This window comes from Paenibacillus anseongensis (assembly GCF_009757995.1).
Taxonomy (GTDB): domain Bacteria; phylum Bacillota; class Bacilli; order Paenibacillales; family NBRC-103111; genus Paenibacillus_E; species Paenibacillus_E chondroitinus.
Map to the genome: position 1 here is coordinate 519042 of NZ_WSEM01000004.1, position 56210 is coordinate 575251.

General features: G+C 47.9%; 66 protein-coding genes and 1 other annotated feature (2 of these 67 cut by a window edge). Of the genes, 44 read left to right on the forward strand and 22 right to left on the reverse strand.

Annotation, left to right across the window (positions count from 1 at the left end; genetic code table 11):
• The 17 genes in view from GON05_RS04335 to GON05_RS04410 are tightly spaced (at most 56 nt apart) and all read left to right on the forward strand, a layout consistent with a single transcriptional unit that may run on beyond the window.
• Positions 1-36, forward strand: partial view of a minor capsid protein gene (locus GON05_RS04335; protein ID WP_157317962.1) — the final stretch only. The gene continues 783 nt to the left of window position 1, outside the view; the window shows 36 of its 819 coding nt (coding positions 784-819); its start codon lies beyond the left edge, outside the window; it ends in the stop codon at positions 34-36.
• 16 nt (positions 37-52) lie between these two features.
• Positions 53-262, forward strand: coding sequence for a YqzN/YkzM domain-containing protein (locus tag GON05_RS04340; RefSeq protein ID WP_157317963.1), 210 nt, complete (start codon positions 53-55; stop codon positions 260-262).
• Positions 262-1725: a phage tail sheath subtilisin-like domain-containing protein gene (locus tag GON05_RS04345; protein WP_157317964.1), complete on the forward strand. Its 1464-nt coding sequence runs from the start codon at positions 262-264 to the stop codon at positions 1723-1725. Before GON05_RS04340 ends, GON05_RS04345 begins: the two co-directional genes overlap by 1 nt.
• A 12-nt stretch (positions 1726-1737) precedes the next feature.
• On the forward strand, positions 1738-2148 hold the full coding sequence (locus GON05_RS04350) for a phage tail tube protein (RefSeq protein ID WP_157317965.1): 411 nt from the start codon (positions 1738-1740) through the stop codon (positions 2146-2148).
• Positions 2149-2175: 27 nt separating this feature from the next.
• Positions 2176-2568, forward strand: a complete 393-nt coding sequence (locus GON05_RS04355) for a phage tail assembly chaperone (RefSeq protein ID WP_246238795.1) — start codon at positions 2176-2178, stop codon at positions 2566-2568.
• A gap of 23 nt (positions 2569-2591) precedes the next feature.
• On the forward strand, positions 2592-2744 hold the full coding sequence (locus tag GON05_RS38775) for a hypothetical protein (RefSeq protein WP_164819622.1): 153 nt from the start codon (positions 2592-2594) through the stop codon (positions 2742-2744).
• A gap of 4 nt (positions 2745-2748) precedes the next feature.
• Entirely contained in the window at positions 2749-4158 is a 1410-nt protein-coding gene (locus tag GON05_RS04360; RefSeq protein WP_157317967.1) for a hypothetical protein, read from the forward strand.
• Positions 4148-4798 carry a LysM peptidoglycan-binding domain-containing protein gene (locus GON05_RS04365; RefSeq protein ID WP_246238796.1) on the forward strand — a complete coding sequence of 217 codons (651 nt, stop codon included), beginning with the start codon at positions 4148-4150 and terminating at the stop codon, positions 4796-4798. The genes GON05_RS04360 and GON05_RS04365 overlap by 11 nt, the downstream gene beginning before the upstream one ends.
• On the forward strand, positions 4795-5811 hold the full coding sequence (locus GON05_RS04370; protein WP_157317968.1) for an XkdQ/YqbQ family protein: 1017 nt from the start codon (positions 4795-4797) through the stop codon (positions 5809-5811). Before GON05_RS04365 ends, GON05_RS04370 begins: the two co-directional genes overlap by 4 nt.
• A complete protein-coding gene (locus GON05_RS04375) occupies positions 5798-6187 on the forward strand; it encodes a hypothetical protein (RefSeq protein WP_157317969.1) in 390 nt (129 codons plus the stop codon). Before GON05_RS04370 ends, GON05_RS04375 begins: the two co-directional genes overlap by 14 nt.
• Positions 6188-6652, forward strand: coding sequence for a DUF2634 domain-containing protein (locus GON05_RS04380; RefSeq protein WP_157317970.1), 465 nt, complete (start codon positions 6188-6190; stop codon positions 6650-6652).
• A gap of 1 nt (position 6653) precedes the next feature.
• Entirely contained in the window at positions 6654-7763 is a 1110-nt protein-coding gene (locus tag GON05_RS04385) for a baseplate J/gp47 family protein (RefSeq protein ID WP_157317971.1), read from the forward strand.
• Positions 7760-8329, forward strand: a complete 570-nt coding sequence (locus GON05_RS04390; RefSeq protein WP_157317972.1) for a putative phage tail protein — start codon at positions 7760-7762, stop codon at positions 8327-8329. The genes GON05_RS04385 and GON05_RS04390 overlap by 4 nt, the downstream gene beginning before the upstream one ends.
• A gap of 15 nt (positions 8330-8344) precedes the next feature.
• Positions 8345-11023 carry a hypothetical protein gene (locus GON05_RS04395; RefSeq protein WP_157317973.1) on the forward strand — a complete coding sequence of 893 codons (2679 nt, stop codon included), beginning with the start codon at positions 8345-8347 and terminating at the stop codon, positions 11021-11023.
• Between the two features lie 14 nt (positions 11024-11037).
• A complete protein-coding gene (locus GON05_RS04400) occupies positions 11038-11574 on the forward strand; it encodes an XkdW family protein (protein ID WP_157317974.1) in 537 nt (178 codons plus the stop codon).
• 56 nt (positions 11575-11630) lie between these two features.
• Positions 11631-12029, forward strand: coding sequence for a phage holin family protein (locus tag GON05_RS04405; RefSeq protein WP_157317975.1), 399 nt, complete (start codon positions 11631-11633; stop codon positions 12027-12029).
• The gene (locus GON05_RS04410; protein WP_157317976.1) at positions 12026-12607 is read left to right on the forward strand and encodes a glycoside hydrolase family 73 protein; all 582 of its coding nucleotides are present in this window, start codon (positions 12026-12028) and stop codon (positions 12605-12607) included. Before GON05_RS04405 ends, GON05_RS04410 begins: the two co-directional genes overlap by 4 nt.
• Positions 12608-12776: 169 nt before the next feature.
• Here the strand turns inward: GON05_RS04410 and GON05_RS04415 are convergent, their stop codons facing one another.
• Positions 12777-14063 carry an NAD(P)-binding domain-containing protein gene (locus GON05_RS04415; protein ID WP_157317977.1) on the reverse strand — a complete coding sequence of 429 codons (1287 nt, stop codon included), beginning with the start codon at positions 14061-14063 and terminating at the stop codon, positions 12777-12779.
• Positions 14064-14189: 126 nt separating this feature from the next.
• Between GON05_RS04415 and GON05_RS04420 the strand changes: the two genes are divergently transcribed.
• The 7 genes from GON05_RS04420 (at position 14190) to GON05_RS04450 (ending at position 18627) form a co-directional block, all read left to right on the forward strand.
• Positions 14190-15545, forward strand: coding sequence for a glucose-6-phosphate isomerase (locus GON05_RS04420; RefSeq protein WP_157317978.1), 1356 nt, complete (start codon positions 14190-14192; stop codon positions 15543-15545).
• 169 nt (positions 15546-15714) lie between these two features.
• Positions 15715-16356 (forward strand): YigZ family protein, encoded by a 642-nt coding sequence (locus GON05_RS04425; protein WP_157317979.1) that lies wholly within the window; start codon positions 15715-15717, stop codon positions 16354-16356.
• A gap of 53 nt (positions 16357-16409) precedes the next feature.
• Complete coding sequence (locus GON05_RS04430) at positions 16410-17066, forward strand: TetR/AcrR family transcriptional regulator (protein WP_127455483.1); 657 nt, start codon at positions 16410-16412, stop codon at positions 17064-17066.
• 125 nt (positions 17067-17191) lie between these two features.
• Positions 17192-17416 carry a DUF1128 domain-containing protein gene (locus tag GON05_RS04435; protein ID WP_157317980.1) on the forward strand — a complete coding sequence of 75 codons (225 nt, stop codon included), beginning with the start codon at positions 17192-17194 and terminating at the stop codon, positions 17414-17416.
• Between the two features lie 175 nt (positions 17417-17591).
• Positions 17592-17915 (forward strand): 50S ribosomal protein L33, encoded by a 324-nt coding sequence (locus GON05_RS04440; protein ID WP_181646636.1) that lies wholly within the window; start codon positions 17592-17594, stop codon positions 17913-17915.
• Between the two features lie 181 nt (positions 17916-18096).
• Positions 18097-18339 (forward strand): spore germination protein, encoded by a 243-nt coding sequence (locus tag GON05_RS04445; RefSeq protein ID WP_157317981.1) that lies wholly within the window; start codon positions 18097-18099, stop codon positions 18337-18339.
• 18 nt (positions 18340-18357) lie between these two features.
• Positions 18358-18627 carry a hypothetical protein gene (locus GON05_RS04450; protein ID WP_157317982.1) on the forward strand — a complete coding sequence of 90 codons (270 nt, stop codon included), beginning with the start codon at positions 18358-18360 and terminating at the stop codon, positions 18625-18627.
• A gap of 20 nt (positions 18628-18647) precedes the next feature.
• Here GON05_RS04450 and GON05_RS04455 read toward each other — a convergent pair whose 3' ends face one another.
• From GON05_RS04455 to GON05_RS04495, 9 genes are all read right to left on the reverse strand, one after another.
• Complete coding sequence (locus GON05_RS04455) at positions 18648-18983, reverse strand: hypothetical protein (protein WP_157317983.1); 336 nt, start codon at positions 18981-18983, stop codon at positions 18648-18650.
• Positions 18984-19007: 24 nt separating this feature from the next.
• Complete coding sequence (locus GON05_RS38780) at positions 19008-19280, reverse strand: hypothetical protein (protein WP_185157186.1); 273 nt, start codon at positions 19278-19280, stop codon at positions 19008-19010.
• Between the two features lie 273 nt (positions 19281-19553).
• Positions 19554-19772: a hypothetical protein gene (locus tag GON05_RS04465; RefSeq protein ID WP_157317985.1), complete on the reverse strand. Its 219-nt coding sequence runs from the start codon at positions 19770-19772 to the stop codon at positions 19554-19556.
• A gap of 164 nt (positions 19773-19936) precedes the next feature.
• The gene (locus GON05_RS04470; RefSeq protein WP_157317986.1) at positions 19937-20380 is read right to left on the reverse strand and encodes an Hsp20/alpha crystallin family protein; all 444 of its coding nucleotides are present in this window, start codon (positions 20378-20380) and stop codon (positions 19937-19939) included.
• Positions 20381-20483: 103 nt separating this feature from the next.
• Positions 20484-20774 (reverse strand): alpha/beta-type small acid-soluble spore protein, encoded by a 291-nt coding sequence (locus GON05_RS04475; RefSeq protein ID WP_127455491.1) that lies wholly within the window; start codon positions 20772-20774, stop codon positions 20484-20486.
• Positions 20775-20794: 20 nt separating this feature from the next.
• Positions 20795-21247, reverse strand: a complete 453-nt coding sequence (locus tag GON05_RS04480; protein WP_157317987.1) for a GtrA family protein — start codon at positions 21245-21247, stop codon at positions 20795-20797.
• A gap of 1 nt (position 21248) precedes the next feature.
• On the reverse strand, positions 21249-22307 hold the full coding sequence (locus tag GON05_RS04485; protein ID WP_157317988.1) for a glycosyltransferase family 2 protein: 1059 nt from the start codon (positions 22305-22307) through the stop codon (positions 21249-21251).
• Positions 22308-22406: 99 nt separating this feature from the next.
• A complete protein-coding gene (locus GON05_RS04490) occupies positions 22407-22508 on the reverse strand; it encodes a YjcZ family sporulation protein (protein ID WP_157317989.1) in 102 nt (33 codons plus the stop codon).
• A gap of 120 nt (positions 22509-22628) precedes the next feature.
• Positions 22629-23234, reverse strand: coding sequence for a DUF2087 domain-containing protein (locus GON05_RS04495; protein WP_157317990.1), 606 nt, complete (start codon positions 23232-23234; stop codon positions 22629-22631).
• Between the two features lie 185 nt (positions 23235-23419).
• Here GON05_RS04495 and GON05_RS04500 point away from each other — a divergent pair, with 185 nt between their 5' ends.
• Both GON05_RS04500 and GON05_RS04505 read left to right on the forward strand, forming a co-directional pair.
• Positions 23420-24058 (forward strand): futalosine hydrolase, encoded by a 639-nt coding sequence (locus GON05_RS04500; protein ID WP_157317991.1) that lies wholly within the window; start codon positions 23420-23422, stop codon positions 24056-24058.
• A 1-nt stretch (position 24059) separates the two neighbouring features.
• Positions 24060-24899 carry a 1,4-dihydroxy-6-naphtoate synthase gene (locus GON05_RS04505; RefSeq protein WP_157317992.1) on the forward strand — a complete coding sequence of 280 codons (840 nt, stop codon included), beginning with the start codon at positions 24060-24062 and terminating at the stop codon, positions 24897-24899.
• Positions 24900-25237: 338 nt separating this feature from the next.
• Here GON05_RS04505 and GON05_RS04510 read toward each other — a convergent pair whose 3' ends face one another.
• Positions 25238-26194 carry a D-2-hydroxyacid dehydrogenase gene (locus GON05_RS04510; RefSeq protein ID WP_157317993.1) on the reverse strand — a complete coding sequence of 319 codons (957 nt, stop codon included), beginning with the start codon at positions 26192-26194 and terminating at the stop codon, positions 25238-25240.
• A 20-nt stretch (positions 26195-26214) separates the two neighbouring features.
• Positions 26215-27225: an RluA family pseudouridine synthase gene (locus GON05_RS04515; RefSeq protein ID WP_157317994.1), complete on the reverse strand. Its 1011-nt coding sequence runs from the start codon at positions 27223-27225 to the stop codon at positions 26215-26217.
• Between the two features lie 223 nt (positions 27226-27448).
• On the opposite strand from GON05_RS04515, the gene GON05_RS04520 reads away from it, so the two are divergent.
• Positions 27449-28420: a hypothetical protein gene (locus tag GON05_RS04520; RefSeq protein ID WP_157317995.1), complete on the forward strand. Its 972-nt coding sequence runs from the start codon at positions 27449-27451 to the stop codon at positions 28418-28420.
• 154 nt (positions 28421-28574) lie between these two features.
• On the forward strand, positions 28575-30062 hold the full coding sequence (locus tag GON05_RS04525) for an alpha/beta fold hydrolase (protein WP_181646638.1): 1488 nt from the start codon (positions 28575-28577) through the stop codon (positions 30060-30062).
• A 31-nt stretch (positions 30063-30093) separates the two neighbouring features.
• Here the strand turns inward: GON05_RS04525 and GON05_RS04530 are convergent, their stop codons facing one another.
• On the reverse strand, positions 30094-31122 hold the full coding sequence (locus tag GON05_RS04530; protein WP_157317997.1) for a LacI family DNA-binding transcriptional regulator: 1029 nt from the start codon (positions 31120-31122) through the stop codon (positions 30094-30096).
• 146 nt (positions 31123-31268) lie between these two features.
• On the opposite strand from GON05_RS04530, the gene GON05_RS04535 reads away from it, so the two are divergent.
• The 5 genes from GON05_RS04535 to GON05_RS04560 all read left to right on the forward strand — a co-directional run bounded on the left by GON05_RS04535 (position 31269) and on the right by GON05_RS04560 (position 37159).
• Complete coding sequence (locus GON05_RS04535) at positions 31269-32612, forward strand: FAD-dependent oxidoreductase (protein WP_157317998.1); 1344 nt, start codon at positions 31269-31271, stop codon at positions 32610-32612.
• A gap of 302 nt (positions 32613-32914) precedes the next feature.
• Positions 32915-33139 carry a hypothetical protein gene (locus GON05_RS04545; RefSeq protein WP_127455504.1) on the forward strand — a complete coding sequence of 75 codons (225 nt, stop codon included), beginning with the start codon at positions 32915-32917 and terminating at the stop codon, positions 33137-33139.
• A gap of 98 nt (positions 33140-33237) precedes the next feature.
• On the forward strand, positions 33238-35001 hold the full coding sequence (locus GON05_RS04550) for a B12-binding domain-containing radical SAM protein (RefSeq protein WP_157318000.1): 1764 nt from the start codon (positions 33238-33240) through the stop codon (positions 34999-35001).
• A 139-nt stretch (positions 35002-35140) separates the two neighbouring features.
• The gene (locus tag GON05_RS04555) at positions 35141-35563 is read left to right on the forward strand and encodes a pyridoxamine 5'-phosphate oxidase family protein (RefSeq protein WP_157318001.1); all 423 of its coding nucleotides are present in this window, start codon (positions 35141-35143) and stop codon (positions 35561-35563) included.
• Positions 35564-35659: 96 nt separating this feature from the next.
• Positions 35660-37159 carry an IMP dehydrogenase gene (locus tag GON05_RS04560; RefSeq protein ID WP_181646639.1) on the forward strand — a complete coding sequence of 500 codons (1500 nt, stop codon included), beginning with the start codon at positions 35660-35662 and terminating at the stop codon, positions 37157-37159.
• Between the two features lie 87 nt (positions 37160-37246).
• On the opposite strand, the gene GON05_RS04565 is transcribed toward GON05_RS04560, so the two are convergent.
• The 4 genes from GON05_RS04565 to mnmL form a co-directional block, all read right to left on the reverse strand.
• Positions 37247-38212 carry a type I phosphomannose isomerase catalytic subunit gene (locus tag GON05_RS04565; protein ID WP_309492638.1) on the reverse strand — a complete coding sequence of 322 codons (966 nt, stop codon included), beginning with the start codon at positions 38210-38212 and terminating at the stop codon, positions 37247-37249.
• 80 nt (positions 38213-38292) lie between these two features.
• Entirely contained in the window at positions 38293-38871 is a 579-nt protein-coding gene (gene mnmM / locus GON05_RS04570) for a tRNA 5-(aminomethyl)-2-thiouridylate-methyltransferase MnmM (protein WP_157318003.1), read from the reverse strand.
• A 40-nt stretch (positions 38872-38911) separates the two neighbouring features.
• The gene (locus tag GON05_RS04575) at positions 38912-39535 is read right to left on the reverse strand and encodes a c-type cytochrome (protein WP_157318004.1); all 624 of its coding nucleotides are present in this window, start codon (positions 39533-39535) and stop codon (positions 38912-38914) included.
• A gap of 82 nt (positions 39536-39617) precedes the next feature.
• Positions 39618-40580, reverse strand: a complete 963-nt coding sequence (mnmL, locus tag GON05_RS04580) for a tRNA modification radical SAM protein MnmL/YtqA (protein WP_157318005.1) — start codon at positions 40578-40580, stop codon at positions 39618-39620.
• A gap of 152 nt (positions 40581-40732) precedes the next feature.
• Between mnmL and GON05_RS04585 the strand changes: the two genes are divergently transcribed.
• From GON05_RS04585 to trmB, 3 genes are all read left to right on the forward strand, one after another.
• On the forward strand, positions 40733-41344 hold the full coding sequence (locus GON05_RS04585) for a WGxxGxxG-CTERM domain-containing protein (RefSeq protein WP_309492640.1): 612 nt from the start codon (positions 40733-40735) through the stop codon (positions 41342-41344).
• Between the two features lie 399 nt (positions 41345-41743).
• Complete coding sequence (locus GON05_RS04590) at positions 41744-41944, forward strand: hypothetical protein (protein WP_157318006.1); 201 nt, start codon at positions 41744-41746, stop codon at positions 41942-41944.
• Between the two features lie 75 nt (positions 41945-42019).
• On the forward strand, positions 42020-42751 hold the full coding sequence (gene trmB / locus GON05_RS04595; RefSeq protein WP_157318007.1) for a tRNA (guanosine(46)-N7)-methyltransferase TrmB: 732 nt from the start codon (positions 42020-42022) through the stop codon (positions 42749-42751).
• A gap of 80 nt (positions 42752-42831) precedes the next feature.
• Here the strand turns inward: trmB and GON05_RS04600 are convergent, their stop codons facing one another.
• Positions 42832-43959: an MGDG synthase family glycosyltransferase gene (locus GON05_RS04600; RefSeq protein WP_157318008.1), complete on the reverse strand. Its 1128-nt coding sequence runs from the start codon at positions 43957-43959 to the stop codon at positions 42832-42834.
• A gap of 5 nt (positions 43960-43964) precedes the next feature.
• Complete coding sequence (locus tag GON05_RS04605; RefSeq protein ID WP_157318009.1) at positions 43965-44492, reverse strand: phosphatase PAP2 family protein; 528 nt, start codon at positions 44490-44492, stop codon at positions 43965-43967.
• Positions 44493-45303: 811 nt separating this feature from the next.
• Between GON05_RS04605 and GON05_RS04610 the strand changes: the two genes are divergently transcribed.
• The 4 genes from GON05_RS04610 (at position 45304) to rplT (ending at position 47908) form a co-directional block, all read left to right on the forward strand.
• The gene (locus GON05_RS04610; RefSeq protein ID WP_157318010.1) at positions 45304-46539 is read left to right on the forward strand and encodes a glycosyltransferase family 2 protein; all 1236 of its coding nucleotides are present in this window, start codon (positions 45304-45306) and stop codon (positions 46537-46539) included.
• 30 nt (positions 46540-46569) lie between these two features.
• Positions 46570-46715, forward strand: a sequence feature (ribosomal protein L20 leader region).
• Positions 46716-46765: 50 nt separating this feature from the next.
• Positions 46766-47266: a translation initiation factor IF-3 gene (gene infC, locus GON05_RS04615; protein WP_127455517.1), complete on the forward strand. Its 501-nt coding sequence runs from the start codon at positions 46766-46768 to the stop codon at positions 47264-47266.
• Positions 47267-47296: 30 nt separating this feature from the next.
• Positions 47297-47500: a 50S ribosomal protein L35 gene (gene rpmI / locus GON05_RS04620; RefSeq protein ID WP_145658092.1), complete on the forward strand. Its 204-nt coding sequence runs from the start codon at positions 47297-47299 to the stop codon at positions 47498-47500.
• Between the two features lie 48 nt (positions 47501-47548).
• Entirely contained in the window at positions 47549-47908 is a 360-nt protein-coding gene (gene rplT / locus GON05_RS04625) for a 50S ribosomal protein L20 (RefSeq protein WP_127455519.1), read from the forward strand.
• Between the two features lie 56 nt (positions 47909-47964).
• Here rplT and GON05_RS04630 read toward each other — a convergent pair whose 3' ends face one another.
• Genes GON05_RS04630 through GON05_RS04640 form a run of 3 tightly spaced genes read right to left on the reverse strand, consistent with a single transcriptional unit; the run spans position 47965 to position 51886 of the window.
• Positions 47965-49137 carry a GerAB/ArcD/ProY family transporter gene (locus tag GON05_RS04630; protein ID WP_246238798.1) on the reverse strand — a complete coding sequence of 391 codons (1173 nt, stop codon included), beginning with the start codon at positions 49135-49137 and terminating at the stop codon, positions 47965-47967.
• A complete protein-coding gene (locus GON05_RS04635; RefSeq protein WP_157318012.1) occupies positions 49118-50341 on the reverse strand; it encodes a Ger(x)C family spore germination protein in 1224 nt (407 codons plus the stop codon). Before GON05_RS04635 ends, GON05_RS04630 begins: the two co-directional genes overlap by 20 nt.
• A gap of 24 nt (positions 50342-50365) precedes the next feature.
• Positions 50366-51886, reverse strand: a complete 1521-nt coding sequence (locus tag GON05_RS04640; protein ID WP_246238799.1) for a spore germination protein — start codon at positions 51884-51886, stop codon at positions 50366-50368.
• 517 nt (positions 51887-52403) lie between these two features.
• Here GON05_RS04640 and ilvB point away from each other — a divergent pair.
• The 4 genes from ilvB to GON05_RS04660 all read left to right on the forward strand — a co-directional run.
• On the forward strand, positions 52404-54149 hold the full coding sequence (gene ilvB, locus GON05_RS04645) for a biosynthetic-type acetolactate synthase large subunit (protein WP_127455523.1): 1746 nt from the start codon (positions 52404-52406) through the stop codon (positions 54147-54149).
• Positions 54149-54640: an acetolactate synthase small subunit gene (ilvN, locus tag GON05_RS04650; protein WP_127455556.1), complete on the forward strand. Its 492-nt coding sequence runs from the start codon at positions 54149-54151 to the stop codon at positions 54638-54640. The genes ilvB and ilvN overlap by 1 nt, the downstream gene beginning before the upstream one ends.
• Positions 54641-54807: 167 nt before the next feature.
• Positions 54808-55800 (forward strand): ketol-acid reductoisomerase, encoded by a 993-nt coding sequence (ilvC, locus tag GON05_RS04655; protein WP_127455524.1) that lies wholly within the window; start codon positions 54808-54810, stop codon positions 55798-55800.
• Positions 55801-56127: 327 nt separating this feature from the next.
• Positions 56128-56210 carry the start of a 2-isopropylmalate synthase gene (locus GON05_RS04660; RefSeq protein ID WP_181646652.1) on the forward strand. The gene runs 1465 nt beyond the window's last position, so only the first 83 of its 1548 coding nucleotides appear in the window; its start codon is at positions 56128-56130; its stop codon lies beyond the right edge, outside the window.

Sequence of the window (56210 nt, forward strand, 5' to 3'; positions counted from 1 at the left end):
TTAATTGCTGGTGTGCATACTGAACCAAAAATTTAAAAAGAGGTGACTGGTTTTGAAACAAAGTAAAACGCAAACAAGCAATACGAGTGATGAAATCGTGATGTATGACAAAGAAGAGCTAATGGTAAATTCTAGAGAGCTCTTTGATTGTGCACCAGAAGTGATCGTTGGTGCCTTACAAGGAGATTCCGAAACGATGTATGCAATCGCACATGTCAATCAAGCGGTTCAAAACTTTTTACAAAGGAAGGTGCATGAATAATGGCGGGTGGAACTTGGAGTGGAACGGATCGACCGGTATTACCGGGATTTTATATGAATTTTGAGGCGGCGGCGCTAAGTGCGATCTTGCCGGGAAGTCAAGGTGTCGTTGCCGTGCCGGTTAAAGCAAATTGGGGAGCAGTGAGACAATTTGTTGAGATAACGAGTGAGCAAGGTATCTATGATGCTTTCGGTCGCGATCAAAGCGGCTCGGCTTCCGCGCAAGCAATTTTGAAGTTGGCCTTGCTGGGTAAGCCGAAGAAGGTGTTGGCTTACCGAATTGCGGATGCCACAGCAGCCAAAGCAGCTTTAACGCTGAAAGATTCGGCTTCGGCCAATGTATTGAAGTTAGAAGCTAAATACGAAGGGACACGAGGTAACGGCTTCTCGGTCATTATTCAGACGAATGCCGTAGATGCGTCGAAAAAGGATTTGAAGCTGCTTGAAGGCTCCTCTGTTCTGAAGACATTTACATTCTCGGGCAGTACCGTTCAGGCTGCGGCAGATGTTTTAAATCAAGACAGCGGTAATCCTTGGCTGACAGCAATCGTTCTTGCTCCTGGCAATGGTACGCTAGCTGCCGTCTCGGGCAGTGCGCTAACTGGCGGCAGCTCGGGTATCAGCGGGATTGCCTCAGTGGATTACCTGAATGCTCTAAGCGCACTAGAGACACAGGAATTCCATGTGCTTGCGCTGGATGGAGTCACAGATACGGGCATTCAAGCATCGGTTGCTGCTTGGACGAGTCGTTTGCGCTCTGAAGGGAAAGGCATTACAACGGTACTTGGCGGTTCTACCGCTGATGATACTGCTTCTGATGCAGCCAGTCGGGCAGCGGCACGCAGCGCGTTGTTCAATCATGAAGCGATTGTCAATGTCGGGACAGGAGCGGTTCTCGCGGGTACAAGTTATAGCTCGGCATGGGTAGCAGCTTATGTAGCGGGGCTAATTGCGGGTCAAAAGCTGAGTGAATCTACGACTTACGCGGCTGCTCCGTTCAGTGATGTGACACGGAGATGGACGCGCAGCGAGCAGGAGAGTTCAGTGAAAAACGGCGTTTTCCTGCTGTATCATGACGGTCAGAAGGTGAAAACGCTGCGTGGAATGAATTCACTCGTTTCTCTGCGCCAAGGACAAAATGCAGCTTGGAAGAAAATCCGTACGATTCGTGTTATGGATGCCATTAATCAGGATCTTCTGCGAACGGCGGAAGAGGGATATATCGGAAAAGTAAATAACACGGAGGAAGGGCGTCTGGCTCTGGTGGAGTCAGCCAAGCAGTATATGCAGACATTGGCACAAGCCGGCGTCATTGAAGCAACGAGCTTCGATGTGTATCTGGACCCGGCCTATTACGGAGAAACCGCTGAACTGACGCCAGAACCTGATCAAGTATATATCAAGTGGGATGCGCAGTTGACAGATGTGATGGAACAAATTTTTGGCACTTTTATCGTACATTAAGGGGGATTACGAATGAGTTTAGATGCGAGCAGAGTAATTTTAGGAACATATGGTTCGGTATTTATCGGTGGCGTATGGCAAACCAACTTTAATCATTTGGAAGCGAATGTGGAGATGCAGAAGAAAGAGCTCCAGCTTGCGGGAGACCCGTGGGTTCGGCATAAAAAAGGTGCTATGAAAGGCACTGGGACACTGAGCGGGTTCAAAGTTACAAGCGATATGATCGCCAGAGGATTTGATAAATTCAGTCTTGTATCCAAATTGAATGATCCTGATGCATATGGTTTCGAACGGATTACCCTAAACAATGTCATGCTGGACAAGCTTCAGTTGGCCAATTGGACGGCAGGGGAGGAAGTGAAGGAAGAAGTAGCATTTACATTTGAAGGCTACACGCTTAATGATCCTATCCGGACTATTTAATCAGTTGAACATAAGGAGGAATAGATGATGTTAACAGATGAACAAATTTTGCAAAAGCTGCTTGAGGCCGATCAACTCCCGGAGAAAACCGTGACAATCGCTAGATTCGGCATTCCCATTTTACTGCGCGGTCTGACCGGAAAGCAGGTGTTTACGCTCCGCGAACGATGCACAGAGCGCGCCGACCGTCGAGGTGTACAAACCGATCGGCTTGATGAAGAGCAGTTTAACGTCGCTCTGATCTTCGCTGCGACCGTCTCCCCCAATTGGGGGGACCCTCGGCTGCTTGCGAAGTACCAGGCCAGCTCCGGTGAGGAAGTGATTAAGCGCATCTTGCTCGCTGGCGAGCTGTCTGCGCTTGGCGATGAAGTGCTGGATTTGAGCGGATTTAATACAACGCTGGATGAAGTAAAAAACTAATTACCTCCGGGGGGCTGCCGGCGATGCTCCACGCGATATGGATGCGTCATCATCTGCGCCCCGGAGTATTCTGGACATTGCCTCGCGGGGAGCAGCAGTTCCTGCTTGCCAGTATGGAATTAGAACTGGAGCATGAACATGCGCTGGAGCGGGAGCGTGAACGCGCAAGGAGGTGAAGTGATGAGTGAAATCGTGACGGTTAATAATTTGGCACGAGTCATGGCTGCGCAAGAGCGATTGCGCAGCTTGGTAGAACGGACAGGGGCTTCAGCGCAGCGGCTGACGGGGTTATTTAACAAAGTGGCTGAGGCCGGAACCAAGCTGAGCCAGATTACGGCAAGGCCTGCGATTGCTGGTCGGGATTACTTTTCTTTTGTCATAGACCGGATGTTGTTGCAACTGGCGGACTTGGGACATACGAAGGTCGATGTGAAACTGATGATCAACGATCAAATCATTCGGACGGCGAAGCAGCTGCGGGAATTGCTGCAAGGGCTTGGCGGCGAGTTTTCTGGAAGTTTGGAAGGAAAGGCCAAAGCTTCGGCAGCCGCTTCAGCAACTGCAGCTGTAATCATTGCCGCCCCACCCGAGAAAGGTCAGCTGGACAAGTGGCTTGACCGACTTTTGATCATGGCCGAGATTGTGAAGTTACTTGGTGAGGCCTTCGAGGCTTTTGGCAATGGATTCAAAAGCTTTGCACAGGGGCTCAAAATTCTAAAAGGCTTGTTTTCCGGAAACGGAGGTAAGAAAGAGAAATGCAAGGACCCTTGCAAGGATAATGGCGGTAAACGTACGAAATCTGACGCCGATTCGAAGACCAAATCCAAATCGGGTACCAAGACCAAGAACAAGACAGGCGCTAGATCAAAGAATAAGGCAGGAGCCAGGACCAGAACACGGGCAGGTGACCGTACAAATACGAGCCCAGGCGGTGGTAGGAACAAATCGAGAGTTAGAACGAGAAACGGCGGACAGGACCGAGGTCGTCAAATCGATCAAAGCGATAGAGGAGGACATCCGGCTGAGCCAAGAACGTCTAACCGGTTAGGTAAGTTTAGCCGAGTCTCCAAGCTGCTCACAACGACAGGTAAAGTGCTCAAACCGCTAGGAATCGGGTTGTCTGCACTGGATATTTTGACCTCAGACAATAAAGTAGGCGCTGCGATCCAAGCAGGCGCAGGTGCGGCTGGAGCTGCTCTGGGTGCATTCGCCGGTTCTATTGTTCCTGGAGCCGGTACGGCTGTTGGGGGCATTATCGGTGGCTGGCTGGGGGATAAAGCAGGAGAGTTGATCGTCAATAAGTGGTTTTCGGGGAAAGAAAAAGAACCTCCGAAAGAGGCGCGGACTGAGCTGTTGCCCGCAGGGCGCGAGACTATTTTGATGTCCGCTTCAGCAGCGAGTACTGGTGTGAGCGAAGGCGTTACTTCGAACAATTACAACATTTCTGTGGATGGTATTACGGTTAATATACCGAAGGAGAAAGTGGATATGGAGGAACTGGCGATTACCATCGGTCACCAGATTGTTATGCAAATTGGAGCAGCTATCCAAAATCGTACGGAGAACGGAGGACAAGCCTATGGATACTAAAGAAATGAATTTTACATTGGAGGATCCAAATGGCATTTCCCTATGGTTTCCTGTGAATCCGTCCGAAGTTACTATTCGACGTGACAAGAGCTTTGAAACCATCACCATAATCCGTGGCGGTGAGTTGGATGTTCCGCAAGGTGTAAAAGTGAAGGAGATTGCTTTCTCTTCCTTTTTCCCAGCGGTGTATGATGTGAGTTATTGCAAATATAAGCAGCTGCCTGATCCCCAAACGGCGATGAATCAGCTTAATACGTGGATGGAGGGGCGAGATCCGCTTCGGCTTATCATTACTGGCACAGATGTCAACGTACTTGTAATGCTGTCTGCCCATAATAGCAGCTTCAAGGGCGGGGAGCCCGGCGATGTGTATTTTGATCTCATTTTTCGTACATGGAAAGATTACAAAATTAGAACACTGGATGAGCGCAGCGGTAGTTCGGGTGGACAGACAAGGCCTGATATTAAGCCGATTTCTGCTACTTATCAGGTACAGCCAGGTGATTCACTCTGGTCTATTGCGAAAATGAAGCTCGGTTCAGGCAGCCGCTGGCGCGAACTTTACGAAGGGAATCGTACGATGATCGGCGATGATCCTGATCTGATTTTACCTGGGCAGGAGTTGGTGATGCCGGTATGACAAATAACCGTTCGGATGGATCTTATGATATTTGGGTGGACGGGTCCTATGCGCTTCGAAACTTAATTTATGAGCTGACACTTGAAGAGGCACTTGATGAAATTTCATACAGGGCACAGGCTACAATCGTCGTCACCCCGGATTTTCCAGGTATGGAACCAGGTCAGGATGTACGAGTCGTAGGCATACCCTATGGTAGTTCGAAGCAAGAAGATTTACTCCATCCCGCCGTTGTCTGGCAGTGCGAAAATAGCTATGAACGGGCTGATCGTCTGACAGTGACGATGTATGATCGTACGATTTATTTGGCTAAGTCGGAGGATGAATTTGTGTTTCCCGCAGGAATGACGGCAAGTGAACGCATACGCCGTTATGCGACGGGATGGAATATTAATGTGGGGGATTTGCCGGATACGAAAGTTAAGCTGGCGAAGTCTATCTATCGCGCAGAGACGATTTACAACATGATCATGAAAGATTTGAAAGAAACCGCTCGGAAGGGCGGGCCGATGTACCGACCACGAATGACAATAAACGGTCTTGAGATAGTGGAAATTGGCTCTAACTCTGTCGTATGGTCGCTGGAGCCGAGTGAAAATGTGATGAACATCATGCAAAAACGAACGCTGGAAGGTGCAGTAACCAAAGTGAAAGTACTCGGGACCAAAGATGCAGGAGATGAGGGTGCAGCCCAAGTTTTAGTTATCGAAGAAGGCGAGTATGTCGAACTGGGGACACTGCAGAAAATCGTGCAGGACAGCAGCTATCGATCCATTAGCGAAGCCAAAGAAGCGGCGAAAGCCATGCTTTCCGGCATACAGGAAACAATTAGCGTAACATCGCTCGATATTAACACTATTCGTGCTGGTGATAAGGTCGATTTGGCTGGAAGCGGGATGGAGTTGATTGCTATGACGGTCAGACACGAGCTTGGTGATCCCGGTAAAATGGTGCTGGAACTGGGCAGCCCTGAGCTGGTTCGAAGGAGGTTTTATATGAATGAATCCGTATAAAAAACTGGCAGCTGCTTTGGACAATCGCATGTCTGTTCACGCGAGCTCAGCTGTAGCAGGAATGCCCGCTGAGCTGGGGACGATTACGGCAGGCGGGTTGAAACTTGATAGTTTTAAACATGAGATTTCTGACTACTATGTGGCGGATTGGATGACCAAGCTGTTTCTGCCGTCTTTTACGATCAGCGGTACAGTTACAGGCTTAACCAGTGGTAATGTGCCGGTAACCGGGCAAGGAAGATTTGCTTTTTCCGAATCAGAGGTTGAAGAAGTACGGATTGCGTTTCAATCCGGCTTGAAGGTGGGGGACCGTGTGCTGGCCATACCTGTGAATGATGGGAATGATGCCGTAATTTTGTGCAAGGTGGTGAAATAGATGCCGAATTTATTTCCGCTTGCGGTTACAGAAAAGAGTGAGCTGCCATTGCTAGCAACAGGTACGGGAAGGGGGACAGTTGGATTCGGGCGTAGTCCGAAGTTTGATTATGCTCTTGGGGAGTTCGTATTGACGCAGACAGGAAGAATAGCCGAGTGCAGCGACACGGAGGCTTGGTTGCAATGGTGTCAAAAAGCTCTGCTCACCCAGCGTTATACTTATCTGGCCTATTCACGGGCTTATGGTCAGGAGTTTGATGATTTGATAGCCAGACAATTGTCCAAGCCAGCCAATGAAATGGAAATTGCCCGTATTACGAAAGAGACTCTGATGGTTGATCCGCGTACGGCAAGTGTAGGGCCTTTTACATGGACGTGGAATCAAAGCGAGTGTTCGTTTCAATGCCAAATTACGAATGTGCGAGGCGATAAGAAAAATATTCAAGGAAGTGTGGTGATTAATTAATATGACCGTTATACCGAATTATTTGGCTGAACAAACAGAAGAAGCGATTCGGGGCCGTATGTTGGGCAATTTGCCTTCCGATTTGGATAAATCTGAAGGTTCCTACATGTGGGATGCATTGGCTCCGGCCTCTATTGAGCTAGCGCTGGCGGCGATTCAATCGCAGGAAGTCTTGCGGCGGGGATTTGCCGGAACGACTTACGGTCCTTATTTGGACCTGCGTTGTGCGGAGCACGGAGTAATGCGCAAGGCTGCGGTGAAAGCCGCTGGGACCTTACGGTTTACGGGTTCGCCGGGTACGGTGGTTCCATCAGGAACTCGTATCGGCACATTGGCGGATGCCGTGCAGGGGACGGCTTCCTTGCTTTTTGAAACGATGGTCTCCGCTGTTATCGACAGCTCTGGCAGCGTGACATTGGAAGCTGAGGCAGTTTTAGGAGGTTTGAACAGCAATGTTCCGAGTGAATCAATCGTCTTCGTTGTAGCGCCGCTCGCCGGAATTACCGGCGTGACGAATGTCACCCCGATGGTCGGCGGTGAAGATGCTGAAAGCGATAGCTCGCTGCTGAACCGTTATTATGCCAAAGTACGTTCCCCGGGTACAAGCGGTAATCGAGCTGACTATCTTAATTGGGCGCTAGATATTACCGGCGTTGGAGCTGCTCAGGTGCAGCCGCTATGGAATGGTCCCGGGACGGTAAAGGTCGTCATCATCGGTACGGATAAAAGAAGCGCGTCCCCTTCCACCGTGGCTGCCGTGCAGCAGTATATTTACCCGACTCCGCCACTGACGGGGAAAGCACCGATCGGCGCGATCGTTACCGTTGAGTCGGCCTCTGAAATTGCCATCACTCTGCAAGCCAATCTTTCCTTGAATGGCACAAGAACACTCAATCAGGTGAAACAAGATTTCGCCGTGACTGTTCGCAATTATTTATCCGAACTGGCGTTCTCTTCTGATCCCAACGTACGTTACGTTCGTATTGGTTCGCTGCTGCTTGATACACAGGGGGTGCAAGATTACAGCAATCTGCTGGTGAATGGGATGAGCGCCAACGTTGTGGTAGGTGCCGGTCGCGTTGCCGTCTTGGGGGAGGTGACGCTCACATGAGTTTCGTCACTTCCCCAAGCGGAAGGCGCATGAAGGGCTACTTGCCCGACTATTACGAGACGTCGCGGGTCATGGACTCTATCCTGCAAGCGCAGGGCGCGGAGCTGGATCAATTGCGTGTCTCCCTGGAGGAGACACTACAGCAGTTCTTTGTCAGCTCCGCTACGTGGGGTCTGGATGCTTGGGAGGCCGAGCTCGGCATCGCGATGGTGCCGGACAAGCCTGACGATCAGCGCCGGGCGGTGATCCATGCGAAGCTGCGCGGTGTCGGCACTGTCACCGTTGAGCTGCTGCATAGCGTGGCCAGCGCGTATGAACGTGGTGCCGTCGAGGTCACGCAGCAGCCGGCGTTGTACCAGTTCACCGTGCGCTTCGTCGACACGCTGGGTACGCCGCCGAACTTGGGTGACCTGCAGGCGGCCATTGAGGAAATTAAGCCGGCCCATTTGCAGGTCGTGTACCAGTATAAATATTTTCTGCTTAACCAACTTCATCAGACGATGACTATAAAAGATTTGCAAACGAGGAGAATGACCGACTTCGCGCCATTTATTCCCGTTTCATAAGGAGGGAGCAAGCTTATGCCTAGCACGACCACGAACTTGGGATTTTATAAGAAAAACCCGTCTACGGACGGGAATGATACCTTTGATATTAATACAATGCTCAACGATAACTGGGATAAAGTTGATGCACAGCTCGGCGCACAGTTCGCCGACGCGGCTCCGACCCCCGTGAATTTAGTGAACGGGCTGCAGGTGGTTGATGTACCGCAGACGGCACCGTTGGAAAATTTACGGATAACGGGGCGGACGTTGGTTAATTTGTTGGGGCGGGATGGGAATATTGGAGAACTTGGAACATGGATTGGTGCAAGTGGCTCGTCTGTTACATTGGACACTACAGAATATAAGTATGGTTCAGCTTCAGCCAAGGCAACAGTAGTAGGAGCTAATGCACAAATCCGCAATAATAAAGGGGGAGGAGGCTATCCAATTGATAATACCAAATATTACATCCTTGTTGCTGAAGTAATAGGAAATGTTCCTGCTTTAGCAATGTCTTTCGAAAATGCAGTGGGTGGGATTGGGGCATCGACGGGGACTTCAGTTGTACCAAATTCAATTTTCCAAACCATCTATGTTACTGCGAATCCTGCACAACTTAGTGGAGTCACTGCATTTTATCCCGCTGTTGTAACGCCAATAACTCCAACAAATGGCCAGACATTTAGTGCTGATGGATTCCGAATGTATCAAATTACACAAGCAGAATATACAGCCATCGGCAGTATGACAGCAGCACAAATTGCTATGAAATACCCGTATGTAGACGATGCAAAGCATGTGAGTTCGCCATATGTAATTAAGTATGGGGAGAACTTACTACCGCCTTTTAATGAGTGGACAGTTAATTCCACGACAATAGTTGTTTCACCTTATGTCTATAGTCAACCAGCAACAATACCTTCAGGTGCTTGGCTAAATGTGAATATACCTGTAATACCGAATAAAGATTATTTTTTATCATTTACAACTACAGGATTAACGGTTGCTGTTTTTGATTCCACAGCTTCTACAGCTATATCAGCTTATTCCACAAATGAAAGAACATTTAATACAGGTAACAACTCAAGTATATGTGTTTTTGTTAATGGATATGGAAGTGGCACTGTATCAAATCTTATGCTAAACCTTGGCTCAACTGCGAAGCCATTTAAGCCGCGAAATGACGATATGCTTGCGTTTCCTAACGTGCAACTTGCTTCAAGTGTGGATGGTAAAGTATATGACACGCTGTTTAAACGTGAAGGGAAATACTTTGTTGAGAAGCGTTTTAAGGATGTTGTGCTGGATGGCAGTCTTCCCTGGATTTACGGCGGAGGCGGGACAGGATGGAAATATGTATCATTTGGTGCACTTTCTAACTCCATTCCTTCTTCTCAAAGGTTGGTGAAATACGACGGTAAAATTATAGGAGAAACCGCTCCATTGACAGCGGGGGATCAGTCTGACTTACAGTCTAACGGTTTTTTTTATATTTCCATTTCTTCTACTGATTCTGGTTGGGGAGATTCTTATACCCCTACACCTCAAGAGATCCAAGCATATTTTTATGGTTGGAAGATGAGTGGTAATATAACGGATGGCACTACTCCGTATACGAGCGGCACAAAATATTGGTATGTTCGTAATCCTAATGGTACTTTAGGCGGTTGGACTCCGAACCTCCCTACAGTCAGGAACTCGATTCTCCCTTTTTACAAACTAACCTACCAACTTGTAACTCCAACATTTGAAGAAATTCAAATTGATGGTAGCATATCACTTCATGAGGGACTGAATCAAATTGAAGTGGGGCAAGGTATCGAGTTGCGCGAGAAGATGCCATTAAATAGTATTGATGGCATATACTTCACTGTAAATGATACAAGGGATACAGCTACTTATTTAAAAAGCCCAATATCTAAAATAATCAACATTTTTAAAAATGGTAAGATTGAATCCCAGTCAAATAGAAACTTAATAGCAGTTGACTCTACATGGACATTAAATTATTCCGATGTCGTTACTAGGGGCATTGTTAAACCTGTCTTACATAAAAGTGCGTTTGACCCAACAGCAACATATGAAGTCTCTTATATTGTACTAGACCAATATCTATTATCTACGCCAGTGCAAGCCGTAACGGGTCAAGTGGCCAGTAACCTCAAAACAGTTGTCGATGTGCTGTGTACGAATCAAGCGGATATTGAAGCGCGTGTAAGTGCCAATGAAATCGTGGCAAGGCGAACTTATGATATTCAATGGCAGTTTGGGGGAGTTATTAACCCTTGGGGAGATAATACCTATGCCAGCAGAAGTAGATTAGCTGCTATAAACACAGTAACTCAAAATATAAGTGCGGGAGTTGCCACAAAAGTTCTGTATCAAAATGAAAACTTAGATAACTTGTCTGAATATGATACTGGTTTAAGTAGATTTACAGTGAAGAACTCAGGGACTTATCTTATCTCTGGCACATTGAATTTCAGCCCGGGTATGGGGGCAGGTGTGGGTTGTACGATATTTGTCTATGCAAACGGTGCAGCTTACAAGACATTAAGGGCTGATAATGGGTCGAGCAATTCGGCACCTATGCTTAACTTTGTAACGCAGGTTAATTTTGCAACAGGCTCGTACGTTGAGGTTTATGTTGTAACTTCAAGTGCCACAGTTGTCGCCACGAATACAACCTTGGATATTACCCAAATCGCATAAAGGAGGAGACTATATTGAACGTCGCTGAAGTAATCATTCATTTGTACCCACAAGCTAACCCATTGCTAGACTTCATCGTCCAAGACGATTCAGACGGCAACGGTCCATATATCGCACAATGGAACCTTGAAGCCGCTCAACCAACTGAAAAAGAACTACTAGCAGCATGGAAAGCCATGCAGCCGACCCCCGAGTCCCAAATCGCCAACGCTAAACGCTCAAAAACAGCCGAACTCAACGCAGCCTGCAACGCAGCAATACTAGCAGGTTTCACCTCCAACGTCTTAGGCGTAAACCACACCTACGACTTCGTCTACGAAGCACAAACGAATCTCAATACGATGCTCAACGCAATCATAGCTGATCTAGTCTCTGAACCTATCATTTGGAAAGCTAGCAAGAAGCTTCAGCCACATACGATTGATCAATTTAAGACATTGTTCACAGACAGTCTTACCCACAAAACGACCAACATCAACAAGTATTGGGAGTTAAAAATGACCGTCGAATCAGCGAACAGCATGGAGGGTGTGGCATCTATCTCATGGTAAATATTTTGAAAATACAACCATTCTTCCTCCCATCTCAAAAGAAAGGAGCGAAACCGATGAACCAAGTTATGTTCAGCTCGATTTTGGCTGCGCTTAGCGCATGTGTGACCTATGCTTTCGGCGGGGTGAGTGAGCTGCTGGGACTCTTCCTGATGACAATCGCCGTAGACTATGTCACAGGTATTGCGGCCTCCATGAAGGAACAGCGCGGTCTGAACAGCCAAGTTGGCTTCTGGGGGCTTACCCGTAAAGGAATGATGCTGCTTGTCATCATGCTGGCTCACCGCATGGACCTATTACTCGACACGAATATCATGATGACGGGGGCAATCTATTTTTACTTGGCCAATGAGTTTATCTCAATCACTGAAAATTATGGACGGCTAGGGCTGCCGCTACCCAGCTTTTTGAAACAAATGATTCAAGTGCTTCGCAACAAGAGTGAAGGTCTATGAACAAAGATCGTTTTATCGAGCAAGTGGCACTTGCTGCACAAGCGAATATGCGGGAGTTCGGTATTTTGGCTAGCGTGACGATAGCTCAGGCCATTTTGGAAAGCGGTTGGGGTAACCATGCGCCAGGCAACAATTTGTTTGGCATCAAGGGGAGCGGGCAACAGTTAGTTACTCAGGAGTTTATTAACGGCAGATGGTTGCAAATTGTAGATGGCTTCTGTGTTTATGACAGTTGGTATGAAAGCATTCGTGATCATTCCTATTTTCTCACCCAAAATCCCAGGTATGCCAATGTCTTGCATGAACTGGACTTCCGATTGGCCTGTCTGAAGATGCAGCAAGCAGGTTACGCAACCGATCCGCTCTATGCGGACAAACTGATTCGTATTATTGAAGGGAGCGATCTCACGAGATTTGATCAGATTGAAGGGAAAGGGGAGTATATGATGAGTAGTGAAGATGCGGATAAAATCATTATGTTTCTGTCCGCCGCTTGGACAAGCACTGAAGATGCAGAAGCTAGAGCGGAGTTTCATCGCTTGGCGGACGAGCTCCGGAAAGCATCCGGGCAACTGTGATGAGCCTGTAAGAATAAGAGTCTTTACCGACTCTTATTCTTGCATTTAAGCTAATAGGTATTTTGTTCCAAAACACCCGTGTCTCCAAAACAAATAAACCGTCTCTCCCATAAGGAAAGACGGTTTTCTTCACGCATGTTTTCATATTTTCATGTACTTCCACTAACCTCTACAATGCATAAGCAATATGCTCTTCAATATACTTCTCCAGCTTAATCCGCACATAAGGCGGCAGGCCGGAAAGCATACAGCCATAGCGGAATTTATCGCCATCCGTCTCAATCCGAATCACGCGAGCGGTGATTGGCGGGAGCTCCGCTTCCTGTGGGAAGTGGATGACGATGAACATATCCGGTGCAAGTGGCGCAGCGGTAGTGATTTGTAGTCCGCTTTCCGATAAGTCGAACAGCGTGCCGTCAATGTTTTGACCGGAGAAGGAACCTTCCTGCTCCCATTGATAGATGGACAACTTCAAGTTGATGTCCAGCTTCACACGCGTGTTCCGACGGCGTTCACGCCCAGAAAGCGGAGATGCCGACTTTTCTTCATCGACAGCAGCAGGTTCGCTAGGTTTCGCGATTTGCTGCCCCATCCAGTCTTCGTAGCATTGGATGACAGAGCTCAAATCTTCATCGCCAAGGCCCTTGCTTAATCCCATTTGGAATAAGCCCGCCGTTGTTTGCAGTAGTGGAACCGGTAATTGGAAGTTACTAGCGAGTCCTTGAGCAAGCAAGAGATCCTTGAGCATCAGCTTCAAGGAAAATTGATTGCTGAAATCGCGATTTAATATTTTATCGCCTTTGAGGTCGACTATTCGGCTGTTTGCGCCGCCAGAGCGGACAATTTCTAGAAATTTCTCGAGGTTAACCCCTGCTTTGGATGCAATAGACAAGCCTTCGGCAAAACCAAGCAGGTTAATACCCACCATGGTATTGTTGGCAAGCTTGGCATAGGAACCTGAGCCGGAAGGACCTAGATAAAGGGCTTTACGGCCCATCGCAAGGAACAACTGCTCATGTTCTTCAAACACTTCCTGGCTGCCGCCGACCATGAACGCGAGCGAACCCTCTTCGGCAGCAGGCTTACTGCCTGTGACAGGTGCATCGAGGAAATCGACGAAATGGGCGGCAAGCTCCTCGGCCAGCTTTTGGCTTGTTTGTGGGGAAACGGTACTGGAATCAATAATCGTAAGGGCTGGATGAATACCGCTTAGAACGCCTTCTTCGCTGTAGAATATATCCAACAAAGCAGCGTCATTGCTAAGCATGGTAATCAGTACATCTGAATGACGGGCGGCATCGGCGGGTGTTGCAGCCACTTCAGCACCAAGACGAGCTAGCTCGTCCGCTTTTTCGGGAGTACGATTATAAACGGTTACCATAAAACCTTTTTGAATAAGGTTAGCAGCCATGGGTTTGCCCATTGTGCCAAGTCCGATAAAGCCGATACGTTTCATGATCATTCACCTCTGGAATCATTTTATCATGGGAAATCTAACCTGTGAATGCCTTCTTTACTTGCTTTTGTACAAGCAAATAAGTATGCTAGGAAAAGGAAAAAAATAGAGATGGAGGCGAGCATATTGAGCTCTAAGCTACAATTTGACTACAGCAAGGCATTGTCCTTTTTATCCCAACATGAGGTTGATTATTTGTCTGGACAGGTAGAACTGGCACATGATCAGCTGCATAACAAAACAGGTGCCGGCTCTGATTATTTAGGATGGGTGGATCTGCCTGAGAAATATGACCGTGAGGAATTTGCTCGCATTCAAGCGGCTGCTAAACAAATTCAATCCGATTCCGAAGCGCTTGTCGTCATTGGGATTGGCGGTTCTTATTTAGGAGCACGCGCTGCGCTTGAAATGCTTTCTCATTCGTTCTATAACATTTTGCCTAAAGATAAAAGAAAAACGCCTGAGATTTATTTCGTTGGAAATAACATCTCCTCTACATATGTAACACACCTTCTTCAATTGTTGGAAGGCAAGGACTTCTCCGTTAACGTGATTTCGAAATCCGGGACGACAACAGAACCGGCGATTGCGTTCCGTATTTTCCGTGAATTGCTTGAGAAGAAATATGGCAAAGAAGCCGCTCGCAAACGTATCTACGCAACAACGGATCAAGCGAGAGGCGCTTTGAAAACGCTGGCCAATGAAGAGGGCTACGAATCTTTCGTCATCCCGGATGATGTAGGCGGACGTTATTCCGTACTGACAGCTGTTGGCTTGCTGCCAATCGCGACAGCTGGTATTAATGTGGAAGCGATCATGAAAGGTGCTGCGGATGCTCAGCGCGAGTTCGCGAATCCGAAGCTTAGCGAGAACCAAGCGTATCAATACGCTGCTGTTCGTAATGCGCTTTACCGCAAAGGCAAAACGATTGAAATTCTCGTTAACTATGAGCCGTCCTTGCATTTCGTTTCGGAATGGTGGAAGCAGCTGTTCGGCGAAAGCGAAGGGAAAGACTACAAAGGTATCTACCCGGCTTCCGTAGACTTCTCGACAGATCTTCACTCCATGGGCCAATTCGTTCAAGACGGCAATCGCATTTTGTTTGAAACAGTGATTCAAGTCGACCAAGTGGCTGATCATATTACGATCGGTACAGATGCTGACGATTTGGACGGTCTCAACTTCCTAAGCGGAAAAACGATGGATTTCGTGAACAAAAAGGCGTTCCAAGGAACCATGCTTGCTCATACGGACGGACACGTGCCGAACCTAATCGTTACGCTGCCGGATATGACGCCTTACTCCTTCGGATATATGGTGTACTTCTTTGAAAAAGCATGCGGCATCAGCGGTTACCTGATGGGCGTGAATCCTTTTGACCAACCAGGCGTTGAAGCTTACAAAAAGAACATGTTTGCGCTTCTAGGTAAACCTGGTTATGAGAAAGAAAAAGCGGAGCTGGAAGCACGTTTAGAGAAGTAAATGACGAACGTATCGAACCAAAACGATCCATCCAATCGGATAGGTCGTTTTTTTTCATATAAAATTACCATTATTTATGTGGTAAATTTTCTTACAATATTGTCGAAGTCAAAAGATGTGTGTAGAATGTAATGAAACAGTTGTTTCCTTCTACCAAGAAAGGTCGGCTATGCTAGCAAATTTCAAAACAATCCAATCGTACGGATCGTCGGAAATCATCATCAAGAAGTCGCGTTTCATCGGTCATGCCAAGCCTGTGGAGTCAGAAGAAGAGGCTATCCACTTTATTGAAGCGATCAAGAAGGAACACAAAACGGCTACACATAACTGCAGTGCGTATGTCGTCGGAGACAGGGACCAGATTCAGAAGCAGTCTGATGACGGAGAACCGAGCGGCACGGCAGGTAAGCCGATTCTGGAAGTGATTAAGCATCAAGGGCTCAAGAATATCGCAATCGTCGTAACCCGTTATTACGGTGGCATCATGCTCGGCGCGGGCGGACTCATTCGGGCTTATACGGATGGAGCCGTGGTGGGCATTGAAGCTGCACAACCGATTTACAAAGTGAATCATCAGAGGGTGATGATTGAGGTTGATTATACGTGGTATGGCAAAATCGAGAATGAACTGAGAAATCAGGGAATGCTTCTCGGGGATATTGATTTTACTGACAAAGTTACAGTAACTTGCTATCCTTTGGCAGCGGCAGCGGATGCTTTTATCAACTGGGCAACAGATTTTACGCAAGGTCAAGGTGTTATTATCGCTGGAGAGAACGAGTACATCGTTCACAAGAACCTGCCCGAATAGGCAGGTTCAAGACTAAACAAAATTAAATAGGCTAAGGATGCGGAGGGATAGGAATGGCTAGGAAAGCAGTCGCGCAAGAGCTTAGCAGAGAACGAATACTTACCGAGGCGCGGGATTTGTTCGCCACTTTTGGCTATCGCGCTTTAACGATGCGCAGCATCGCAAAAGCAATGGGTTACAGTCATGGTGCGTTATATTATCATTTTACTGAGAAAGCGGAATTGTTTTACGCGTTAATTAAAGACGATTTCTCCATGCTGATGCAGCGTCAACGAGAAATGATCGTGCGTGAACATGGATTTAGCGTGAATTTGCTTCAAAAGTTAATGATGGAGTTCGTCTGGTTTGGACTTAGCAATCCGAACCACTATGAAATGATGTTCATGCTGAATGAACCTGAACTTCAGCAGTATTCCCGTACCGAACAAGCGCAATGCCTCGAAATGTTCTCCATCGTCGTTCGTCAGGTTGTTACGGACCAGCCTGGTTTCGAAAGCAGAAAGTTTACTCTTCCTTGGAATTTGTTTATGTCTTTACACGGCCTCATCTCGTATTGCATCCAGTTTAAAATTACTTATGAAGAAGCCCGCAAGCTGGCTGATGAGCACATTCGTCTCATTTGCGTAAGCTTGGACCTAGATTCTTATGAGCAGCAGCGACCGCTTGTCAAAATGGTGGGTCCGCATGTGCCGATCACCAATGCCATATAACTAGTTAAGGAAGAGAGACGAGGGTCTTTCTTCTTTTTTTTGCCTATGTGAAGCTTGTATTTTACATTAGCCCCCATGTGCATTAATATAGGGAAAAGAACAGCTGGGAAGGATGAGGGTCTAATATGGATTTAAATCAGTGGTCGGAAGAGAACGTGGAATTTATGTTTGAAGAAATAAAGAGGAAGCTGCGCATGGCTACGGGAGGCTCCATTAAGGCTTCTAATGTGAAAGCGGAAGTGTATGAGGACCTCAAAGATTTGTACGACATGGTCGCAAGCAAAGATAGATTCAGTATCAGCGAGATCGACGCTATCACAACTGAGCTTGGAAAGATTCGTAAGGGATAAGCCATTATTGATAAAATGCTGTTTTTCTAGGTGTATAGCCTGGAAAAATGGCATTTTTTTATAGACAAACGACTATTTTTCCAAGTGGGTGGACAGCTATCCAAGCGATGTTACCTACACAGGAGTACACTGTAGAGCAATGTATCCCTGGTGGCTAAAAGGAGGTGGACGTTTCGTGGCATCCCAAATTCGTAAAGAAGACGTTCGTAAATTGGTCGGTAAACAAATTGTGGCTCTTAAGAAAGACGGAACAAGCGTGTCCGGTAAATTGGTAAGAATCAGTGGAAACACGTTGATCGTAGCTCCACAAAAAGGTAAAACAGTTCAAGTTAAAGCGATTATCCCTTTGGTACTGTTTGATCTGTTAGCAATTGGTACTTCGCCTTTTGGATTCGGTGGTGGCTTTGGCCCAGGCTTCGGCTTTGGAGGCTTTGGCCCAGGCTTTGGCTTTGGTGGTTTCGGCCCTGGCTTTGGCCCAGGCTTCGGTGGCTTCTGGTAGTAAGGTAAAAGGTGAGGGCTGTGCCAAAATGGTGCAGCCCTTTTTGTTTATATCAAGACCGAGTGGACTCCTCGCACTTACGACCTTCTGGTTATTCGTACACCAATTAGTTGACGAATGAATAGGCTAGGATACAGGATTTATCCCATAGCCTTGTCAACCCATGATAGGAGTGAGCACTATGCCGAGTTCCATCGTTTTTAACATGATCAATATCAACAATCAGAATACAAATGCCACCATCGGGATCGGTGAGAATGCACAGTCGAGCTGGGATTCCCACAGTAAGAACAATTACGGAACCGGTGAATTCATCGGGAATTCGATATCCGCCAACATCGTGAATTTGATTTTTGATAATGACTTTATTGATGCTCCAATTAATGATCAGGACTTCAAACCGGCTGTCACGAATCAAGCCTAATCGAGTGAGGTGAGTCGTATGCAGAGAGCAGCTCTTTCGGCCATTCCGCTAGATCCGCCGCTTATTCAGTTTGACGCTATTCATGTGAATGCGATATCGGATGCTTCTGGCATTTTTATCGGGACGAATACACAGGTGTATTGGACAACAAGCGGCAAAGCGAATTCCGGCTTAGGCGAAGTAAGCGGCGAGAACAATTATGTAGTGAATAATGTTAACACGGTTCATGATAATGATATTATCGACGCGCCTTACACCAAAGGAGATCTCGTTATTGGCCGGGTCTAAAAGGCAGCTTCCATTCACCTTTAGTCAGGCGTTTGTGTTGTGCTGATGACTTCTTCCGGCTTCTTGGCTCCTGGCGTTGGGTTAAAGCCGGAGGCTTCCGCCTGCGCAGTAATCATCTCCTGAAGCCAATCCGGCGTTTCATTATCGCCGACATTGAGCATGTCGAGGAAGTCGGAGTCATTGAGCATGGAGCGTGTTCCGACTAATTGGTTATTGTCGCCTTCCACAGCGCCAAAACCTTGTACAGTCTTCTGGTTGCTCTGAAAATCGGTTGGCCAATTGTTGCCCATATTGATACAGGATGCACTTTCAACCGATCCGATTCGGATCGAGCCGATGATAAACGTCGGTGACATGAAGGAGGACAAAGGCGAAACACCTCATTTCGTTTTGGATTGTGGTGTGTACTTATAGCCAGTGGCGGTACGCTCTGTCGTAGACGCCGCGCCGTCGCTGCTCGGCTCCGCTGAAGCGGGTGACGGTCCCTTAGCAGGGGGAGGGGCTGGCCTTGAAGCACCTATGGGCGGCTCTTTTGTCATTTGAGCACGTGCCATTGCCTCATCGTGAGGGCCTTTTTTCTCATTGGGCTTAGCCCCGAAGTTGTTACCCAGATTTAAGGAGCCGCTCAGTTCCTTGATATCCAAGTGATCCAAACGAAAGGTTAGATTTTCTAAGACAGGCTGATGAACATGCAGAGTATCTATATGAATCTGCGGATGCTTGGCGGTCAGGTTGGATAACTCTTCTTCTAGTTTTTTCAGGCGCTTTTCTAATTGTTGAACAGTAAGGGAAGACGTAGTAGTAGAAGTGGGCTCAGATCTAGCGTGTAAGGTCGCTCCGGTTGGTGAAGGTGGTGGCGACACCTCTCTGGCTCCTGGTGGTTTGGGAGGCGGCGTTTTTTTCTTTTGAAACCACATGGTTGATTCTCAGCTCTTTCGGATAAAAGGTTGGAAATCAATGCGGTCCCCATCGCTAACGACATGGTTGCCGCCGATTACAACATTGCCCTCGCCACTCACTTCTCCGAGTCCCTGATTGGTCTTCACGGAGTGCCGCCTGCCGACGATCCGATTCGTTCCCTTGTTCACACTGGATGATGCCGCGAGGCTGTCGATATGAATTGATTGAAATTGGATGCGTACCACAATAATCCCCTCCATATCCGCTTTTCCGAATGTTCTCTTTTTAATTATATGGGGACAAACGAAGATTCATTTCTCTTTTCCGAAAATCCCAAAACAAATAACGCTCAACCTGATCCTATTGCGGGCAGGTGACAGCGTCTCCGGCGGCATAAGGCGGTTGAACGTTATGTGAACTGAATAGGAATAACCTTTTCCCCATCGGGTGGCGCCAAAGGAATGCGGATAATGAGCAGACCGTTATGATACTGCGCCCGCATTTGTTCGGTCAAAGCTCTTCCGGGTAAGCGAATGGTTCGCTCAAAAGCTCCGAAGAAACGCTCGGACAGCCTCATTTGCTCATCAAGCACCTGATAAGGCCGGACCAGATGTCCCCGGATTAACAACGATTGATCGCGAAAAGATAGTTGAATCTGCTCGGGGGCGGATAACCCGGGAACCTCTGCGACAACGACAAGCTCTTGCGGTGTTTCATACATATCGATTCTTGGCCCGGTTAACGGGATGATACTGGCAATGTCCTGCCAGAATTCAGGGCCCAGCACATCGCCGGCTTGCGCCGTGAGCCCTTTCCAATCGGGCTTTGGCGGACGGTTGCCTGGAGGATTCATCGACCATCATCACCTGACTTTTGCATAGAAAATAGCGCTGCAAGCAGCTTGCTATTAGTTTATGTGCAGCCGCGGCGGATTATGGCATCTCTTGGGAAGCGGATCAATGCGGAGGTCGCTGCTCCGCCAATTTCTGCTGCGCCATGCGCACGAGCTCCTTGACCATCGCCCCGCCGATAGGACCGCCAACCTTGCCCGCGTCTTCCGAGCTCAATTGGCCGTTGTACCCTTGCTGAAGGGGAACACCCAGTGTTCGGGCGACCTCATATTTGACCAAATCAGGCCGCTCTGGATTTACATTGTATCCTTGATTTCGCATGACTTGAGCTTTAAGAATTCCGAGTCCATGTTCGGATCCGGGCACGATGGCCCGGTTGCTTCTTCTACGTGCCATTAGGCATCACCTCTTGGTGATTAGGATACCCCACGGCTGGTGGGACCATTAGCCCGAAATGTAAAATATTTATGCCCCAAATAATTCCCAATGGTGTACAAGCCATTTCCAACCAAAATAGCGCCATTGTGCAGCCAATCCGCCCGCAACTCAGGCCACAGTACACCTGCGGCTTCAGCCAAGAGCAGACTGCAGCTATAAGACAAGCCATAACAGCTTAAAATAACGATCGCAAATTTCCACCAACTGCTGCCCACACTGGCCTTAGAACGGAACGTAAACGTGCGATTTAGCGTGTAGCTGACGATTGCGCCAAGCGTATTCCCAGCGAAGGTCGAGAGCCAATAGTTCAGATGCAGCACATTGAAAAAAACGAAACTGGCGGAAAGGCCAACCAACGTATTGAATACGCCGACAAGTAAAAATCGTAGGAAGCTTCCTGATAACAATGCTAATAATCGTTGTTGTATCATGTTATCGGCGGTTTGAAGCAGCTGGGATGGAGGGAGGGTTTACAGCAGGCAGCTCCTCTTGCTCCTGAGCATCCTGAGCGCTCCCTTTCAATACTTTTTCAATGACAAAAAGCGGCCTTTGCTTCACTTCCTTATAAATTTTTCCTATGTATTCGCCAATTAAACCAAGCGCCAGCAGCTGCACACCGCCAATGAACCAAACCGATAAGACCAGTGAAGTCCAGCCAGTAACATTCGCTCCAAGCAGTTTACCGACAATAGCATAGAGGGCGGCAACGACACTAAGAAGAAACAGGACGAATCCCATTAATGTAACGAAACGGATCGGAGTTACGCTGAAAGATGTGATGCCGTCGAAAGCGAAGGCAAGCATCTTGCGCAGCGGATATTTGGATTCTCCAGCGAAACGTTCTTTCCGAGTGTAATATACTTGAGTGGATGGGAAACCAAGCAACGGCACCATGCCCCGCAAGAATAAATTAACCTCTTGGAATTTCTCCAAATTATCGAGAGTACGCTTGCTCATTAAGCGAAAATCCGCATGATTATAATGTATTTTTACCCCAAGGGAAGTCATTAGCTTATAAAAACCTTGCGCGGTTGCCCGTTTGAAAAAGGTATCTGCAGACCGGTCCTGCCGGATACCGTAGACGATATCGAAGCCCTCACGGAATTTGAGAACGAACTCTCGGATCACATCCGTGTCATCCTGCAGATCCGCGTCAATGGATACCACGCAATCGGAATAAGATTTGGCGTGCATAAGACCGGAAAGCAAGGCGCTTTGATGTCCCGCGTTTCGAGCCAATTTTAGCCCGGTAACAAAGGAGTTAGAGGCGTGAAAGCGTTCGATCAGCGACCACGTTGCATCTTTGCTGCCATCATCAACCAAAAGCATGGTGCTTGTACTTGCGACCAGTTGATCGGTAATGAGGGCGTCGATGACACCGCTAAGCCGGAATACCGTTTCCGGAAGAACTTCTTCTTCGTTATAACAAGGGACCACAATGGTTAAAATCGGAGTAGCCACAATACCTCGTCTCCATCCTGAATAGGTCATATATGTAGAGATTGATACAGGCTTTCATTATAACGTAAAAGCTCATAAAAAAGTAAGCGGCCGAGACGAATTCATCGTCCCAGCCGCTTGTAATCGTCATTACCAACCAAATCCGAAGGTACTTAATACGATAACCAAGAGGATGAATAAAACGAGGACTACAGCAGCTCCATTGTAGGTTGTTCCGCATCCACAACTCATGTCTATCCCTCCCTTCACAAAATTACTATATGTCATTCATCTAGATGATGTATGGATGAATGTCCATATTGATTCATTTTATTTGGGGATGTATCCGCTTGACGTTCCGATGGGGGCTGATCACGATAAAGTTTCCCATTTGGCCCACATTTCGGGCGGATTCAGCTCATAAACTTCGTTTTCCCGGAACATAAACTGATGCATAATAAACTCCCGGCGAATCGTTGCAAAATCGGGATGATATTGCTTAATCCATTCGTTCAGCTCTTTCTCCGTGTAGGTGCGCCCCTTTTCGAGCTGGTCAATGAGGTGTCCCAGAACGATCAGCTTCTTTTTAAGCTGAGCAGGGATATGTTTTAGCTTGCCGTCCTGTGTGAAAAAGTTGCGAATGATGGACTGCTTCAGGTTCTGACTGGTGTCTTCGGTCTGCATGGTTGCGGATTCTCCTTTCTGATTTTTGAAAATGAGATCGGCTGTCGCGCTGGCGTTGCTGCGGATAAAATACTCATTTAACGCGAAATAAATCGTATTCTTATCTCGACGTTCGTGAATGAGGCTGGCTTCACGGAGTTTAGCGGCATGATGCGTGATTGTAGCGGGCGTAACGCCTAGTTTCTCCGCAAGCACTTGACCGTTTAATTCCCCGTCTCTCAGCAAAATGAGCATGCGAATACGCGTCGCGTCAGACAGCGCTTTATGGTAAGTAATAATTTTATCTAATTGCATGGCGAGGCACCTTCTTTACAAAACTAATTTGTCATTTATCTAATTAGATATTAATTAAATCAGATTGTGAAGTCAAGACGGCGGGAGCGGAAGTGCTCAAAAGTTTCTTATTTAGTTCTAGTCATGTAAAATAATCTATAGAGTATTCATCATGGTTTTTGATTAAAAAGGGGATTGGCCTAATAATGCGTGTACTTATAATGACGGCAGTAGCGCCTGAAAGGGATGCTGTGCAGCGGGGGCTTGGCCATGACAGCAGGTTTGAATTCGCATTGGCTGGCGTAGGCCTTGCGGCAGCAGCCGTTAATGGTGCCATGGTGCTGGCCGCAGCACCGTATGATTTGGTTGTTATCGCCGGTATTGCCGGCGGATTTCCCGGACAAGCGGAGATCGGATCGCTTGTGGTCGCGAGCGAAATTATCGCCGCGGATCTTGGGGTGGAGCTGCTGGACGGCTTCAGCTCCCTCGACGAGCTCGGCTTCGGCACAACGCGCGTCAGCGTTGAGGCTGGCATAGCCGAGCGACTAACGGCGGCGCTCACAGCCGCCGGTCTTAGCGCGCGCACAGCGCCGGTGCTCACGGTAGCGACAGCTACCGGGACGGCCGCTACCGCTGCCGCGCTTGCAGCGCGCGTGCCCGGAGCCGCCGCCGAAGCAATGGAAGGCTTCGGCATTGCCACGGCCGCTGCACTGCGCGGCGTGCCTGTGATTGAAATCCGCGCGATTTCCAACGCGGTTGGTCCGCGCGACCGCGATGCCTGGCGCATCGGGGACGCTCTACAAGCTTTAGAAGCAGCAAGTTCAGTCTTAGCGGAGGTGCTTTAAAATGAAAATTGCGTATTCACCTTGTCCCAATGATACTTTTGTGTTCCATGCTTGGGCGCACGGCTTAATCCCCGGCGCTCCGGAGCTGGATGTCCTATATGCCGACATCGACATTACAAACAAGCTAGCTGCCGAAGGCACTGGCCCCGACGTGCTCAAAATCTCTTACGCCGCACTCCCATGGGTGCTGAAGGAGTACGCCCTGCTGCCCTGCGGCGGCGCCTTGGGCAGAGGCTGTGGCCCGCTCGTGCTGACGCAGTCCGGCGGAACAAACCCTGACCCGGCTCAGCTAAGCGGACGCCGGGTCGCCGTGCCAAGTGAGCGCTCGACCGCGTACTTGCTATTCCGCCTCTGGGCGGAACAGAACGTCCCCGGCGGCGTCGGCGAAATCGTGGTCATGCCGTTCCACGAGATCATGCCTGCGGTGCGGGACGGCCAGATTGACGCCGGCCTCGTGATTCATGAAGCGCGCTTTACTTACCCGTCGTACGGGTTAGCGCTTCTCAAAGATTTGGGCAGTTGGTGGGAAGAAGACACCAACTTGCCGATCCCGCTCGGCGCCATTGTAGCGCGGCGCTCGATGGATCTTGAGGCCCTTGCGGGCTGGGCCCGCGCCTCCGTGGAATATGCGTGGGCGCATCCGGAAGCTTCGCGCGACTACGTCATGCAGCACGCGCAGGAGATGGACCCGCAGGTCGCTCAGGCGCACATCGACCTGTACGTGAACGAATTCACCGCTAATCTTGGCGATGACGGGTATGGCGCTGTTTTGACGTTGCTTCAGCGTGCAGCAGAGGCAGGTATTGTGCCGCAGATGGATTATGCGGCACTGTTGAAGTAGGCCTTGCGCTAACTCGCCCTGGCTATGATCTGCAGCACTAGCCGTACCAAATAGGGGAACTACAGTCCCCTATTTAGACGTAAAGCCACCTTTTCCGGCAGGGAAGGGAACTGGCGTCCGCTATTCTCCCGATTCTCGGAGAAAACCGAGTGAGCAAGGAAATAGCGCCCTATAGTTCCGCCAAATTAGCTATTTCCCACAATTCACGCCAAATAACGCCCTGTAGTTCCGTAAGGACACACAAGTAGCACTATTAACACAAAAGAGGACCGAAATCCCAACCCTGTTGGAATCTCGGTCCTCTTTTCATATCTCTTGCATCGTTATCCTCAAGCTTATCATCCAATCAAATTCTGTGGCTGCCCTTCAAGAAAGCCACGCACATTGTTAACTGCAGTCGCCATCAGCCTAGCGCGCGCTTCTTTGGTCGCCCAAGCAATATGCGGGGTGATGAGCACATTTCGCGCATGAAGCAACGGATTATCCGGCGTTGGCGGCTCTACCGTCAAGACGTCGAGACCGGCGCCTGCCAGACGCCCTTGGTTCAAGGCCTGCGCAACATCGGTCTCATTCAGAAGACCACCTCTGGCTGTGTTGATGAGAACAGCCGTAGGCTTCATAAGCGCGATTCGGTCTGCATTAATAAGCTCTTTGGTCTCCGGGGTCAATGGACAGTGGAGCGAGATGACATCGGACTGCTGCAGAAGCTCACCCAGCGAAACCCAAGTAAGACCTTCGACAGGCTCAGGCGTACGTCTACCGCTGCCTGTTGCTACTACGTTCATGCCAAAGGCCTTGGCGATGAGCGCTACCTGCTTGCCGATTTGGCCTAAGCCGATAAGGCCGATCGTTTTGCCGCTTAGCTCCATGAGAGGAGATACTGTGTAGCAGAAGTCGATTGAGCTGGACCAGCCCCCTTTTACAACGCTATCGCTATGCTGCTGTACTCGGTTGCAAAACTCCAGCAATAGAGCAAAAACCAACTGAGCAACAGATTGCGTGCCGTATGCAGGAACATTGGTCACAAGAATGTCATGCTCCTTAGCCGCTTGTAAGTCAATGATGTTATAACCCGTCGCAAGGACGCCAATGTAGCGAAGCTTAGGAAGCTGCTGTAACGTGGCTGCGGAAAGCGGCGTCTTGTTCGTTAACACGATGTCTGCGTCAGCCGCGCGATCAATAATCTGTGATTCAGCGGTACGCTCATAGACACTGACTTCTCCGAGAGCGTGTAAACCGTCCCAGTCCAAATCGCCGGGATTTAACGTATAACCGTCAAGCACAACAATTCGCATTTGTAATAACTCCTACTGGCTTATTTTTTTGCGGGCAATTCACGGAAAGGGTTCATGAACACCTTCGGAATGTTCGTTTCAAAACGCAGCAACTCACCCGTCGTCGGATGCAAAAAGGCAAGTACGCGCGCATGAAGTCCGAGGCGGCCGATTTCTTTTGTTTTCGAACCATATTTCTTATCGCCGACGACAGGATGTCCGATATCCTGCATGTGGACGCGGATTTGATTCTTACGCCCGGTTTCCAGATTAACCTCAAGCAGGGAGAAGCTCCGGTTCGCTTGTAGCGTTTTGTAATGAGTTACAGCGTGTTGGCCGTCGTTTGGATAAGGTGTCGAGTACATTTTGAGCGATTTGGGATGCTCCTTCAGCCAGGAAGAAACGGTACCCTCTGACTTTTTGACCAACCCTTCCACCAGGGCTACGTATGTACGCTCTTTCACACTATCCTGCCAGGTGTTTTGCAGATGCTGCTGAGCTTTTTCATTTTTGGCGAACATCATGACACCTGAAGTATCCCGGTCGAGTCTATGCACAACGAAAATCCGGGCTTTCGGATCCAGGTTGCGCACATGTGCCGTCAGCTGGCGGTAGGCGGTAATTTGGTTTTCCTCCGGATTGGTTGCGATCGATAGAAGCCCGGAATCCTTTTGAATGACGATAACATCCTCATCTTCGTGTAGAATGGACATCCCGGCGAGCGGGATATTTTCTACGATTTTCTCTTTGCTGATGGTTACCGTTTGCTCAGGCTGCAGAGGATGGTTGTAAGCGGTGACCGCTTTTCCATTCACAGAAACCTGACCGCGTGCCAGGGTGGCTTTCACGGAATTTCGGCCAACGCCGGAAAGCTTTTCCAATAAAAAGGGCAGCAGCTCCGTTGCTTCCTTAACCGTATACTGGCGCGTGTTCGCCTCCGTAATGGCCTTGGTTGAAACAGGTTTATGCGTTTGGCTCTTGCTGATTTTGAGCTTGGGGTTGTGATTTTGATTTTTGCTAGGGCTTTGATGCTTGCCTTGCTTTTTTGGCATAAAATGACCTCCTTTTCAATAAATACGCACGCCGATCTAATCGTGTATGTCTAACAATATATCATGTTCACAAAAACAATAGAAACGTTAACATGGAATTTCATGTGTGTAGAAGCGGAAAACTAAGCCCTGTAACTTTTGTGTAACCTCTGAAAGCGTATAGTTAGAACATATCAAAAGAATATTGCTCCTTACATAGATGAAAGGACGGGTACTTTTCAAAATGGGAAAATCGTTCGATTTCTTAACGTTCCGGCAAGCACGCAGGATCTTCATGCAAGGGATTCAATTTTTGTATAGAACGAGAGCAATCACGTATGTTCGGGAGCAAACGAGCGAAACGCCGCATTTTCTTACAGAGGCAAGTCACCCTGACACTAATCAAGGCATTCTTGCAGTGACGAACCATTATATCGCATTCTTTGACCGAAATAAAAAAACGATGCAAAGATTCCCATTGCTGCATACGACCGGCTTGGGTTTTGATACGATTGATTCTCAGCCTGTTGTCTGGATTGAGGGTTCTTTTGAGCAGGGGACTGGTCGTTATTATTGGTACGTAACGAAGCAGAGACCCTTCCTAGAGGCTGTGAAGGAGCAGATGGAAAAAGGCGTAGTTGCCCAAGAAATTGCAGCCATCAAGCGGAATCAAGCGAAGTTGGACTCCTATATGGCGACTGTGAATACAAGACTAAATGAGAACCGTGAAACGATTTTGTGCAACACGAAAGCGGCGATTGACGATCATGCGGACACGCTCTTGCAGAATATGCAGGTTATGCTGGAAACCATGTGGGAGGTTTTCCTGACGGGTGCAGCGCTGCAATTGAAGATTTTGAATCCGGAAGAAATGCAGCTTTTTAGAGACAATATTATTTGTTATGCAGCAGTTAAAGGTAATCGAATTGCCAAAATTGTGCTGGAGGCCAGGGGCTACAACCTGCCTGCGGAAGATGTATTTATAGAAAGCGACGCTTTTATCAATGAGTACTATAATACGGTGTTACCTCCGTTTGAAGTTTTGGAGTTGGTATATGAGGATGTTCGCACGGTTTACCAAAAGTTTTTTCCCGCAACCGCTTTGCATCAAGAGCAAGTTGCCATGATTATTTCTGAGGCTGTTAATCTGGGCTACAGAGTGACCATCGCAAACGCCATGGTTATTGTGAAAACAGCACTGCGCATTGCAAATTAAATAGAAAGCTTTGGAAGGTGCATTCTGCGGATTGCGCTTTTTTTGTATAGAAAGGTGGAAACCTCCAAAGATTTTTGTACAGCTAGTCATATTGTTTAAATGCCCCGTTCCTTATATGATAGAACCTAACATAGATCGGAATGGTGGTGCATCGGTGTCTTTTGCGCAAGTCAATGGCGTTAGCCTTTACTACGAATTTATTACATCCACGCGCGACTCCGAAGAAACGATCGTTTTTTTTCATGGAAACGGTTTTGACTCCTCACGATGGGGACACTTGATTGACGGCTTAAAAGAGGATTATCATCTGCTGCTTGTTGATCTGCGTGGATGTGGAAAAAGTGAACCAACTTTAGGCGAGATCTCATGGGACCTATTTGTCGATGATATTTATACGTTAATTGGGCACTTGAATCTGCAAAATTTTCATCTGATAGGACATAGTTTTGGAGGATCCTTGGCCATTTTCTTCGCCATCCGGTACCCGAAGCTAGTGAAATGTCTCGTCCTTATCTCGATTAACGTACTGTTTCCAGAGACGAGTGGGAGCACTGTCATCAAGAACTATATGGATTTGATTGAAAAATACGGTATGGGCTATATGCTCCAACATTTTCTTCTCCCTTCGTTAACGGTCCATCCGTTTCGACATGAGGAAGCTCAGCGTTTGTACAACATGTATGTAGAAGTGCCCGTAGAAAGTTACATGAAACTATTTAAGCTGCATATTGAGCAACGACCTGTCAGTGAATTATCACGGATTCAAAGTCCTACCCTGCTGCTTGCTGGGGAATGTGATACAGTTTATCCTTCTTCTTTCCAAAATATGACGGCCGAGCTTATTCCGGACGCTACGTTTTATATCGTTCCCAATGCTGCGAATGCCATATTTATCGATCAGCCTGATGTAACGGTCGAATGGATCAAGGGTTTTATTCAAAGGAAGATGAATCGACCGGCAGAAGTGCAAGACATGGAGCCGTCGGAAATGGCAAGTTCCGTTCAACACATGTGGGATACTTACCTGCAAACGTTGATCCCTAGCAGAAAAAATCCGGAACCCGTCATGAAAGTGGAACTTTTATTCGGATTTCGGGTGAGCGTGAACGGACAGGAAATTTTGGATGGCTGGAACAAACGTTATGCCCAAAATATCTTCGTCTATTTGGTTTTACACCCGGCTTCAACCCGAGAAGATCTGTGTGATGCGATTTTTCCAACACTGCCATTACCTGTTGCCTTGAAAAATTTAAAGGTGTATCTTAACTATTTGAAAAACTTGCTTACTTATGATCAAGATCAAAACTCAATTTTGAAAACGGATCGTAAGCATTTATATTTGCAGTGCAAAATTGAGTGCGACCTTCTTGATTTTTTTGAACATATCAAACAGACTTTGCATCATGAGGATAACGAAGCGGAGATGTATGATCGCTGTACTAGATTGTTTCGTTTTATGCGAAATAAGGAGATTATGCCAGGCATTTTTGACCAATGGTTCATTGAGAAGAAAGCAAGAGCAGAATTCAGATTAGGTTTACTTGCGGCTTGGTTGTCTGGACAGGAAAAGAAGCGGGGGAATTTCATGAAAGCAGCTGAACTTCAAAAACTCGCTAACTATTATACCAGTGTAGAAGAGTAAGAGGGAGCTTAGTCAAGCTGCCCTCTTTTTATTATTTATGCACAGATAGTGTGCTCCCCATGAAAAATTCCCCCTGCAGCCGCACGTGTTCGAAGGGTAAATGCGGGTTAGCAATCCGCCAGAGCATCCGGTCTGCGGCACGATAGCCCGATTCCCGGATCGGGAGCTGGGGGCGCGAGCACAGCGGCAGCGTGTCGGTTTGCTCGTTGAGCAGCGCGACAAATGAGCATTGCTGCGGAATTTGGACGCCCATTCGGCGCAGGGTATAGTACACTGGCGCAGCCTCTTCGTCGATGCCGCAAATAACAGCCGTTGGCTTGCGCTGTTGATAGTGCTGTTCGACATCTTGCAGCCACTTGTCCGTGCCATCGCGTTTGGTGACGTGCTCCCGCGTTTCTACTGCATAGCCGGCTTCCTTCATGGCTTCGCAAAACGCTTGCCACCGAATAACGAACCCCCGCTGATCCTGCGTATCTCCCACGTACAGAATATTCCGATGTCCCATTCGGATTAACCTGCGTACGGCCTGGAACATCGCTTCGTACACATCCCAAATGACACTATCCACTTTTGATTCCGGTGGGGGAAAATTGAGCAAAATCCGTGGCAGCGGCAGCTCCAGCAGCTTCTGCTCCAATAGATCGTGATTCATTCTCGGCGCGATGAAGATCCCTTCTGCATATAGCAGCTCCTGATCTTCCGCCCAGCTTTCAAATTGTGAGGGCTTCAAATCCGGCGGGATGAGCAGCGGTTGAACGGTATGACCGAATTCCATGAACCGCTCATGAAGGCCTTGCAGCAGCAAGCGATTGAAATTAAGGGACATCTTATTTTGAACGAGTACAAATCTGCGCTGAACGACAGGGTACGGAGAGATATGATCAAGCTGCAGTGTTTGTTTCTGGTCTTTGGTCATGTAACCAAGCTCGCGTGCAAGTTTAAATACTTCACTGCGTGTTTGTTCAGACATGCCAGGCAGTCCGCGAAGTGCCTTGGACACCGTTTGAATCGTTAAGCCAAGCTGAGCGGCGAGATCATGGAGCGTTATTCTTTTTCGCATAAGTTCCGAAGTCCCCTTGTACAAGTATGTAGTAATTTTAAACTAATTTTAAACTAAATTGAAAGTTAAATTTCAACTATACTTGGGAAAAGCGAGACAGCAGCCTGAATGCTAAGTTCTGAATTCAATACAAGGGAGAGATCGATATGAATAAAATCATAGAAGCGGATATTGTTGTTGTTGGGGGCGGTCCGGCAGGTGTTAATGCAGCTATTGCTGCAGGGCGGAGCGGGGCTAAGACGGTTTTAATCGAAAAGTATGGATTCATTGGCGGGATGTCGACGGCTGCGCTTGTCTATCCTTGGATGACCTTTCATACGACGGACGGCAAGCAGGTGATCAAAGGACTTGCGCAGGAGATCATCGATCGTCTTATGGCGATGAACGCTTCCCCGGGGCATCTCCGGGACACCGTCGGATTCGTGAACACCATAACGCCGTATCACCCTGAGATTTACAAAGTGCTGGCGGTGGATATGCTCAAGGAAGCGGGGGTTAAGCTGCTTTTTCACAGCTTTGTCGATCAAGTGGAGACTGCGAATAACCGTATTCAAACGGTGCAGCTTACGTCCAAATCCGGGAGAATCGATGTGCGCGGCAAAGTATTTATCGACACGACGGGGGATGCCGATTTGGCTTACTTATCTGGCGCTCCGTGCCTGCAAGGCCGTGACGGGGATAAGCTGACACAGCCGATGACGATGAAATTCCGTATGCGCGGCGTAGACTTGGCGGGCGTGAAGCAGTACATGATCGACCATCCGGATGAATTTTATAAAAAAACACCGTTCTCCGAACTGGCTGAACTGCCATTGTCCGGTGTTCTGGGTTACTTCAAGCACTGGAAGGAAGCGAATTTGCCGATCAATCGCGATCAGGTGCTCTTCTTCACAGGGCCTGAAGACGACGAAGTGTTGGTCAATACTACGCGTGTACAAGGGCTTGATGGTACTAACGTGGAGGATTTGACCGAAGCGGAAGAGCTTGGACGCAAGCAGGTGTTGATGGTGGCGGAGTTCATGAAAAATAACTTGCCTGGCTTCGAAAAGGCATCGATCTCATCGGTCGGCGCCCAGATCGGCATTCGAGAAACGCGCCGCATCGACGGCCAGTACGCTTTGCAGGTGGACGATGTCGTGCAAGGCCGCCATTTTGAGGATGTCATCGCGCGGAGCGGGTATCCGATCGACATCCATGATCCTTCAGGCAAAGGCGTGACGGCTGCCTGGGTCAAAGGCGATGGCGCCTATGACATTCCTTACCGCTGCCTGCTCCCACAAAAGATCGAGAACCTGCTCACCGCAGGACGCTGTATCTCGACGACGCATGAAGCGCTAGCCACGACACGCTTGACTCCTAGCTGCATGGCAACGGGGCAAGCGGCTGGCTCTGCTGCCGGCCTTGCCGTGAAGCACGGCGTACTGCCGGGCGAGATTGATATTGCCGAGCTGCAGGCTTTGCTTGTGCAGGACGGTGCGCTGCTTTCTTAGATTGTGAATGCGAATGTCAGCTGTATTCCCCAGAATAGGGGACCGGAGTTCCCTGAGTAAGGCATAAGCGGAATTCACCGCTTAATTATTGGAATTTGTTATTGACAGATAAGGTGAAAATCCAGTTAATCGGCAGAAAATGGATGGGGTCTGGCAAGTAGCTGGAGTGATCGACGCAACTCAGCGGCAGTGAAGCTAGAAGGCTCCCGGACTGATAATACGTTGTAACAACGCCGTATGCGCACCCCCGGCATAGGGAATACTTATACTTACTCAATGTGTGAGAAAGGATGGGTTTCCCTATGCTTTTATATCAATTAACGCAGTGGTTCGAAGAACGCACATCTCTGCAGCAGGCGCTGCAAAGCGGCACGGCTGAGAGCAGCAGCGATCTGCAGCAAAGGATTCAAGACGTCGAACAGCAGCTGCAATCTCATGCCGAAAGATGGAAAAACGCGATCCAAGAAGCCTCATATCTGCAATTTCCCTATGAAAATCCGCAGCTGGACGATGATATGGTGCTATGATTTATAAAGCGCGCCTTTCATCGCTCCTTTGTATTTCCTCGATTTTCGTGTAGAATTAGAGAGTACGATAAACGAGAATAGAACGAGGTCTTTTTACAATGAAAGTACTAGTAACGACACTGAATGCCAAATTCATTCATACATCCTTGGCACTGCGCTATTTGAAAGCGTTCTGCGAGAAGGATTTTGATTTTGAAATTACCGAATATACGATCAAAGACCCAGTGATGAACGTTGTCTCCGACCTGTACCAGAGGGCGCCGGACGTGCTGGGCTTTTCCTGTTACATTTGGAACATTGAAGAGACGATTCATATTATTAAAATGATTAAGAAAATCAGGCCTGAAATCCTCATCGTGCTAGGCGGCCCAGAAGTATCTTATGATACGGAGTACTGGATGGAACGCATTCCAGAGGTTGATTTCATCGTCATGGGCGAAGGTGAAGAGACTTTCCACCAATTGCTGACGGAAATTTCGACGACGCGCAAATATCACTTCGTGTACGGGCTTGCGTACCGCAAAGGCGAAGAAGTCGTGCTCATGCCGGGCCGACCGAAGCTCAAGCTCGATGACATTCCGTCACCGCATCGGTTCAAAGAAGATTTGCCGAGTTTGGCGAACCGCGTCGTTTATTTCGAAACGAGCCGCGGCTGCCCGTTCTCTTGCCAATTCTGCCTTTCCAGTATTGAAGTGGGCGTGCGCTACTTTGATATGGAACGTACGAAGTCGGATCTTCTGTACTTAATCGATTCAGGCGCGAAGCTGATTAAATTCGTTGACCGGACGTTTAATATTAAACGGGACTACGCGATGGAAATTTTCGAATTTTTGATTGCCAATCACCGCGGCGTCGTGTTTCAATTCGAGATTACGGCGGATATTATGCGGCCGGAGGTTCTTGATTATTTGGCTGAAAATGCGCCACCGGGCACGTTCCGTTTTGAAATCGGTGTACAGTCCACGAATGACACCACGAATGAGCTGGTGCAGCGCAGACAAAACTTTATGAAGCTGAGCCGAACCGTCTCCAAGGTGAAAAACAGTTTCAAAATCGATCAGCATCTCGATCTGATCGCTGGTCTTCCTGAAGAGGACTACCAATCATTCCGTAAGACGTTTAATGATGTTTTTGAGCTAGGACCAGAAGAGCTGCAGCTTGGTTTCCTCAAAATGCTGCGCGGCACCGGGATGCGCAAAGACGCGCATAAATATGGCTACGTGTATATGGATCATGCGCCGTATGAAATTCTGGGCAATGACATCCTCCCGTTCACGGATCTAATCCGCATCAAGCGGGTAGAGGACGTGCTCGAGAAATATTGGAATGCGCACCGCATGGACCATACGGTCAAATATTTGATCGCTCATGAATTTGCGTCGGCCTTCGATTTCTTCCAAGAGTTCGGAGACTTCTGGGAAGGCCGAGGCTGGCAGAAAATCGGGCATCAGCTCGAGGATCTATTTACCCGCCTGCGCGAGTTCCTCCTGGGGCGTGAAGCGAAGAACATGCCTGTTATCGAAGGTCTCATGAAGCTGGATTATTTCCTGGGGCATAAGTATAAGCCGCGTAAAATCTGGTGGGATTTCACATTGGAGAAATCCGAGCAGAACGCTTACCTCAAGCTTCTGGCCGAGCAGCCGGAGCTTGCAAGCGGCGACTTCCATCTGCTTCGCATTAATGAAAAAGATCTCCACAAGCATGCGATGCTTGAGGTACTGCCTTTCGCTTTGCAGACTTATCTGCAAACGGGTGAGATCGACAGCTCCAGTCCGGAGCTGCTTATCGTACACTTCCCGCCGGATGCCCAGCTTCCGGCTAGCTGCTACAGTATGCCGCTGCATATGGCGGCGACTGTCTAAAAAGGCCCCACTCCCTTCGTCGTGATGAAGGGAGCGGGGCTTTTTTCGCATAAAAACAGGCCTTTTCAGGGTAATCTAGGGGAGTTGACCCATAAGCTGCTTGCTAAACTAGCACCTGATCTGAAAGGAGACTTGCTGTATGATTGAGACGAAGAATAAATTGGAAGAGCAGATTGAACAAGTTCTCGACGCTAATAAGATTTGTTCGTTTGCCACGGTTGAAGGAACGAAGCCGAAAGTTCGCTATATGGCGCTGCATCATGAAGGGCTGACCCTGTATCTAACTACGAATCGGAAGACGGATAAAGTGGACGAGGTGAAGGACAATCCCAATGTCCATATCCTGGTTGGGTATGATGGGAGGAAGTCCTCTGACATTTTGCAGATTCAAGCGACTGCGACGATAAGTAAGGATAATACGCTGCGTGAAAAGCTGTGGACAGACGAGATGGCAAAATGGTTTGACGGTCCGCAGGATCCCAACTACGTCGTTCTCGACATCACGCCTTCGTACATGGAATATATGAGCAGTGGGACTGAACCGCAGATCTGGAAGGGGTAAATATACGTTTTCCTGAAAAAACCATTGACCACAGGTGAGGTTCAATGATACGATTGAAAAAATTTACCTATGGATCGATGAGGAGGAAATTGTAAAGTGGCTACGTATTACTTGGAACCATCCCGCACATTCAGCGAGTTTCTGTTAATTCCTAACCTGACTACAAAATCTTGTACACCAGCGAATGTTAGTCTTAAGACACCGCTTGTCAAGTTCAATAAAGGCGAGGAGCCTGCAATCTCGCTGAATATCCCGTTTTCATCTGCTGTCATGCAAGCTGTATCCGATCATGGAATGGCGATTGCTTTGGCGCGTTGTGGCGGGATTTCATTTATTTTTGGCTCGCAGTCGATCGAAGAGGAAGCACAGATGGTACGGAAAGTGAAAGGGTATAAGGCTGGCTTTGTCGTAAGCCGCTCTAACTTGACGCCCGATCATACATTAAGCGATGTGCTGGCATTGAAAGAAGAGACGGGGCATTCCACAGTAGCGATTACGGACGACGGTACAGCGAACGGCTTGCTGCTGGGTATTGTAACAGGTCGCGATTACCGCAAAAGCCGTGATCCGCTGGATCGTCCGATTCGTGAGTTCATGACGCCTTTTGATAAACTGATTTACGGAAAATCAGGGATTACTTTATCGGAAGCGAACAATTTAATTTGGGATCACAAGCTGAACTGTTTGCCGATTGTCGATCAGCAATTGAAGCTAGAAACGCTTGTTTTCCGCAAGGATTACGATGAGCACAAAGAAAATCCGATGGAGCTTCTTGATGCTAACAAAAGTTATATTGTTGGTGCGGGAATCAATACCAAGGATTATAAAGAGAGAGTTCCTGCTCTTGTTGAAGCGGGAGTCGACATTCTGGTCATCGATTCCTCGGATGGCTACAGTGAATATCAGCGTGAAACGGTTCAGTACGTGAAAGAAAACTTCAACGTGAAAATCGGGGCCGGCAACGTTGTCGACCGTGAAGGCTTCCTCTACCTCGTGGAGTCGGGTGCGGATTTCGTGAAAGTAGGAATCGGCGGCGGTTCGATTTGTATCACACGGGAACAAAAAGGGATTGGCCGCGGTCAAGCTTCCTCCATCATGGAAGTCGTCGAAGCGAGAGACGAGTATTTCAGAGAAACAGGGACATACATTCCGATCTGTTCCGATGGTGGTATTGTACATGACTACCACGTCACACTAGCCTTAGCTATGGGTGCTGATTTCGTGATGCTTGGCAGATATTTCGCCCGTTTCGACGAGAGTCCAACCAGAAAGCTAAAAGTAGGCAACAACTTCGTGAAAGAGTATTGGGGCGAAGGCTCCAATCGTGCCCGCAACTGGCAGCGTTATGACACAGGCGGCAAAAGCAAGCTTTTATTCGAAGAGGGCGTGGATTCCTATGTCCCTTATGCGGGTAGCCTGCAAGAGAACTTGGATAAAACACTTGGCAAAATTAAATCCACCATGTGCAACTGCGGATCGCTTACTTTGGATGAACTGAAAAGCAAAGCGAGAATTGCGCTTGTTTCGGCAACCAGCTTAGTAGAGGGCGGGGCACATGACGTGATTTTAAAAGAAAGCTCCCTATCGGAAGAATAGGCGGCACTCCTAAATAAAAAAGCGCTCCACCACATCGCTTTGATGTCGGTTGGAGCGCTTTTTGTATGTGGCTGGTGCCCGTTAAGATTAAGGCAAGTAGCTGCGAATCACCGTCATGTTTCCTTCTAACGCGTAGCTGCCCAGATCAGCTGGAAGCAGGAAGCAGTCGCCCGGCTTGGTGGAGATGCTGCCATCTTCCCACTGAAGCGTTCCATTTCCGTCAGCTATGACGAGAATCACGAAGCTTTCAGGTGATGTGTTAAACTCCCACTTAGGTCCTACTAAACCTTTTTCGACGATGAAAAAAGGAGACTGGGCCAACGTTAACCATGTGCTCGTTTCGCTTAGGTTTGTTTTCATGCGCGTGGAGCCTGAACCTTCATAGGCAATGACGTTCAGTGAATCTTCAATATGAAGATCGCGCGGTTTGCCATCCAATCCCGGACGGTTGTAGTCATACAGACGGTAAGTCGTATCGGAGTTTTGCTGAATTTCCGCCACCAATACGCCAGCGCCAAGCGCGTGAACGGTACCGGCAGGGATATAGAAGGAATCGCCGGCTTCTACAGGAACTTCCTGCAGGCAGTCCAAAATGCGATTCTCGCTAATGGCTTGCGCCAAACTTTCGCGTGTAACGCCTTCCTTCATGCCATATATAATTTTGGCGCCGGGTTTGGCGTCTAGGATGTACCACATTTCGGTTTTGCCTAGTTCTCCCGCGGCCAAATGTTCATAGTGATCATTGGGGTGAACTTGAACGGACAGATCGTCCTCACAATCCAAAAGTTTAATCAGGAGTGGAAAACGTCCGTTTTTTTCGGAAAAGCCTTTGGTGCCGAATAACGTTTTACCGTATTTTTCGCGGATTTCGTCCAACCCAAGGCCTTCAAGCTCTCCGTTAATCACTTTCGTTGTTCCGTTCGGGTGATCGCCGATCATCCAGCCTTCGCCAATCGCGCCTTCCGGCAGCTGAAATCCAAACTTCTCCAGGGCTCTGCCTCCCCAGACACGTTCTTTCATTTCAGGTTGAAATTGAAGCGGGTATGATTTCACTGCTATCCCTACTTTCTCTCTATGTATTTAATTGGTAGTAAAGGAGTAAACCTACTACTCTCTAGCATTATACCATGGGTCTATCTTTTTTCTAGAGCCAAGAGATAGGGGGCATGCGCACTAGTATTCATAAATTGATAGCGCAGCACCTGATAAGCTGCGAGCGGCAGCTGCTGTGCCCAAGCTTCGACGGCTGCAGCTTCTTCAGAGCCGCCATCGTGCCCGCTATATAGCACGATGGTTACAATGCCGCCTTTGCGAAGCAGGCGGAGCGCGGCTTCCAAAGCAGGAATTGTTGATTCCTGCTTCGTGATCGTTGCCGGATCGGCCCCTGGAAGGTAGCCGAGGTTGAAGGTGACCGCGGCTACTTTGCCGTGGCGGTCCTCCGGCACAGCCGTCTCCATGAGCGCGTGGCTGCACAAGCTCATGTGCACAGAAGAAGATGCGTCCGGGAGTTCTTTCTCCAGACGCATCTTCGTTTGATCCAGCGCTTGCTGCTGGATGTCAAAGCCGTACACGCGGCCGCGGCGTCCCACCAGCTTCGCAAGGAAGACGGTGTCGACGCCGTTGCCGAGTGTCGCGTCAATGGCGGTATCGCCTGGTTGAACACGCTGGCCGATTAGTTGATGAGCAAAACCTAAAACAGAAACAAAACCCATATGAAGAAAGCCTCCATGCTGATGTGCCGGTGAGCGACAGTTATTTTTTGGCTGCCAGCCAGGTGGCAAGCGTTTCGATCTCTTCAGCCTTTAAGGCTTTCTGGAAAGGTGGCATATCGCCACTGCCCTTGATGATTTGCTGCACAATCTCATCTTTGGTTTTGCGCGAACCGACCTTCGTCAGGTTCGGCCCGAAATCTCCTTCAAGGCCAGCCCCGTGGCAGGCCATGCAGTTCTCCTTAAACAGCGCTTGTGCCTGGGCTGCTGCGGTAGTTCCCCCATCCGCAGCCTGCGGCGGCTTCGCGGATGGCGTAGGCGCCTCGCTCGCAGGCGCGGGCGTCGGTGTAGGCACCGGCGTCGGCTTCACCGTAGCCGCCGCCACTGGCGCAGCGGTAGCTGCCGCTGCGCTAGGTGTCGCCGCCGCTGCGCTTGGCTGCGGCGTGCTGCTTGCCGCCGGCACCGGTGTGGCCGGCGCTATGGTCGCAGCCGCTAGCGTGGCCGCGGCTGTTGGTGTCGCCACCTGCGCCGTTGGGGCAGGCGTGGCACTTGCCGTCGCGGACGGTGTCGGCGATACAGAAACCGGAGCCGATGTTTCCGGCGCCGCTCCGCATCCTGACAGGACTAGCATGAACCCAACAAAAGCTGCTCCAACCCTTTTCTTCATCGCACCCATCTCCTTCATATAAGCTCTCACTATATAATAGGAAACGGTTCAAAATCGAAATGGGTTTGATCCCAGCCGTTATTTATTTGTTAGACTTGCCTTTCCAATACTTGCCTTGCCATGTATTTCTTTCTGCTAATAGTTTATCGAAGCTATTTAGCACTTCCCACTTTTTCAGGCTCCACATCGGTCCGATCAGCAAATCGCGAGGAGCATCTCCGGTTAGCCGGTGTACGATCATTTCTGGTGGCAGAAACTCGAGCGTATCGACAATGAGCTTCACATATTCGTCTTTTTCAAGAAATTGGAGAAGTCCTGCTTCATATTGTTTCACCATAGGTGTTTTACGCATTAAATGAAGTAAATGAATTTTGATGCCCTGCACATCCATTTGAGCGACAGCTCTGCCGGTGTCCAGCATCATCTCATGGGTTTCCCCAGGCAATCCGTAAATAATGTGCGCACACGTGCGGATATTATGCTTCCTGAGTTTAGCCACAGCATCCAAATAGCACTGAGTATCATGTGCACGGTTGATAAGCTGGGACGTTGATTCATGAACGGTCTGCAAGCCCATTTCGACCCAAAGATAGGTACGCTGGTTCAGCTCAGCCAAGTATTCAATGACATCATCCGGCAAGCAATCGGGCCGCGTTGCAATGGATAAGCCTACTACGCCTGGTTGTTGTAAAATGACTTCATAATACTCGCGCAGCTGCTCCACGGGTGCATACGTATTGGTATAAGCTTGGAAGTAGCCGATATATTGGGCATCCGGCCACTTTTGATGCTGGAGATCTCTGATCTTGTTAAACTGTGTAACGAGATCGTCGCGGCGGCTTCCAGCGAAATCGCCTGAGCCACGCGCACTGCAAAACGTGCAGCCGCCGGTTGCAATATTGCCATCGCGGTTCGGACATGTGAAGCCTGCGTCCAGCATGACTTTAAACACTTTGCCGCCGAACGCTTCGCGCATTTCATAATTCCATGTATGGAAACGTTTATCCCCCCAGAGCTGAGGCGATTCTTGTATCATTGTAGACATCAGATTAGAACTCCTTTCCTTCCACCCTATTGTAGCGAAAAATAAACATGAAAGCGACCCCTGCCTTTCCACCAACTTCCCCGTTAAAAGAGGGCTGATCGGAGCATGATAACTTTGCATGACGATCATATGCCGAGAGGGGAAATGAAAAAGTGAAAAAGTTTCGTACAGTGACATTGGCGGTAGCTTTGACGACAGCATTGAGCTTTGGGGCAGTTGGGGCGCACGCTAACATGAGTACACCGACAATGAACACTCATACGGGTACTTCAGGGACCATGGGGACGGGGACTACGACGACATCGGGCTATACGGGCAGTACTTATGACGCTACGACGGGGACTAGCGTCGGAACAGGTTTGTTGAACGGAACGGGGACGATGACCAACACGAATACGTACAATGGAGTGACAACTCCGATTACAAGTCCAAATGCTGTGGCTCCAACTGCTCATCCACACAGAATAGATGGCTTGTACAGAAATGACGGAACAACAACTAACACGTATACGGGAAAAAGTACCGGCACGGGTACTGGCGTTTTAGGCCAAATCAATGGCTATGGCAATAATCTTATGGATCGGATGAGTACGACAAGCACAACGGGAACGAATCGCGGCAATTATGATACGTCATCTTATCGTGCTTATGCGACCACGACATCTGACAAGAGTATGAATTGGGGATGGCTTGGATTGGTAGGGTTAATAGGATTGGCGGGATTAAGAGGTGGCAATAGAAACAGAGACGAGAGTTATAAATAACGAATGAAAAGTGGGCGCCTTCCTGACGGAGGGCGTTTTTTTTGTGTAGGCGAAGTTTACCCATAATAGGCCAAGCTTGCATTGTATTTTATACAACAAAATGCTTGATTTGACGGCGAATGCAGTCTTTCATTGCACAAAATACATCAATTTGTTGCGAAAAGGTGAGATATAAGCAGTTTAGTGCTTATATCGTTGTATGAAGTACAACATAGGGGCCGGCTAAGGCTCAATTATTGCTAAATGATTGCAAAAAATACAACATAGAACACTGCTGTAACGCCTGGACGCTTCAGCATGGATCTGATTAAGTTTCTCTCATGATCTGCCATTCATAAAGCTATCTCTCCAAACCGAAACTACTATTAAAAGCTGAATAGGAGAGCAGGTGAAATATTCATGATGACTTCTACTTTATCGACAGACACTTTGTCCGTTGAACTTACGGTGAAGGAAGCTCAAGCGTTAAGCAGCGGTGTGAAATTTGTGGCCGATCCGAATGTATCCAAGGAAGCCAGACAAAAACTGATTCGCTCCCTGGATCGAAAGTTGTTCCCCGCCACCTCTAAAACCATTCATTATCACGAACTGGAAGTGTAATTCCCTTTGATTTTTTCCCAAGAATGGTCTATGATTTGTATTCGATAGCTTGTACGTGTAGGAGGCAAATAATAGATGCGGTTACGGGGAAGAAAAGGAATTCGAGAAGATATTGAACGCCAGAAGGAACTCGTTGTTCTCAATGCCAAAGATTATAAGGGCAAATGGGCGGAGTTATTTGGCAATAATAACCCAATTCATGCTGAGCTTGGGATGGGGAAAGGGCGTTTCATCAGTGAAATGAGCAAGAAATATCCCGATGTTAATTTCATTGGCGTCGATATGTATGATGAGCTGATCCGCAAAGCGAGTGAGAAAGCGAAGATTGCTCATGAGATTAATACCGAGGAAGAGTCAGAGTCAGTGACAAATATCCCGAATTTGAAGCTGATGCTGTTCAATATCGAACATATTGAAGAAGCTTTTGCTGAAGGGGAGCTGGAGCGGGTTTATTTGAACTTCAGTGATCCGTGGCCGAAGAAAAAGCATGCTCGCAGACGGTTGACACACCCAGGTTTTGTGGCCAAATATCAGCAAATTTTGAATGGGAACGGCGAGATTCATTTGAAAACTGATTCACAATCGCTGTTTGAATTCTCATTGAACTCTTTTGCCGATATGGGTTTAAGAATGCGCAATATTTCCTTAAATCTGCATGCTGAAGGGTTTCACCCGGATCATGTTATGACGGAATACGAAACGAAATTCGCCACAAAGGGTATGAATATCCATCGTTGCGAAGTAGTGATTGGTCAGGACGTGCTGGCTGCTCATCTCGATCAATTGAACAAAGCGAAAGCGGAATAAACTTATCGCTAATCAAAAAAGAGGCTCCCCTTGGTCATTCGATGACTTAAAGGGCAGCCTCTTTGTACGTTTCATGATGGTTAGCCCATCACTTGAAGAATAACCTCTGAACAATCCGCTGAAGGCGTGTTCATTCGTTGACGGTAATTCCATACGCGTCTGGCCTGGACATCCGTGTAGCGGCTGACGAGCATCGTCAACCAGTTCGAGATCGTATCTGCGGATCGGATCGGTTCACCGAAACCTTTTTCGGTAAAGTAGTGGACGTTCTCTTCTTCCTGTCCTGGGATCGGATCATAGAACAGCATCGGTATGGACTTGGCAAGACCTTCTGAACAGGTCATTCCACCTGGCTTGGTAACCAATAAGTCTGAAACTTCCATTAGTTTGTCAATGTCTGGCGTAAATCCGAGCAGGCGGATGTTCGGGTGCCGATACCGTTCGTCCGCGGAAAGTTTCGTTAATATTTTGGCATTGTTTCCTAGGCAAAAGATAAACTGCACGCGGTTTCTCCATTCAACGAGATGCTCGCTGAGCGAATCGCCCCCGATTAGCCCCCAACCGCCGCCCATGACGAGTACCGTAGGCATCGCGGCTAATTGGAACTGCTGTCGGATGATGGCTTTATCGTGTGCCACACGGAAACTCGGGTGGACAGGAATCCCTGTAATTTCGACTTGAGCCGCGGGGATTCCCCGGCCAAGCAGCTTATTTTTGACATCCTCTGTCGATACCATATATTTATTCACTTCACGACTGACCCATGTTCCGTGTACGTCATAATCGGTGATGACGGTGCACAGCGGAATGGCAAGGCCAGCTCGTTTGAGCCGGGACACAACGACGCTGGGAAAAGGGTGCGTGCAGACGATGGCTTGGGGAGCCCAGTTCTGGATAATCTCCGCGGTCTGAGCGTAAAAAATGCGGTGCAGTGCTAATTGCGTCAACGGATTTAACGATTTCTTGTACTGAGAGCGGTATAACCGGCCATAAAGCTTGGGATTTGTGGTCAGCGTTTTTTTGTAAGCCTGGATAATCCATGGCGCAATAGTCGGGTGCAGGAAAGACCCTAGTTCCAATACACGTGTTTCAATCGTTGTGCATCGCTTTTCTAAGCTTACAGCGAGCGCATAAGCTGCTTGCGTATGACCTGCTCCGAAACCTTCGGAGAGGATGAGAACCCGCTTTTTACCCTGACCAGCATCCATTCATTTTACCCCCATAGAGCTACAGTTGTTAGTGATGCTGCCGTACCGATCAAACTGCCGACTAAACAATCCGAAGGATAATGCAGCCCTAGGTAGATACGTGATAGACCAACGATGAACGCAAGCGGTATAAGAATGATACCAAGAATAGGCATGGCTGCCACAAACGGAATGATGATCGAGAAGATAGCGGTTGTATGTCCGGACGGAAAAGAATGATCCGTTAATGGATTTTTATACGTGATCGTTTGAGGATGTACGAGATAAGGGCGGAGCCGCGGGTACTTCTTTTTAATGATAGCAACCGGTATATGACTGATGGTTAAGGCGATTAGAGCTTGAATGCCAGCGGTTTGCAATGCTCCTTGCCCAAATAAAGCACAGCAAAGTGAAATCACGATCGTCGCCGTAGCTCCTCCTAAATGCGTAATTCTAGAAAAGAAGTGATCGAGGAAGAAGTGCTGAATACGTTGATTCACAAAGTGGAACATGCGTGTTTCATGATGCTGAAGCCAGTTCACGACTCTGCTCATGAGTAATAGCCTCCTTCGAAACTTGAGATATCTGTTATTTCAAATTATATAGATCAATTATTAAAGGGAGATTAACGCAGTAATAAATTTTTAGAAACCATACGTTTACACTTTTAAGCTCGGGTAAAAAGAAGGAATGATGGAAATAATGGTAGAGTATTCCTTTCATTTTACCCTAAATGTCGAAGTGCTATCCCGTTCCATTGGGCCTAGAACGATTGTTTTGTAACCCCTTTCAAATTGGGATTTATTGGATTTGATGTCGACGCAGCGCGGTTCAGGCTGAAAATGCCCGAAAGAAAGTCAGTGCTTAGGTCGTATGGCATCGACGTTGCGAAGTCCGTTATGCTGTAAGTCGGGTGTTATGGTTCTTGTGAATGAGATTTTCTGATGACGGACTCTCCGCGTGGAAACCCAGCGAATGTTATGAAGGATACCTCAGAAAAGCTCGCAGGAACGGTTGCTTGATCGAACCCGGCAAAAGTTGTCAGGGGAAGCTCGGGTGAATTATAATAAACCCGAAACACATGAGGGGTTGCTGGTTGGTCTAAATGGTGAACTTTTTGTACACAATAAAATGAAAAACGTTGAAAACAGGACTTTAACGATCTGATTTCAAGCACATGCGGCAAAGTATGTGTCCGTTCCCCTTAAATCTCTGAGAACTGGCTATTTTTCGGTTTTTGTAGACTTTGACAAATAGGGGGAAAGAGAGGAAAATCAAGAACGGTTAATTCACCTGTACATAACTGCGCACTATGCGTATAAAAAGATAGCTTGTGTGCATAAACAAAAAGGGGGACTTTGCTTCATGCTTGACAAGATTGTGCTTACGTTTCAGATTGGCTTGGCGCTCGTCGGTGCGTATCAGTTTTTTTTAACATTCTTCGGATGGTACCGTCCAAGAAACAAACAGAAATTTGCACCGCAGAAATCGTTTGCTGTCCTGGTTGCAGCTCATAACGAGGAGCAAGTCGTTGGCGCATTGATCGAGAATCTGAAGTCTTTGGATTACCCCAAAGAGCTCTATGACATCTTCGTGATCTGTGATAACTGTACGGATAACACGGCTGCAATTACTCGTAGTCATGGCGTTTATGCCATGGAGCGTCACAACCCGAATCTACGAGGCAAAGGTTATGCGATTGAATGGATGCTGAAGGAGCTTTGGAAACGCGAACGCCAGTATGACGCGGTTGTCATGTTTGATGCCGACAATCTCGCCAGCCCGGACTACCTGATTCACATGAACAATGATCTTTGCTCCGGCTCCAGAGTTATTCAGGCTTATTTAGATAGCAAGAATCCGAACGATTCTTGGGTTACCGGTTCTTACGCAATTTCGTATTACTTTGCAAACCGTTTCTGGCAGATGCCCCGCACGAACTTGGGCCTTGCCAACTACCTAGGCGGTACGGGCATGTGTTTTGAGTCCAAGCTGTTGAAGCAGATTGGATGGGGAGCTACCAGCCTTGTTGAGGATTTGGAATTCTCGATGCGTTGTATCAAGATGGGAATCAGACCGACTTACAATTACGAAGCGTTCGTTTACGATGAGAAGCCGCTTACGTTCAGAGCATCTGCCAAACAGCGTCTGCGCTGGATGCAAGGACACTTTGACGTAGCCAAACGTTACTTCTTCCCGCTATTGTGGCAAGGGATCAAAGAAGGCAGTTGGACGAAGATTGACGCGGCTATTTACTCCGCTAACGTATATAACTTTTTCTTCGGAGCGATTATCACCGTGCTGCTGTGGATCAAATCCGTAACGCCGGGCTGGTCCGAAACACCGATGCTTGCTGACATCAATCCGGTTTTCTTTAACTCTGTAAGTTTTGCCATTTTCGTGCTGCTGCCGATCTCTATGATGATTGAGAAGGCGCCACGCCAAGTGTATAAATATTTAATTTTATATCCTGTGTTTATGGTCTCTTGGTGGCCGATTACGTTCTTTGCGTTCTTTACGCAAAACAACAAGCAATGGAGCCACACGGAGCATACACGCGTCATTCGCCTGGATGAAATGAAAAGCAAACAAGTCAGTTGACTTTTCTACACCGAGATGATATTATACTTCAAGTAAAAGCAGAAGCGCCCGCTTCTCACCTGACCAACTACGCTGTTGGCTGGTTTGAATGAATCATCATGAATGCTCAATAGGTTGCTTAAACCTGTTATTGATGAAGATGTGGGCCGTTACCGTGCCCACATCTTTTTTATATTGGATAGAGGTACATACTTTCTGGAGGTGGAACACTATTAGCAAAGACCATATGATTAATGATGAGATTCGTGTGAAGGAAGTACGCCTGATCGGGGCGGACGGAGAACAACTCGGCATTACGCCGATTCGCGAAGCTCTTCAAATCGCACAAGACGCGAACTTGGATTTGGTAAATGTGGCACCAACGGCGAAGCCGCCGGTATGCCGCATTATGGATTACGGTAAATTCCGTTACGAAACACAGAAGAAAGAGAAAGAAGCTCGTAAGAACCAGAAGATCGTGGATATCAAAGAGATTCGCTTAAGCGCGACAATCGATGAGCATGACTTCCAAACGAAGCTTCGCAATGCGATTAAATTCCTTGGCGATGGCGATAAAGTGAAAGCCAGCGTCAGGTTCCGCGGGCGCGAAATAGCGCACTCGGAGATTGGTCGCAGAGTGCTTGAACGTCTGGCTACTGAAACAGCCGACATTTCCTCACAGGAGCGCGCTCCTAAGCTTGAGGGAAGAAGCATGATCATGATCTTAACGCCGAAAGCAACAACCTAGGCGGTATACTAAATTAGGAGGAACAACACCATGCCGAAAATGAAAACACACAGCAGCCTGAAAGGCCGTTTCAAAATTACTGGCACAGGCAAAGTGATGAGATACAAACAAGGTAAGAACCACTTGCTTTCCGGTAAATCATCGAAGCAAAAACGCGTTTTGTCCACGAACCCAGTTATGGCTCCTGGCGATGTACGTCGTTTGCAACAACAACTGACACTAATCAAAGGTTAATTCTTTAGCATTCGAACATTATTTATACATCCCAGGAGGTAGTTAACAATGGCAAGAGTCAAGGGCGGATTTATTCGCGCTCACCGTCGTAAGAAAATTTTGAAATTGGCAAAAGGTTATTTCGGTTCCAAACACCGTTTATTTAAAACAGCTAAAGAGCAAGTAATGAAATCTTTAGTGTATGCTTACCGTGACCGTCGCCAAACGAAACGTAATTTCCGCAGACTGTGGATCACTCGTATCAATGCAGGCGCTCGTCAAAACGGCTTGAGCTACAGCAAATTGATGCACGGCCTGAAATTGGCTGGTATCGACATCAACCGTAAAATCTTGGCTGATTTGGCTGTAAATGATGCTAAAGCGTTCAACGATTTGGCAACAGCTGCAAAAGCAAAAGTAAACGCGTAAGCTTCGCTTCGCGTACGGAAAGCTTGTCCCCGCAAGGGGGCAAGCTTTTTTTTATTTTAACAGGCATTCTCGCGGGGGGCTGGGGTGTCCTCTGAAGGTGGATGTTTCTTGAGCTTGCGGAATAAAATGGCGATGAACATGGCGAGGGGAAGCAAAATTTGAAAAATGGGGAACAGCTTAACGCTAACCGCTAGACCTAACCAGATGTGATAGGTGTAGTTAGGCTCAAGAAAGGAAGAGGCGAAAATTACAGCGCCGACTATGCCAATAGAAACCTTGGCTCTGCAGCCTGTGAGCTGGGAAACCCCATAAGACGCGGCCCAGAAGAACGCTGTGAGTTTCACGAATAGACCGAGAAAAAGCAGCAGAGTCACGAAGACATCCAGCCGTTCAAAAATATCGCCAACCTGGATTAACTGCACAGTCTGCAAAAAGGGCAAGGTGCTGTTGCCAATCAAGGAAGGGCCAAGCACCAACACATTTATCATATTCATCCCAACGAGGAATACCGCTACGCCAAGATAGGTGAAAGTGCTGATGCGTTTCACTTTATTGTTGTCTGACATGAGATGCCAAAACATCAGGAAGACGACCATTTGGCCAAACGGGAAAGAGACCAGGTCGGGAAAAGCTGCAGTTAGAATGGGCTTGAAGCCTTTTTCCATAATGGGTTGTATCCGCTCAAGCTTGACTAATTTGGAACCAAAAATGAGGAGACAAAGGATGCTATAGCTAAAAAGTATGGGCAATATTAAACTTTCGGCAACGCGGCAAAAGGTTTCAATGCCCATAATGATCGTATAGGCGGCCAGCAGAATAACGAGCAGCATGACGACAAATTTAGGAGTTCGCGTGAGCAGGGTGACGCTTGTGATTTCGCCGAAGTCTCGCACATTTCTCATGGATTCATAAGCAAAATAAATAAGAAAGCAGCAGCTTAGAATACCGCCTGCTATTTTGCCGAAGCAGATCCGCATTAAGAAGATGAGAGACTGATCTGGCGCGATGCTTTGGATATAGAGGAACATCCGCAGCAGGATTAAGCCAATGATTGCCGCGACGATCATAGCAACCCATGAATCCTGTTTCGCTTTGCTGCCAATGGCAAATAAAGGCGTGCTGCCGATTTGGAAAAGAATAATCATAACGGCAATTTGGTAGTTGCTGATTCGTTCCATGCGGTTAGACTCCTTCTTCTTCCGAGTGCCATTAGCGATTGTCGTTCTCAATAAGCTGCTTCACGGATTTGCTGTTCATGCCGATGTTCTCGATGTCGACTTGGAAAGAGGACTGCATCTGGATTTGGGCGAAATACTCTTCCCAGTCTGGCTTTAACTTCTCCCACGCTTTCGGATCTTTTCGATGAATGAGACCTGCAAATCCAAGGACATCCGCTTTCATGCTTTGGGCTTTACGCAAGGAAATTGACATAAGCTCCGAGATGGTTTCTCCGATAAGTTTCTCCATTTCACGACTGCCCTCCGGCTTTGAGGCATCAATTAGACATCCATTTTCAAGCAGTTGTCCGCTAGCTTTTACCGCAGCCTGGATGACCCACTTTCCTTGGATATTTACGGGAGTCAGCTTGGTTGAAGCCTTGGTAATCCGTATGGCGGAGCGAGATTTCTCGCTTTTCTCCGAGCATCCGAAAAATAAGGTGGTCTGACTGATCTCTCCTTTAAGCCAGCTGAGTCCGTAACCTTCATGCCCAGTCATCCAGCCAACGAGCTTATCTTTTTGAAAAACGCCAATACGTCCCATTTTGAGCTTGGTATCGAAATTGGTGCTCTTTAAATTTTCAATCGAAGTCGATTCGACACCTTGGCCTGATATAAAAACTTCCGGAATTGTGGAATAACCGGAATCACTAGCCATTCTCATCGCGAGCTGATAAAGCATGACTTGCTTGAGGTTGCCATCGGTTTTGTCCTCGTTGAGCACCATATTTCTCAAGGCTGCGCCTGGTATTTTTTCTAACGGTAAAATTTGCTCCAGGATTTTTCGCCCTTCGTCTCTGCTTACGAGCAGGCTTACGGTTTCCCTGGAGTTGGCGCTTCTTAAATAAACGTCGATGATGGGAGAAATGCCTTTGCGAGCTGCGCTTTCGCCAATGACGACGACTCGGTTATGAGCGAAGAACATCGTACGAGGCATTTCTAAACTGGCTCTTTGAACAGCAGATTGAATGGAATCCCCGTTCGTAGAAAACACCAATACAGGAGCCTGCTGAATCGCCATTCCACCTGTACTGGCAATAGACTGAGGAATGACGACTTGATAAGAGACTTTCCAGTGATCATTCTCCCAATCGACGGCGGTTGCTGCGGTGATGGCGATCTTGTTTAGTTCAGTCCGATCCCAACAGCTCGTGCATAAGCAGCAAATAACGAAAGAGATCAGGCCTGTCAACACCACTCGGCGTTTGGTTCGCATGCATCCAGTCTCCTCCGTGTGCTGTTATTTTTTCTTTGGATTTTTTGCTGTTGGACGCTGTCTATAAACATTTTTGGTCAGCGCCAACGGTCGCTTGATTAACTTCCACCATGGAAGCCGGATGAAGATATCTTTCACATTCGACGGAATAAACGGAGAAATCGGGGCCATGTACGGAAGGCCGAACGATTTAATTGAACACATGTGAATAAGGATGAACATACAGCCGAATAAAATGCCGAATAGTCCGAGTAAACCGGCTAGCATCATAAGCATGAAGCGGATGAGTCGTGCTGCTACAGCCAAGTTAATCGCGGGCGTGACAAAATTGGAGATGGCTGTAAATGACACGACGATGACCATCGCTGCGGATACGAGACCGGCTTGTACGGCTGCTTGTCCAAGGACAAGCGCGCCTACAATGGAGATGGCGGGCCCGACAACGCGGGGCATCCTCACCCCTGCCTCCCGCAGTACCTCGAACGTGATCTCCATCAGGAACGCTTCCACAAGCGCTGGGAAAGGCACACCTTCACGTTGAGCAGCGAGGCTGATGAGCAGAGTTGTCGGCAGCATTTCCTGATGGAACGTGGTAATCGCGATATAGAGAGATGGGAGCAGCATAGAGACGAAAAAAGATGCGTAGCGGATCAGACGCACGAAGGATGCGATATCATATCGCTGGTAGTAGTCCTCACTGGATTGCAGGAACTTAAAAAATGTCACGGGAGCCATTAAAGCGAACGGAGTTCCATCGACCATAATGATGATTTGTCCTTCAAGCAAACCAGCTGCTGCAGTGTCAGGTCTTTCGGTGTTCATCATGGTGGGAAAAGGCGTATAGCCCTTATCCTCGATAAATTCTTCGATATACGCGCTCTCCAGAATGCTGTCCGTATCTATGAGCTTAAGTCGTCTGCGCGCTTCAGCCAGCACTTTTTCATTGGAGACGCCTTCCAGATAGGCCAAGATGATCTCCGTCCGGGTGTAACGTCCAATCTTCATGCTTTCAAAGCGAAGATCAGCCGACTTGACTTTTCTGCGGAGCAGAGTCAAGTTTGTTCGGATGTCCTCCGTGAAGCTTTCCTTAGGTCCCCGAATCACGGTTTGCGATTGCGGTTCTTCGATCGCTCGTTTCTCCCAGCCGTTCGTGCAGGCGAAAAAGGCCTCATCGAATCCATCGACTAAAATAACAGTGCTGCCCTCTAAAATAGCATTCAGAAGCTCATTATCATATTTGGCTTCATAGAGCTCGCCAACGGAAACGGTTTGCTGCAGGATTTCGTGAACTCCGCAATATTGCTCGCTTGTCTGCTCTGTTGCTTGAACATTTAATAAGGGCTCTATGAGGTGCTTATGGATAGAATCTGATTGGACAAGCCCATCTATGTAGAGTAAAGCAATAGAGAGGTGATCCTGTGTAACCTGCATATCGAGCAAGCGAATAATGATGTCCGGAGAATCGCCAAGCGCTTCTCTCAGTCTCGAGATGTTCGTGTGCAAATCGGTCGATAAAGGGAGAGCGGGTTTCAGAGAAGATGTCATCAGCGAAGCCCTCATTTCCTGAATTGGTAGTATATTCCCTCACTTTCGTTTGTTTTATTCGATATGCTATTGACTAATGCTCCGGGGATGCATATAATAATCTCTAATATCATCTTAACGGATGGTGTTCACGAATAAATCGGCTATGAAGAGGAAGAAGTCATAAGGGCACTTATGCGCAGAGAGCGTTGGACTTGCTGAAACCATCGCCTTAATCCCTTACGTACGAAGTCACCTCGGAGCTGTTTTCCTGAAGATTTACGGCATTGTCTGTAAGCACTAGGGAGAATCGGAAAAGCACACGTTATCGTGCTGAGGGTATTGTTCTACGCGAACATACCTGCTAAGGCTGTATGCTGTGAGGCATGTAGCAAATTTGGGTGGTACCACGGAAGCTTAAACCCCTTTCGTCCCGTTTAACACGTTACGTACGTGTGCGGGATGAACAGGGGTTTTTCTTATTGTCTAAGAAAGCTCGAAGTATAACATGGACTTACTTTTTGAGAGGAGGATCACAATGAATGTTCAAACTGAACCAAAGAGGTCAAAAGAAGAACTGATTGACAAGCTGATGAAGCCGGACCTGATCACAGGATCTGAGATTTTGCTAAGAAGCTTATTGCTGGAGGGTGTGGATTGCGTCTTTGGATATCCGGGCGGCGCTGTTCTGTACATCTACGATGCGATGCATGGCTTTTCCGATTTTAACCACCTACTGACAAGACATGAGCAAGGAGCCATTCACGCTGCCGATGGATATGCACGTTCCACAGGCAAGGTTGGCGTATGTATCGCTACATCAGGACCGGGGGCTACGAATCTCGTCACTGGGATAGCTACCGCTTATATGGATTCTGTTCCGCTCGTTGTTATTACAGGGAACGTTGCGACGAACTTTATCGGTACGGATGCTTTCCAAGAGGCAGATATTACGGGGATTACAATGCCGATTACGAAACACAGCTACTTGGTTCGTGATGTAGAAGATCTGCCGCGCATCATTCATGAAGCGTTCCATATTGCGAACTCAGGTCGTAAAGGTCCGGTTCTCATTGACATACCAAAGGATGTCTCCGCTCATAAAACGATATTTAAGCCGGTAACTGAAGTAAACATCCGCGGCTATAACCCGACTGTTCAGCCTAACAAGCTGCAAGTTGACAAGTTGCTCAAAGCGATCGAAGAAGCTGAACGTCCAGTGATCATCGCAGGTGGCGGCGTTGTCTACTCAGACGCTTCCAAAGAGCTGATCGAGTTCGTGAATGCTACGCAAATTCCGGTAGCGACTACGCTGCTTGGACTCAGCGGATTCCCAAGTGCCCACGAGCTATGGCTCGGTATGCCGGGGATGCACGGAACGTACACGGCGAACACAGCCATTCAGAATGCGGACCTCCTGATTTCCATCGGTTCGAGATTCGATGACCGTGTGACAATGAACTTGGACGGTTTTGCACCGAAGGTGAAGACAATCGCACATATCGATGTGGATCCTGCGGAAATCGGCAAGAACGTAAAAACGGATATCCCTTGTGTTGGCGATGTGAAAGCAGTTCTTGCTTTAGCCAATCTGAAAGCGAAGCCTGCGAAAAGCGAAGCTTGGATTGCTGAAGTTCAAGCAAACAAAGAAAAGTTCCCGCTTAAATACGGTGATACAGAAACCGAATTGAAGCCACAATACGTGGTTGAAATGATCAGCGAAACGACAAATGGTGAAGCGATTGTGACAACTGACGTTGGTCAGCACCAAATGTGGGCTGCTCAATTCTACAAATTCAAAAACCCTCGCTCCCTGGTAACGTCCGGTGGACTTGGTACGATGGGCTTTGGATTCCCATCCGCGATTGGTGCGCAAATGGGGAACCCGGATAAGCTGGTTGTATCCATCAATGGCGACGGCGGCGTTCAAATGTGCGCGCAAGAGCTTGCGATCTGTGCAATTCACAACATTCCGGTGAAAATTGTTATTTTGAATAACCAAGTACTTGGCATGGTTCGTCAATGGCAGGAAATCATCTATGACAACCGCTACAGCCATATTGATTTGGCCGGCAGCCCTGACTTCGTGAAGCTGGCTGAAGCTTACGGCGTGAAAGGCCTGCGTGCCACGACGAAGGCAGAAGCAAGAAAAGCTTGGCAGGAAGCGCTTGATACACCTGGACCGGTCTTGATTGATTTCGTCGTACCAAAAGGAGAGAACGTGTTCCCAATGGTTAAAGCGGGCGATACAATTAGCGACATGTTAATGGGGGATTCGGAATGATGACGACAACTAAACATACAGTTTCCGTACTCGTAAACAATCAGCCTGGTGTTCTGCAGCGAGTATCCGGTTTGTTCGGACGCAGAGGCTTTAATATCGAAAGTATTACTGTAGGGGAGTCCGAAGAACTCGGACTTTCCCGAATGGTTATTGTAACAACGGGGGATGACAGCACTTTGGAGCAAATTTCCAAGCAGCTGTACAAGCTGATTGATGTCATTAAAGTCATCGACCTCAGCTCCAACCCGATGGTCGCTAGAGAATTAGCACTTATTAAAGTAAATGCTGAACCTATCATGCGTCCAGAAATACTCGGAATTGTCGAAACATTCCGCGCCGCGGTTGTCGATATTGGTCCATCTTCAATAATCGTGCAAGTTGTCGGAGATTCAGATAAAATAGATGCTATGGTAGAATTGCTTCGTCCATACGGTATCCGTGAGCTCTCCCGTACGGGAGCAACGGCGATGATTCGGGGCTCAGTTAAATAAATAATAGTCAACAATGTGAAAAAGTAGGGAAAGCCTCCTTGAGTGGGGCTTTGAGCGATGGACCCTTTAGCGCTTTAAAAGGCTAGTTGTTCAGAGTTAATCGTTGAAACACCCACTCAAGGGGTAGACAATACGGATTCATCATATCAAAGGAGGATTTATACGAAATGGCAGTTACTACTTACTATGAAAAAGATGCAGACTTAGCGGTACTTAAAGGCAAAACGATTGCAGTTGTTGGTTATGGTTCCCAAGGGCACGCACAAGCGCAAAACTTGCGTGACAGCGGTTTGAACGTAATTATTGGTCTTCGTGAAGGCCGTTCCTGGAACGCAGCAAAAAATGACGGTTTTGAAGTTGTCTCCGTTGAAGAAGCAGCAGCACGCGCTGATGTTATTCAAATTTTGATGCCGGATGAAACGCAAGCTCGCGTATACCGTGAGTCCATTCAACCGAACATGAAAAAAGGCGCTGCTTTGATGTTCTCCCACGGGTTCAACATCCATTTTGGCCAAATCGTAGCTCCAGAAGGTACAGATGTATTCTTGGTTGCTCCTAAATCCCCAGGTCACATGGTACGTCGTACTTATGTTGAAGGCTTCGGCGTTCCTGGTCTGATCGCGATCGAGAAAGACGCTACAGGCAACGCAAAAGCAATCGGACTTGCTTATGCAAAAGGTATTGGCTGTACTCGCGCAGGGGTTATCGAAACTTCCTTCCGTGAAGAAACAGAAACGGATCTGTTCGGTGAGCAAGCAGTTCTTTGTGGCGGAGCTTCTGAACTGGTTAAAGCAGGTTTCGAAACATTGGTTGAAGCTGGTTATGCTCCAGAAATGGCTTACTTCGAGTGCTTGCACGAATTGAAATTGATCGTTGACATGATGTATGAAGGCGGAATCTCCTCCATGCGCAGCTCCATCTCCAACACAGCGGAGTATGGTGACTATGTAACAGGCCCTCGCATCATCACAGCTGAAACGAAAAAAGAGATGAAAGCTGTTCTTGCTGACATCCAACAAGGTAAATTCGCTCGCGACTTCATCTTGGAGAACCAATCCAACTTCGCGTTCATGAACGCGACTCGCCGCAACGAAGCTCAACACCCAATCGAAGTTACGGGTGCTCAATTGCGCGAAATGATGCACTGGATCAAAAAGTAATGTAATGCCTTATTCAATCATATAGTTATTCATCCCACAGGGAGTGATTGCGGAGAATTTCCCAGTCACTCCCTGTGAATACTATGTAGACGAGTAAAAATTGGCGAGTGTGCCTTTTAAACTTCGGAGAACTACTCAGTGGAGGGCTCAGAGTTTGTCGGAGAAGCGAAGCGTTCGTATTTGAAACCATGTCCCAACCTTTTGTTTATTCTAATCAGGGGACATGGTTTCAAGAAACGATCGGAGACAAATTCTGAAGAACGTAACGGTCATTGATAGGTCTAGAAGTTTGATTGAACACTCGTAATCTTTTAGGAGGTGACCATGGTGCGCAAAATCTACATCTTTGATACAACGCTCAGAGACGGAGAACAATCGCCAGGCGTGAACCTGAACACACAGGAGAAGGT

Excerpts from the sequence above, each read along its gene's own strand:
- GON05_RS04345 (WP_157317964.1), top strand. The coding sequence starts at position 262 with ATGGCGGGTGGAACTTGGAGTGGAACGGATCGACCGGTATTACCGGGA.
- GON05_RS04350 (WP_157317965.1), top strand. The coding sequence starts at position 1,738 with ATGAGTTTAGATGCGAGCAGAGTAATTTTAGGAACATATGGTTCGGTA.
- GON05_RS04355 (WP_246238795.1), top strand. The coding sequence starts at position 2,176 with ATGTTAACAGATGAACAAATTTTGCAAAAGCTGCTTGAGGCCGATCAA.
- GON05_RS38775 (WP_164819622.1), top strand. The coding sequence starts at position 2,592 with ATGCTCCACGCGATATGGATGCGTCATCATCTGCGCCCCGGAGTATTC.
- GON05_RS04360 (WP_157317967.1), top strand. The coding sequence starts at position 2,749 with ATGAGTGAAATCGTGACGGTTAATAATTTGGCACGAGTCATGGCTGCG.
- GON05_RS04365 (WP_246238796.1), top strand. The coding sequence starts at position 4,148 with ATGGATACTAAAGAAATGAATTTTACATTGGAGGATCCAAATGGCATT.
- GON05_RS04370 (WP_157317968.1), top strand. The coding sequence starts at position 4,795 with ATGACAAATAACCGTTCGGATGGATCTTATGATATTTGGGTGGACGGG.
- GON05_RS04375 (WP_157317969.1), top strand. The coding sequence starts at position 5,798 with ATGAATCCGTATAAAAAACTGGCAGCTGCTTTGGACAATCGCATGTCT.
- GON05_RS04380 (WP_157317970.1), top strand. The coding sequence starts at position 6,188 with ATGCCGAATTTATTTCCGCTTGCGGTTACAGAAAAGAGTGAGCTGCCA.
- GON05_RS04385 (WP_157317971.1), top strand. The coding sequence starts at position 6,654 with ATGACCGTTATACCGAATTATTTGGCTGAACAAACAGAAGAAGCGATT.
- GON05_RS04390 (WP_157317972.1), top strand. The coding sequence starts at position 7,760 with ATGAGTTTCGTCACTTCCCCAAGCGGAAGGCGCATGAAGGGCTACTTG.
- GON05_RS04395 (WP_157317973.1), top strand. The coding sequence starts at position 8,345 with ATGCCTAGCACGACCACGAACTTGGGATTTTATAAGAAAAACCCGTCT.
- GON05_RS04405 (WP_157317975.1), top strand. The coding sequence starts at position 11,631 with ATGAACCAAGTTATGTTCAGCTCGATTTTGGCTGCGCTTAGCGCATGT.
- GON05_RS04410 (WP_157317976.1), top strand. The coding sequence starts at position 12,026 with ATGAACAAAGATCGTTTTATCGAGCAAGTGGCACTTGCTGCACAAGCG.
- GON05_RS04415 (WP_157317977.1), bottom strand. The coding sequence starts at position 14,063 with ATGAAACGTATCGGCTTTATCGGACTTGGCACAATGGGCAAACCCATG.
- GON05_RS04425 (WP_157317979.1), top strand. The coding sequence starts at position 15,715 with ATGCTAGCAAATTTCAAAACAATCCAATCGTACGGATCGTCGGAAATC.
- GON05_RS04430 (WP_127455483.1), top strand. The coding sequence starts at position 16,410 with ATGGCTAGGAAAGCAGTCGCGCAAGAGCTTAGCAGAGAACGAATACTT.
- GON05_RS04435 (WP_157317980.1), top strand. The coding sequence starts at position 17,192 with ATGGATTTAAATCAGTGGTCGGAAGAGAACGTGGAATTTATGTTTGAA.
- GON05_RS04445 (WP_157317981.1), top strand. The coding sequence starts at position 18,097 with ATGCCGAGTTCCATCGTTTTTAACATGATCAATATCAACAATCAGAAT.
- GON05_RS04450 (WP_157317982.1), top strand. The coding sequence starts at position 18,358 with ATGCAGAGAGCAGCTCTTTCGGCCATTCCGCTAGATCCGCCGCTTATT.
- GON05_RS04455 (WP_157317983.1), bottom strand. The coding sequence starts at position 18,983 with ATGTCACCGACGTTTATCATCGGCTCGATCCGAATCGGATCGGTTGAA.
- GON05_RS04470 (WP_157317986.1), bottom strand. The coding sequence starts at position 20,380 with ATGAATCCTCCAGGCAACCGTCCGCCAAAGCCCGATTGGAAAGGGCTC.
- GON05_RS04475 (WP_127455491.1), bottom strand. The coding sequence starts at position 20,774 with ATGGCACGTAGAAGAAGCAACCGGGCCATCGTGCCCGGATCCGAACAT.
- GON05_RS04480 (WP_157317987.1), bottom strand. The coding sequence starts at position 21,247 with ATGATACAACAACGATTATTAGCATTGTTATCAGGAAGCTTCCTACGA.
- GON05_RS04485 (WP_157317988.1), bottom strand. The coding sequence starts at position 22,307 with ATGACCTATTCAGGATGGAGACGAGGTATTGTGGCTACTCCGATTTTA.
- GON05_RS04490 (WP_157317989.1), bottom strand. The coding sequence starts at position 22,508 with ATGAGTTGTGGATGCGGAACAACCTACAATGGAGCTGCTGTAGTCCTC.
- GON05_RS04495 (WP_157317990.1), bottom strand. The coding sequence starts at position 23,234 with ATGCAATTAGATAAAATTATTACTTACCATAAAGCGCTGTCTGACGCG.
- GON05_RS04500 (WP_157317991.1), top strand. The coding sequence starts at position 23,420 with ATGCGTGTACTTATAATGACGGCAGTAGCGCCTGAAAGGGATGCTGTG.
- GON05_RS04505 (WP_157317992.1), top strand. The coding sequence starts at position 24,060 with ATGAAAATTGCGTATTCACCTTGTCCCAATGATACTTTTGTGTTCCAT.
- GON05_RS04510 (WP_157317993.1), bottom strand. The coding sequence starts at position 26,194 with ATGCGAATTGTTGTGCTTGACGGTTATACGTTAAATCCCGGCGATTTG.
- GON05_RS04515 (WP_157317994.1), bottom strand. The coding sequence starts at position 27,225 with ATGCCAAAAAAGCAAGGCAAGCATCAAAGCCCTAGCAAAAATCAAAAT.
- GON05_RS04520 (WP_157317995.1), top strand. The coding sequence starts at position 27,449 with ATGGGAAAATCGTTCGATTTCTTAACGTTCCGGCAAGCACGCAGGATC.
- GON05_RS04530 (WP_157317997.1), bottom strand. The coding sequence starts at position 31,122 with ATGCGAAAAAGAATAACGCTCCATGATCTCGCCGCTCAGCTTGGCTTA.
- GON05_RS04535 (WP_157317998.1), top strand. The coding sequence starts at position 31,269 with ATGAATAAAATCATAGAAGCGGATATTGTTGTTGTTGGGGGCGGTCCG.
- GON05_RS04545 (WP_127455504.1), top strand. The coding sequence starts at position 32,915 with ATGCTTTTATATCAATTAACGCAGTGGTTCGAAGAACGCACATCTCTG.
- GON05_RS04550 (WP_157318000.1), top strand. The coding sequence starts at position 33,238 with ATGAAAGTACTAGTAACGACACTGAATGCCAAATTCATTCATACATCC.
- GON05_RS04555 (WP_157318001.1), top strand. The coding sequence starts at position 35,141 with ATGATTGAGACGAAGAATAAATTGGAAGAGCAGATTGAACAAGTTCTC.
- mnmM (WP_157318003.1), bottom strand. The coding sequence starts at position 38,871 with ATGGGTTTTGTTTCTGTTTTAGGTTTTGCTCATCAACTAATCGGCCAG.
- GON05_RS04575 (WP_157318004.1), bottom strand. The coding sequence starts at position 39,535 with ATGAAGAAAAGGGTTGGAGCAGCTTTTGTTGGGTTCATGCTAGTCCTG.
- mnmL (WP_157318005.1), bottom strand. The coding sequence starts at position 40,580 with ATGTCTACAATGATACAAGAATCGCCTCAGCTCTGGGGGGATAAACGT.
- GON05_RS04590 (WP_157318006.1), top strand. The coding sequence starts at position 41,744 with ATGATGACTTCTACTTTATCGACAGACACTTTGTCCGTTGAACTTACG.
- trmB (WP_157318007.1), top strand. The coding sequence starts at position 42,020 with ATGCGGTTACGGGGAAGAAAAGGAATTCGAGAAGATATTGAACGCCAG.
- GON05_RS04600 (WP_157318008.1), bottom strand. The coding sequence starts at position 43,959 with ATGGATGCTGGTCAGGGTAAAAAGCGGGTTCTCATCCTCTCCGAAGGT.
- GON05_RS04605 (WP_157318009.1), bottom strand. The coding sequence starts at position 44,492 with ATGAGCAGAGTCGTGAACTGGCTTCAGCATCATGAAACACGCATGTTC.
- GON05_RS04610 (WP_157318010.1), top strand. The coding sequence starts at position 45,304 with ATGCTTGACAAGATTGTGCTTACGTTTCAGATTGGCTTGGCGCTCGTC.
- infC (WP_127455517.1), top strand. The coding sequence starts at position 46,766 with ATGATTAATGATGAGATTCGTGTGAAGGAAGTACGCCTGATCGGGGCG.
- rpmI (WP_145658092.1), top strand. The coding sequence starts at position 47,297 with ATGCCGAAAATGAAAACACACAGCAGCCTGAAAGGCCGTTTCAAAATT.
- rplT (WP_127455519.1), top strand. The coding sequence starts at position 47,549 with ATGGCAAGAGTCAAGGGCGGATTTATTCGCGCTCACCGTCGTAAGAAA.
- GON05_RS04635 (WP_157318012.1), bottom strand. The coding sequence starts at position 50,341 with ATGCGAACCAAACGCCGAGTGGTGTTGACAGGCCTGATCTCTTTCGTT.
- GON05_RS04640 (WP_246238799.1), bottom strand. The coding sequence starts at position 51,886 with ATGACATCTTCTCTGAAACCCGCTCTCCCTTTATCGACCGATTTGCAC.
- ilvB (WP_127455523.1), top strand. The coding sequence starts at position 52,404 with ATGAATGTTCAAACTGAACCAAAGAGGTCAAAAGAAGAACTGATTGAC.
- ilvN (WP_127455556.1), top strand. The coding sequence starts at position 54,149 with ATGACGACAACTAAACATACAGTTTCCGTACTCGTAAACAATCAGCCT.
- ilvC (WP_127455524.1), top strand. The coding sequence starts at position 54,808 with ATGGCAGTTACTACTTACTATGAAAAAGATGCAGACTTAGCGGTACTT.